The following is a 57,671-nucleotide window of genomic DNA, read 5'->3' as shown; positions in this document are numbered from 1 at the left end:
GCTTTCATACTGGGCCACCAAAAACAGATAGGCAAATACCAGTGCCGCCAGATAAATAAACACTACCTGCCCGCCGGTTTGCTGCTCCTGCCATGACATCCCACTCCAGCTATAGCTGTAACCTTGCGGTAAATTCTGCGCCAATAGCGTCTCCATCGCCGCCATGGCCTGACCAGAACTGGCCCCATCAGCGGCAGAGCCACTAATGGCAACGGAAGGGAACTGATTGAAATTACTGATAAAGGGAGCGCCAACCGACGGCGTTAATGTGACAAGGTTCGCCAAGCTGACCAATGCTCCATTATCGCTACGTACATTCAGACTATTTATCTGCGCAGTGCGTTGACGGAAGTCCATATCATTCTGCAATTGCACCCGGAACATACGGTTATTCAAGGTGAAATCACCGGCATTCATCCCGCCGAGTGAAGTTTGCAAGGTCTGGAAAATACGACTGACCGGCACCTGTAACAAGGCGGCGCGATCCCGGTCAATACTCAGATTAACTTCAGGTACTGAGGCACTGAAAGTGGTAAATACCCGGCTGAGTTTAGGGTCCTGATTAGCGGCAAAAATAATCCCCTGACTGACCTGCGCCAATTCCTGCGGTGATTGCCCCAACAGGGCCTGAATGCGCAAATCAAAACCGGAAGCACTCCCCAAACCAGCAATCGCCGGTGGGTTGACCGCCATAATCATCGCCGAGGGAATAGTCGCCAAATTGGCTTGGATGCTGGCCAGCACCCGATCAATATGAGGGCGCTGTCCCCAAGGTTTGAGCATCACAATGGCAAAACCGGCATTGGGTGAGTTATTGCCACTGAGCAAACTGAAGCCAGTGATTTTTATCACGTCCTCAACGGCATCATTGGCCGTCACCTGTTGGTACATCTGGTCCATAACTGTCTGAGTACGATTCAGAGAAGCGCCATCCGGCAGTTGTAAACTGACAAAGAAATAACCCTGATCTTCCTCTGGCAAAAATGAGGTCGGCAGGCGGGTATAACCCCACCAGGTTGCCAGCCCCACCAGCAATAGCGCCGCAATGCTAAACACCGCGCGGCTGCTAATCCGGCTGGTTAATCCGACATATCCATCACGCGCGCGGTCTAAACCACGGTTGATACCACCAAATACACCGCTATTGGATAAAGTGCGCCGTTTAAGCAACACCGCACACAGCGCCGGACTCAGGGTCAGCGCATTGATACTGGATAAAATGACCGCCGCCGACAGTGTGACGGCAAATTGCCGATACAGCTCGCCCACAATGCCCGGCAAAATGGCGATCGGCACAAATACCGCCATCAACACCAATGTAGTGGCAATAATAGGCCCGGCAATCTGGCTCATCGCCTGCTTGGTGGCTTGTGCGGGTGTTAGGTCTGGATCATTCGACAATAGTCGCTCAACGTTTTCCACCACCACAATGGCATCGTCCACCACGATCGTCAGTGCGAGAATAATGGCGAACAAACTGAGGGTATTGGCTGAGTAACCAAAGACATACAGCACGGCAAAGGTACCAAGCAGCGACACCGGGATGGTAAGCGCGACAATAAAAGTCGCCCGCATACTTTGTAAAAACAGATAGACCACTGCCAACACCACAATCAGGGTCAATGTCAGGGAGATGGCGATTTCATGCAGTGTCGCGGTCACCGGCAAAGTGGAATCGTAGTTTATCTCATAAGCCAGATCCGGTGGGAAAGAGGCCGACAACCGGGCCATTTCATCGCGAACCCCATTCGCCACATTTAAAGCATTGGCACCGGGTACCGGATAAACCACTAAAAATGCAGATTCAGTCTGGTTTTGTGCCGCACTAACCTGATAGTTCTGCGCCCCTAGCGCCACGCGGGCAACATCACCCAGCCGAATCATCCCGCCCTGTGGATTGCTGCGGATAATGACATTGGCGAATTGCTGCGGGTCGGTCAGCCGCCCCTGCCCACTGATCGTCAGGGTTTGTTGTTGCTCGACAGTCGATGGCGATGAACCAATCTGCCCGGCAGCGGCTTGCACGTTCTGCTGCTGTAATGCAGTGACAATGTCTTGCACGCTGACATTCAGTGACTCCATACGTTGTGGATTCAGCCACACCCGCATACTGTAATCGCGCGCACCAAAGACCTGCACATCACCAACACCATTGATACGCGCAATAGCATCACGCAGCTGAATGCTGGTGTAATTACTGACAAACAGCGCATCATGGGTCTGCTTCGGTGAAAAGACACTCACCCCTAGCAATAAGTTAGACGCCCGTTTACGTACTGAAATACCATTCTCATTCACTTCAGCGGGCAGTTGAGCACTCACCTGAGAAATACGGTTCTGCACCTCAACGGCGGCCATATCTGGATCTGTGCCGCTGGCAAAAGTAATACTCAGCTGGTAGCTGCCGTTATTGCCACTGGTGGACTCCATATACAGCATATTACTGACGCCATTCACCTGTGCCTCTAGCGGTGATGCGATGGCTTGCGCCACATCACGGGCACTGGCACCGGGATAAACCGCACTGACCGAGACCACTGGCGGCGTGATATCAGGATATTGCTCCACAGGAATAACATGCAATGACACCCAGCCAACGATGGTGATCACCAGCGCAATGACAATGGCAAACTTGGGACGACGGATAAAGAAATGCAGCATCTGGCCTTCCCCTTAGTTCGCAGTCAGCGGTGTAGCAACACTGGCGCTGACCGTCATTCCGGGCCGGACATGTTGCAGCCCCGACACAATGACGCGCTCACCGACCTTCAGCCCATCCTTCACTTCATATTGTTGTTCAAATTGCTCGCCCAGTGTCACCGGCCGCACTTCAACCTGATCCTTATCTGTCACCACCAGCACAAAATGGCCCTGCTTATTCTGCTGTAACGCCGCGATAGGGATGGCGGTCACCGCTTTGGCAGTTTCTGCCGCCAGCGATACATTGACCACCCCACCGGGTAATAATAGATGCCGTGGATTAGCAAAGCGGGTGCGAATAGTCACGGTACCGGTCTGTTTATCGATTTGATTATCAACAGATTCAAAAACGCCGCTTTCCGGATATTGCTTACCATTCGCCAGTTGAATGCGTGGCGTGAAATGTCCAAATGGCGATGCATTGCCCTCTGCGGTAGCCGAATTGGTTGCTGATGAACCTGCCGTTGGTGAACCCGTCGCCGACAACTGATAGGTGGCCGTAATGTAATCACGCTCATTAACTGCAATTGCCACGCGGATCGGATCAAGCTGCACAATACTGACCAGTGTGCCACTGGCGGGATTAATCAGACTGCCAACATTAAAGCGACTGTGACCAATTTGTCCGGTTATCGGCGCGGTGATGCGGGTGAAACTAAGTTGCAGTTGCTGAATTTGCAGGTTTGCTTGTGCCTGAGCCACCGCCGCCCGGCTAATATCCCGCTGCGCCTGCGCTTCATCGACTTCCGCCTGGCTTACCGAGCGGTTATTGCCCAAGCGCTGTAAGCGGGTAAGCGTCACCTGAGCATGATTGGCACTGGCGGTTGCACTGTCTAATTGTGCCTGCGCCTGAGTCACTGACGCCTGATGTAACGCGGGGTCAATTTCATACAGCAATTCCCCCTGCGTAACCATTTGTCCTTCGGTAAACAATCTGGCGGCAATAAATCCTTCTGTTCGGGTGGTGACATCCACCGCCTGAATAGCTTCTACCCGCCCGAGATATTGCAACGCGCTATCCGGTGTCGCGGAGGTCACTACCGCAACCGTCACCGCCGGCAGTGGAGTGGCTGCCATCGCTGTACCCACGCCCAATAGCAGGACAATGGCGTATGCGGTCAGAGAATATAGCCGAGTACTTAGGATTCGCGCCGCATTAAGGGTCATCGGGTTGCGAACCAATTTCAGTGTAGACATGGTCATTTGTTCCTTACTCTCGGCGGGGTCATGAGTCTGGGTAGGACGTTAATAAAGCTTAGCGGGATTAGTCATATTTTGGTGTCACTTTAACGTCTTGCGACAAAAATTCCTATTACAGTCTAATGTCAGTACGCTAAGTTTATTTAAAAAGAGATGCGCGGAAAGTCACGAGAAGAATTTCAACTGGCTTTATTAAAAAATCGCATGATGATTAACTTCAGAATGTGACGAAATGGCATATAAATGGATAATTAGACGTTAGGTGACTATCCGAGCATAAGGGCGATATAGAGTGAAAACAAATATGCTGGAGGCGATGAGAATTTTTGTTCAAGTAGCTGAGCAGGAAAGTTTCTCCCGAGCGGCTGATATCCTTCAGTTGCACCGCCCCGCCGTCAGTAAAACCATGCAACAACTTGAAAGAGAAGTGGGCGTCAAACTGCTGCATCGAACCACCCGAAAAGTGAGTATGACGGCTGAGGGTGAAGAGTTTTACCAGCGTTGTATTCGCCTTATTAACGATTTTAGTGACACGATGGCAGCGTTTTCCCCGACGTTACCACCACGCGGTCGTCTTCGGCTTGATATGCCCATTACCCTTGCCACAGCAATCATTATTCCTGCATTGCCTGATTTTAAGGATAAATATCCTGATATAGAAATAGTGCTGCGCTCCTCAGATCGCAGAGTCGATCTAATTGCTGAAGGTGTCGATTGTGTGGTCCGACTTGGGGAACTTAATGATTCAAGTTTTATTGGTCGTCGAGTCGGAGAAGCCAAAATGGTTACCTGCGCCTCTCCTGAATATCTAAGAAAATATGGTACACCGCTGACACTTGATGACCTGGCAAACCATAAAGCGGTTAATTTTTTTAGCAATACCAGCCAAGAAGTCATGGACTGGAAGTTCCTAAATAAAGAAGAGGTGGTTACACGGCGGATAAAAAGCAGCATCCTCGTTGATAATTCTGAAGCATTTATCTCCTGCGGATTAGCTGGAATTGGCATTCTACAAGGCCTGAGAGTTTCGCTTGATCCCTATATCCAGGCCGGAAAACTGGTGGAAATTTTTCCTCATATACCTTCAGTAGCCAAACCAATTTCTGTTCTCTATCCAGACCGGCGTTATTTATCACCTAAAGTTAGAGCATTTGTTGACTGGGTCAGTGAATTGTTTTCCATACCACCAAAGCGCTAAATGATTATGATTAATTCAGTAATAGTGAGTTAATTTTTTACCTATTTTTCACCTGTCTGATTAAAGCTAAATTAATCCAATAGATATTCACATTAACCCGTGTTGAATTCGGCGCTGCATAGCGCAATTTAATCAGATTAAGGAGAGACAAGTCATGGCAAAAGTTGTTCGCTTTTATGAAACCGGAGGCCCGGAAGTTCTAAAATTAGAAGATATTGAGGTTGCCGCCCCCTCAGCAGGAGAGGTGCAGATCCGTCTACAGGCCATCGGTCTTAACCGCGCTGAAGTTATGTATCGTTCCGGTCAGTACGTTATTGACCCTCAGTATCCTGCAATATTGGGGTATGAAGGCGCAGGTATTATCGAGGCAATTGGCCCAGATGTAACTGATTTTGCACCAGGTGACGTCGTCAGCATCATTCCTTCGTTCATGTTCAGTGAATATGGCATGTACGGTGAATTGGTAAACGCCCCGATTCATGCGGTAGTCAAGCATCCGACTAACCTCAGTTTTGCAGAAGCCGCAGCAAGTTGGATGATGTTTGTTACGGCTTTCGGTGCGCTGGTTGAGTTCGGTAAGCTTAAGGCCGGCGAAACTATCCTGATCGGGGCCGCATCCAGTAGTGTCGGTTTGGCTGCTATTCAGATTGCGAATATGCTGGAGGCAATCCCCGTAGCCCTGACTCGCACCAGTGAGAAGCGAGATATGTTGTTGAAAGCCGGAGCCGCTCACGTTATTGCGACACAAGAAGATAATTTAATTGAATCCGTGAACAACATCACTAATGGTAAGGGGGCACGTATTGTCTTCGACCCTGTTGGCGGGCCAGAAGTCAGCAGAATGATGAAAGCCATGTCGGCGCAAGGTATTTTCTTCCAGTATGGTGCGCTAGACCCCCGCGACATCACGGTTTCAGTTATGGATATTCTGGGAAAACACCTCACATTGCGCGGATACGAGCTGTTTGAAATCACTACGGTTCCTGACAGGATGGCGCGGGCCAAAAAATTTGTTTCTGATGGGCTTTCTTGCGGACAGTTGAAACCGGTGATTGACCGAATATTCAAACTGGAAGATATCGCTGAAGCTCACCGATATATGGAAGCCAACGGACAAGTTGGGAAAATAGTGGTAACCCTATAGCGATTTCTGCGATGCAGGATATTAACCACTAAGTTAATTTTTTTCTTAACTCAGATTTAACAGCCATAAAAAATTCATATTAAACATAAACCTACGCTTCTGTCGTGGGTTTATGTTTCATTAAATCCCAAATTTTAAATATTAAATTATTCTGAGCTAAAATTATAATTTGACGGAGTTATGTTAGTTTAGATTGCCTCAGAGTCTTTACTTCCTGCTGATTAAACAGGTTTTTCTCTAATACTTAGTATCAGCCCGAACTTTGTAAGTGCTAAGGGAATTCACTATGACAAACTCCACCCCGCAAGAATCACGGGCAAGAGGAGAAAATGTTTTCTTTGCGAAACAAACTTTACAGGCTATGGCTCTGCTCGTTGGGGCAACTATCATTATTGCGGCGGTAGGCATTATCTACATTGCCTCACAATTAAATGAACAGGCGATATCTCAAAGCCGCTTTTTGGTTAATAAAGCGTGGGAGATGCGCCAAAATGAGATCAAAGCCAGAATAAAAGATAATGCTTTTTGGGGCGATGCCTATGAACATCTGCATGTAAAAGTAGACCCTGAATGGGCCTTTATCAGCCAGAATTTGGGGCCATCACTTTATAATGATTTTAATTATGAAGGCGTATTCGTCATTGATGGTCAGGAAAAGACGCGTTATTCCGTTATTGATGGGAAACTGGCAAATACGACGTTACCAGATTGGCTCAATGAGAATATTACACCGCTTATTGATACTGCCCGCGAGCGAGCCGCAACAGAGTATATTGCGACGGAAACCATCGACGTTGCGGGTCAGCCCGTAATCATTGCGGCAGCAGCATTGACCCCAGGTAATGACCCACGAGTTAAACCAGTGCCAGGTGCCCCCTCTGTTCTGGTGTTCGTCAATGTCCTCACACCGGCCGAGCTGGATGCCTTGGGCGAAGATTTCGGCATTCATCAATTACGTACTCCTCGTGACAAAAAAGATATCTCCTCCAGCCCTTCGGTGGCGTTAGTTTCCAGTGACAACAGTGACCTGACTTTGCACTGGAACCAGAGCATGCCGGGGGGGCAGCTACTCAATATATTGCTCCCATTACTGGCGCTGGTTGCTCTTATTCTTGGATTAAGTGGCTGGTTGGTACTGCGGCGAGCCATGTCAGAGGCACAAGTTGCCGATGAAAACAAAGCCGCTTTAATTGCCAGCGAAGAGCGTTTTCGTCATGTTGCAGAGGCCGCAACTGATTGGCTATGGGAAACCGATGCTGATTTACGTATTACCTATCTGTCACAGCGATTTTTAACTATTACCGGGCTAAGTATGGAGCACTGGTTAGGCCGCAATCTTGATTCACTGCTAAATTGCGACATTATTCCGCTGCGCTCTTGGCTGCAACACACCCATCTGACTGAATCTCGTAATGAACTGCAATGCACGTATTTCTCGGCCAAGGGCGATAAACGTATTTGCCGGATTTATGCCAAACCTATTATCAAAGATGCCAAGACTATAGGTTTTCGCGGCACCGCTTCAGATATCACCCGAGAGATAGAAGCGCAGGAACGTATTCAGCACCTTTCTCTGCATGATGTGCTAACCGGTTTACCCAACCGTCTGCGAATGAAAGAGTTTCTGGAAAATAAACTGCGAAACTTGGCTGCCGCGCCACACCCACTGGTGATCCTCAATGTCGATTTGGATAAATTCAAGCCAGTCAATGATACCTATGGTCACGTTACCGGTGATCTGGTGCTGCATCAGGTATCTGAGCGCCTAAGAAGCTGTTTGCGCGATCAAGATCTGGTCGCCCGTCAGGGGGGCGATGAGTTCATTCTGATTATTACCGGCCTGGCATCAATCAAAGAAATTGAGCAGCTCTGCGCCCGTGTTATCGCCCGTATCGAAAGCCCTTATGTCATCAATGGCCAAGATATTTATATCGGTGCCAGCATCGGCATTGCTTTGGCACCACAGGATTCAATGCATGCCGAGGAGTTGTTGCGGTTTGCCGATATTGCCATGTACGAAGCTAAAAATAGCGGCCGTAACCGGTGGAGTTTCTACTCCAGTGAAATGAATGAGCGCCTGATGCAACGCAGCGAACTGGAGCGGTTTTTACGTCAGGCGGTTAAACACAATGAGTTCAGCCTTTATTATCAACCGCGCTATCGTATTGAAGGGACACAGCTCACCGGGGCGGAAGCTTTAGTGCGCTGGAATCATCCGGTGCTAGGGCTATTAATGCCGGATCAGTTTATTGCTCTGGCAGAAGAAACCGGGCTTATCACCTCCATCAGCGATTGGACCATGTTACAGGCCTGCCAAGATGCCTCCACCTGGCCTCCATCGTTGATTGTTTCCGTCAATATTTCGGCCATTGAATTCAGAAACCAGCGTCTGATCGAGCGAGTGCGGCAAGTTCTGTTATTGACGGGGCTGCCTAGCCACCGGCTGGAGCTAGAGATAACCGAGCGAATAATGATTGAAGATGCTGATGGGGCATTTAAAACTATGATGGCGTTGAAAGCCCTCGGTGTGCGCTTATCGATGGATGACTTTGGTACCGGATATTCATCACTTAATTATTTGCGCCGTTTCCCATTTGATGGTCTGAAAATTGATAAGAGTTTTACGGATGAACTGGCGGAATCCCATGAGGGTCAGTCAATCGTTGAAGGCATCATTAACCTCGGCCATGCCCTGTCGATGACCGTGACCGCCGAAGGGGTAGAAACCGCCGAGCAGCTTGAGCATCTGCAAGCCCTAATGTGTGATGAAGTACAGGGTTATTTATTAGGCAAGCCAATGAAATTAAATGATTTATCGGTTCTTATTCGCAGTGCGTATTACGACTAGATAAGTAGCAAGAAATACCGCCGAGCCTCTGGGTTAATGCTATTCAGAGACTCGGCAGTATGGGGATTTTTATAGGATTAGTTAGCTTTTTTGTTTGAAATTAACAATGTCATAGACCAATCCATCCACAGTACTCTTCACGTCATCCGCCGTAATTGGCGTATTACTGTTACTGACATCTTTACCGTAAGCTTTACGTACCACCACGATCACCGGTTTACCGGTATTAGAGTCAATAACCTGCACTTCCATATAAAGCGCAGTATGTTGGGTGCGATTACCCGTGGCTGCCATAGTACCGGCGATCACTGCGGCAATAGGTACCACTTCATATACCTGCATATCTTTTGTTTCAGCAGAAACCGCCGTAATTGCCGCGCGGACAATTAATGTATTAGGTAGTTTTGGTGAATTGACTAATGGTAATTGACGGCTAAAAGCTTCTTTAAGTCTTTTATTTGCGTAGGCCAAAACTTGATCTAATGTTTGCTGACTCACTCGTTGAGTTGGTGTCGAACGCGGGTAATAAACCAACGGTGTATAATAAACGCCAGTATAGTTGGCAACATTAAAACCAGGTGCAATCCAGCGCAGTATTTTTTGACCACTCGCGGATTCTGTTTCTTGTAATTTGGTGTAGTCACCCAGAAAACCAGAGTATTGCGCGCTGGTTGTGACCTTTGAGGCGCATCCTGCCACTAATATCCCGACGGCAATTAGCGCCGCTATTTTATAACTTTTCAGAAGGAGCATTGTATTTTCCTATGTGTTTATTAGGGACCTAAAAAACAGGAATGCAGAAAAGACCGGGAAGACCAAAGAATGTGAGTACTCACCATTTAAATTCTAAACCATGGCGAATTATTTGCTGAATATAATTTAAGCCTCCGTAGAGGCTATTAATTAGATTTAATTTGAGAGTGAAATCTTGGTGGAAAGCTAATTAAATCAGGGCAAAACTAAACACCAATAGTTTTCAATTGATAAAGACCATCAAGAAAAGCCGGAATAAAACTTCCCGGCCCGGTAACTTGCTGAGAGACCACACCACCAACCTGCGACATAATTCGGCACGCTGTCGCAACATGATGCAAGCGATCGCCTTCAAGTGCACAGAACGCCGCCACCACTGCAGACAACGCACAGCCGGTGCCAACTACCCGCGTCATCAGCAGATCACCGCCGGGCACGGCGAAATCACGCTGCCCATCAGTGATGTAATCCACCTCACCGGTCACCGCGACCACCGTCTTAACCTGCTGTGCTAACTGGCGAGCGGCAGGCAATGCAGCCAATGAAGTATCAACGCTATCAACTCCTCGCCCCATGGTTGCCATGCCGCTCAACGCCATAATCTCCGAGGCATTGCCCCGTATAGCCGCCGGTTTGAGTGTCAATAAGTGGTGGGCAAATTCGGTGCGATACGCCAACCCACCGACAGCAACAGGGTCCAGTACCCACGGAGTGGCTGTTTGGTTGGCCGCAGCAATTGCCGCCAACATGGCTTCTGCTCGTGTTCGATGCAAGGTGCCAATATTGATCAACAAGCCATTGGCCATGGCGCTGAATTGCGCCGCCTCTTTAGGCTCTACCACCATCGCCGGAAAAGCCCCCAGTGCCAGTAATACATTGGCGGTGAAGGACTGCACAACCTCATTGGTTAAACAGTGAACCAGCGGCGGTGTGGCATGAAATTGCTGCAAACAGGCCGCTGCCAATGTATCAGGGAATAAATCCGGTGTAATAGAAGGGTCAGAATGAATGGTGTGCACGGTGCCTCCCACCAGTGAACAGAAAGGATATTGCCATCAACCTTATGTCATCGCCCGGGCAGCCGCAATCAGTGCCTGTCCTAGCGCCAGACCACCATCACCCGCCGGAAGGCGCTGTGGCATCAATAGCTGAAAGTCATGCAGTTGCTCGCATAATAGCTCGCGCAGCAGTCGGTTATGCAACACGCCCCCGGAAAAGGCAATGGTATCAATGCCAAAGTCGTGTGCCGCTTGACGGGCTAAGGTGGCAAAGCCCTGCGCCAGCGCGAAGTGGAAAGCATAAGCCCGCTCTGCCGGTGTCGCATCGTAAGCCAACCATTGCTGCCAAAACGTGGCTAAATCCAGCTGATTACCGCGCAGCGGTAGTGTGACGGGGGGAACCGTTCTGGCACTCTGCCATGCCAGCGCTTCCAACTGACAAGCGGCCTCCCCCTCCCAACTGATGGTGTGCGGCACAATATTGAGTGCTGCCGCCACCGCATCAAATAATCGCCCCGTCGATGAAGCCAGTGGCGCATTGATGCCACGCGCAATGGCGCGCGCGAGGATCTCGCCCTGTGGCTGTGGAATGGCAGCAGCTTCAGGTAAGTTTTGCCCTAGTGGAACAAAGCGCTGTAACTGTGCCAACAAGTTGCGCCATGGCTGACGAGAAGCTAAATCCCCGCCGGGCAGAGCCACGGCTGGCAAGCCACCGATATGTTCACAACTCACATAATCTACACGTAAACATTCGCCCCCCCACAACTGGCCCTCTGCACCATATCCCAGCCCATCCAGCGCCAGACCAATTACTGCTCCGCCCTCACGCGGCCAGCCATGTTCTGCCAGACAAGCCGCCAGATGTGCGTGATGATGCAGCACCTCCACGCAAGGAATATTCTGTTGTGCGGCCCAATCTTTACCAAACTGATGGCTGACATACCCGGGATGGGCATCCACCACTACCGACTGTGGGGTGAAATGATAAATATTGCAAAATAGCGCGAGTAACTGCTGCTGTTGCTGCGCAATATCGCTATCAGCCAGATCCCCCAAGTGCTGGCTCAACACCGCATTGCTATCGCGCAACAGACAAAAGGTATTTTTCATGTCTGCCCCCAGCGCCAGAATTGCCGGTTGCTGGCTAAACCCCGGAGGCAGTTCGAAAGCATCGGGCACATAACCTCTGGCGCGGCGCAGCATTTCAGCACCATTGCCAGTGAAGCGCACCAGCGAATCATCAGCTCGCTGCACAATAGCCCTATCGTGCAACAGCCAATAGTCGACTATATCAGTTAGCGCACTCAGGGCTTGCTCATTACTGAGTGCCGGAGGTTTGCCACTGCCATTGCCGGAGGTCATCACCAGTGGGCGCGCAACTTGTTGCAGTAACAAATGTTGTAGCGGATTGGCGGGCAACATCACGCCGATTTCCGGTAACTTTGGTGCAATCGCGCCACTGAGTGGGCTGTTCGGTTGTTTAGCGACTAAAACGATGGGAGCCGCCGAGCTGCGTAATAATCGGAGCAAAGCTTCATTATCGGTGTCCTGCACACAGGTTTTTAACCAACTGGCATCCGGCAACATGACGGCCAGCGGCTTGGAGGGCCGGTGTTTACGTGCACGTAAACGGGCCACTGCGCTACCGTTGGTGGCATCGACCGCCAAATGAAAGCCGCCCACACCTTTGACAGCAACAATCTCGCCGGCCAATAGCGCCGAGGCCGCCTGCTGCACGGCAGTAAAGCCCTGAGCCAAGGTCTGACCGTTCACATCACTCAGCCATAATTGCGGGCCACAATCCGCGCAGGCATTGGGTTGAGCATGAAAACGGCGGTCTGCCGGATGGTCATATTCGGCCTGACAGGCCGCACACAGCGGGAACTTGCCCATCGAGGTATAGGGCCGGTCATAGGGCATGCGGTGGATAATGGTAAAACGCGGGCCGCAATGGGTGCAGTTGATAAAAGGATAACGATAGCGGCGATTGGCGGGGTCATTCATTTCGTGCAGGCAAGCATTGCAGGTTGCAGCATCGGGCACGATTTGGGTGTCCATCTGCCCGGCCCCACTATGATGAATAACAAAATCCAGCGGCGGTTGTGCCCAGTGATAGGGTGCGCTGACGATGCTATCAATCTGTGCCAGCGGCGGGCAATCCAGCGGCAATGCCTGTAAAAAATCCACCACTGCTGGCGATTGCCACAGATGAATGGTCACTCCCGCGCTGTCGTTACTGACATCGCCACACAGGCCAAAACGATGGGCAAGTTGCCAGATATAGGGACGAAAACCAACCCCTTGCACCTTACCTTTTACCCGCAGGCGAAGACCATTTTTATCCACAATGAACTCCTGACCTCACCCAATTCCTGGCCACACTCATCGCCAATCCCCAAGGACGCGGAGGAGGATTAACAGATTCGTGGTAACGGCTCATCAAGAGGTAAATCCAAGCGGCGCGAAACACCAAATGCGCCACATAAACGCACTTGCTTGCTCTCGGTAACATGCCCAATAACTGCGGCGTCCTGGCCTAATGGATGGCGATGCAACTCGGCCAAAACCGCCTGTTGGGCCTCGGGGGAGACCACCAGCACTAACTTACCTTCGTTAGCAAAATTGAGCGCATCCAATCCCAGCAATTCGCAAATCCCGCGCACTGCCGGTTTCAGCGGTAAATCAGTTTCGTTGATTTCCATACCACAACCACTGGCGGCGGCAAATTCATGCAAGATAGCGGTCACTCCGCCCCGTGTGGCATCGCGTAGCGCTCGCACCCCGGCAATGTGGCGCAGTGGGGCAATCAGGGGTGCCAACAGCGCACAATCACTGATTAGTTCAGCTTCCAGACCCAAACCTTCGCGCAGATTCAGAATGGTCGCGCCATGATCACCCAAAGTGCCACTGACAATGATCCGATCACCCGCACGGATCATCGCCGTTCCCCACTGGATATCTGCCGGGATCACACCAATACCGGTGGTATTAATAAAGATCTTATCCGCCGCTCCACGCTGCACCACTTTAGTATCGCCAGTGACTATCTGCATACCCGCCTGCTGCGCGGTAGCGGCCATTGACTGCACAATCCGTTCAAGTGAGGCAATCGGCAGACCTTCTTCCAGAATAAAACCACACGAAAGATAGCGCGGTATCGCCCCACTGACCGCCACATCATTGGCGGTACCGCACACCGCCAATTTGCCAATATCACCGCCGGGGAAAAAAATAGGATCGATGACATAGCTGTCCGTTGATACTGCCAGCCGATCACCGAGCGCAGTAAGATCCGCCAGCGCAATACGCGCCTGATCCTCCCGCTCATTCAGCGCGGGGTTAGAAAATGCCGCCAAAAACAGTGACTCAATCAAGCTTTGCATGGCCCGCCCACCACTGCCGTGGGCTAGGGTGATCTCGTGGTTATTCATTCATTATTGCCTGATTTATTTATATTGGTAGTAAGCGGAGCAAGCTCCCTCAGAGGAAACCATCAGCGCCCCAAATGCATTATCTGGCGTGCACTCGCCACCGAACAACGGGCATTGGTTCGGCTTACAGCGCCCAGTCAGCACATCGCCACAGCGGGATCGCGGGTCATCCGCCACTTTCTGCTGCTGTGGTTTGAAACGCAGTTCGGCATCAAAAGCCTGATACGCCGGGCTAAGTTGCACACCAGAATCGGCGATTTCGCCCAACCCACGCCACTCGCTGCTAGCTTTAACGATAAACACGTCATCCAGTGCTTGCTGTGCCAATAGGTTGCCGCTGTCCGGCACGATGCGCCGGTACTGGTTTTCCACGGCACAGCGCCCACTGACCATCTGCTCCAGTAGCATCACCAACCCTTGTAAAATATCCAGCGGCTCAAAGCCGGTGACCACCAGCGGTTTATTGAATTGATCGCAGATAAAGTGGTATGGCGTGGTGCCGATCACCATGCTGACATGGCCTGGAGCCAGAAAGCCGTCGATCCGCACATCGGGCTGCTGTAGCAGACTGCGCAACGTAGGAATAATGGTGATGTGCTGGCAGAACAGAGTGAAATTGGTCAGCCCAAGCCGCTTGGCTTGTTGTAGCGTTAAGGCACTGGCCGGCATGGTCGTTTCAAAGCCCAAGCCGAAAAATACCACCTCGCGGGAAGGGTTATTCTGTGCCAGCGTCAGGGCATCCAGTGGTGAGTAAACCACGCGAATATCCGCGCCGCGCCGCTTGGCATCCAGCATCGAACCATTACGGCCAGGCACTCGCATGGCGTCGCCATAAGTGCAGAAAATCACCTCTGGGTGAGCGGCAATCTCCAAACAACTGTCGATACGCCCCATCGGCAGAACACAGACCGGGCAGCCTGGCCCATGAACAAACTCCAGCCCATCTGGGAGCAGTTGATCAAGACCAAATTTAAAGATCGCATGAGTATGACCGCCGCACACCTCCATGATCTGCAACGGCAAGCGCTGTTGATCCGGGATCTGCGGCAGTAAGTTTTCGATACGGCTCAACAACGCCGTCACTAATGCCGGATCTCGAAACTCATCAACGTAGCGCATCGCTGGCCCCACTTACGACATCATCCAGATCTAGCCCAACAGCTTGCATATGCGCTAACGCCGCCAGTGTTTGCTGAGCTTCTTCTTCATCAAGCAGACTCATGGCAAACCCAACATGCACCAAAACCCATTGGCCCAACAAGTCCGCCGGACTTTCATCGCACACTAGCGCAATATTGATTTCGCGTTTCACGCCGTTCACTTCCACCCATGCCAATTGGTGGATATCTTCACCTACCGCCACAATCTTGCCGGGTACGCCTAAGCACATCGCTGCGCCTCCAGCCATTCCAGCCACAAGTCCATGCCCTCGCCGCTACTGGCTGACAGAGCAATAACCTGAATATCGGGGTTCACCTGACGGGCATAGGCGATGCACTGCTCAATATCAAAATCCAGATACGGCAACAGATCGATTTTATTGATAATCATCAGGGTGGATGCAGCAAACATATGAGGATATTTCAACGGTTTATCTTCACCCTCAGTAACCGAGAGCACCGCCACTTTGTGGCGTTCGCCCAGATCAAAGCTGGCCGGGCAGACCAAGTTGCCGACGTTTTCGATAAACAGCAGGCTATCATTGGCAAGCCCCAATCGGTGCGCGGCATCGTGCACCATCTGCGCATCCAGATGACAGCCTTTGCCGGTATTAACCTGAATCGCTGGCACGCCGGTAGCGCGAATGCGCTCGGCATCATGGGTAGTTTGCTGATCACCTTCAATCACTGCGCAAGGCACTCGCCCGGCCAGCAACTGTAAAGTCGTGGTCAACAAAGTGGTTTTGCCGGAACCGGGACTGGAAACCAAATTCAGCGCCAAAATATGTTGTTCGACAAAATGCTCACGGTTATGGCTGGCTAACTGATTATTTTTGCTCAGTACATCTTGCTCAATTTGCAGTAAGCGGCGCTGTCCCATGCCCGGCGCGTGGCTACCGGCCTCACCCTGACCATAATGCAGCCCAAGTTTATCGGCATGAACTTGTGGGGCAAAAGGCTCTGCTGCCGGAGCGTCGGTATCCTCAGGTTCGTTACCCGCCATCGGTTCCGGCGCTTTGCCATGATAATGATGATGAACATCACCTTGATGGTAATAATAGTGGTGGTGAACAATGACCGGCTGCGTGCCTTTAGCGACATATTTATTTTTATGTTTATGCTGAATTTTTTGCGGCTGGGCAGCGCTTTCATGATGATCATGGTGATGATGATCGTGGTGGCCGTCATCATGATGATGATGGTGGTCGTGATGATCGTCGTGGTGGTGATCATCATCATGATGATTGTCGTCGCCCTCGATCTTTCTCTCGCCGCTGGCGCAACCACAAGTCGTACACATAGGAATTCACTCCTTCAGGATTATTCCACTTCTATCTGTTTTACCTGCAAATTGCTGCCACTCTCCACTTGCAGAGCATGGCTGCCGCAATGCGGGCACCCGGCATCATGCCGTTCAATAGCAACACTGGTGCTGCACTCCCAGCACCAGGCTTTGGCTGGCTGATAGCTAAGGTGCAATTGGCACCCCGCAGCCAGTGTCTGGCGGCTGGCGCTATCAAAACTAAAACGCAAAGCGCTCTCTTCAATACAAGATAGCGCACCAATCTCCAGCCATACCGCTGTTATCCGTTTGGCACCGTGCAATTGTGCCTGTTTCTCAATCAGCTCCAATGTGCTGAGGCATAAACTGATTTCATGCATGCGGATTCGTCATTTGAGTGACCTTACTAAACAAGGCGCGCCGCCGTGGATTGGCAGGAGCATCTGCATCCACCACCGGCAGTGACAGCGCCATGCGCGCACTCTGTTCTGCCAGTTGCACCGCCTGTTCTGCACCAAGCGCAGTGTCCAGCGGCGACATCAACGAGCGGCTCAAATACTGGCCGCAACCGGCAATCTCGCTAACGGTAAAACCGATGGTGCCGCAAGGTAGCGCCAGCATCAGGCGCTCTCCCACAATACGGCGTTGCCAGCTTTGCTGTGGCCCTGGCAATACCACCAGACTCAGCATCCATGGAGTCAATAACGCGCCAATCCATTGCTGCTCAAATAACTGAAATCCACAGGCGCGCAGGGGAATATGGTCGCGGTAAAATGGCAATTTGCACATTTCATCGGCCGCTATCTGGCTAAACACCTGTTCCAGCAATTCCGTCGGATTTTGTGCATGGCCGGCAATGACATCAGACATGGCTTTCTTCCCGTGCTTTGAGCGTGATTCCGCTGACCTGTAGTGCCGCGATAATCTGTTCCAGCGCCGGTTCGATGGCCTGCGTGACCGTCGGCGTCAGGCCAATCTTCGGTGCCAGCGATTCGGGCACTACCCCCACTAACGTAAGCTGGCGCGGGAACTCGTCGGTCAGTTGCAGCGCCATCAGCACATCGCAGAGCCCCAACTGATGCGGTGACACTTTGCGACTGAACATCGCCGGAATTTCTTTATCCCGCAGCACCACCACGCTACCCGGTGACTGCCCGGTCAATACCGCATCAGCGACAATCAGATGTTCGCGATTTGCCATCGCTTCCATCAACTCCAAACCGGCAGTGCCACCATCCAGCACCTCCACTCCCGCTGGGATGTGAAAGCGCTGTTCCAGCGCCTCGACAATCCGCACCCCGACAGCTTCATCACTGAGTAATAAGTTACCTATACCTAATACCAAAATCCCCATCACAGCACCTTGACTTTGGTCACTTCGTTGCCCGTTGTGTCGACAATATGTACAGCACAGGACATGCACGGGTCGAATGAGTGAATGGTCCGCACCACCTCCAGTGGTTTGGCAGGATCGGCCACCGGCGTCCCGACTAGCGCTTGCTCGTAAGGACCCGGTTCATCGTTATAGTTTCGCGGCCCAGCATTCCAGGTTGATGGCACCACCGCCTGATAATTGGCGATTTTGCCATCTTTGATAACCACCCAGTGCGACAGCATGCCGCGCGGGGCTTCTTCAAAGCCCACGCCACGGATTTCACCTGTCAGGGGAATGTCAGGTTTGATAAAGGTTTCGACATCACCGGTGCCAATATTAGTCACCAGTGCCGTCCATTGCTGGGCCAACGTCTCATGCAGCACACAGCAATGCACCGCACGACCAATAATGCGGCCCAATGTTGATGGCAGTTGTTCAGCGCTAATACTCTGCCCACTTAAGGTGTGGTAAGCCGCACCAATATCACTAAAGTGCTGTTTGGTTGGCCCATGATCTGCCGCTATCCCACACATCAACCAAGCCAGCGGCCCAACTTCCACAGTTTTGCCATAGAATGTCGGCGCTTTTACCCAAGAGTATTTGCCATCTTCCTGCCAGCCAGTGTAGTTCGGGTTAGTTTTCCCTTCCCAAGGGGCCAGCGGTTCATCGTCCTTGTACCAGGCATGCTTACCACTCTCGGCAATCCCTTTGATCAAGTAAGGATCGTTGTGATTAACAATCGGGCGGAAGGTGCCATTTTCCAGATAACCGCCTGGCAGCAGGAAGGTTTCTCCTTTGCGATCGATGGGCAGCTCCGGCACGCTGAGGTAATAATCAGCCCCTTTGCCCAGATTGAGCCAGCCCGGATAATGGGCAGCGATCACCGCGGTATCCACTTTGTAGACTTGCTCGATAAAGCTCCCCAAGCGGTCGATAAAGGACTTCACCAGCATCAGGCGTTCCAGATTCAGCACACTCGGCATATCCAGATTAATCGGGTTGGCAACCCCGCCTACCGCCAGGTTTTGAATATGCGGCGTTTTGCCGCCCAGTACCGCCACAATGCGGTTGGCATCGCGCTGGCACTCAAGCGCTTGCAGGTAATGTGCCACGGCAATCAGATTCACTTCCGGCGGCAATGCCATTGCTGGATGGCCCCAATAACCGTTGGCAAAAATACCTAACTGGCCGCTGGCGACTAAATCCTTGATTTTCTGCTGTACGCGGGCAAACTCCTGCTCACTATTAAGCGGCCAGCTTGACAGCCCTCTTAGCATCTCTGCCGCTTTGCGTGGCGAAGCTTGCAGTGCCGAGGTGACATCCACCCAGTCCAATGCCGATAGCTGATAGAAGTGGACGATATGGTCATGAATACTGTGCGCAGCCAGAATCAGGTTGCGGATATGCTGCGCATTGACTGGCACTTCCATTCCTAATGCATTCTCGACTGCACGCACCGAGGCAATGGCGTGGATGGTGGTGCAGACGCCACAAATGCGCTGCACAATCATCCAAGCATCGCGCGGATCATTACCTTGCAGAATTTCTTCCATGCCACGCCACATGGTGCCGGAGGACCAAGCCTTAATGACTTTGCCGTCCTCAATTTCGCAGTCGATCCGCAGGTGTCCCTCAATTCGGGTGACGGGATCAATGGTGATGCGTTGGCTCATGCTTTACCTCTGTCTGATTATTCTTATGTAACTGCCCGTGAGCAGGAAGCACCGGCAACAGTCGAATCAATAAAATGTAGGCGCAGACCTCAATGGCGACGAAGCCGATGGAGATCAGGATTTCACTGGTGGTTGGGAAATAGTTGTAGCCGCCGCCGGGGCTGAAGGCCAATAGCGAGTAATTCAGCCGCCATAAGGCTCCGCCACCAATCATGCAGAGCGCACCGATAAACAGTAGGCGGCTGTCTTGTCTGGCTTTCGGAATGCGGAAAATCAGCAACGGCAACGCCATCAGGATAATTTCAGCCCAGAAAGCAATGGAATAGCGGTCAAACAGCCACAGATAATCGGTTTTATGGCGCACGATCACCTCACCAAGACGCAGCACAATAAACAGCAGCAGGAATACGTCGATGATGGTGGTCAACCGCGCGAATAGCGGAGCTTCGTTTGCCCCTCGCCCACGCAATCCGGCCTGAACCAATGAGCCTTCAAAGATGACAATAGAGAAGCCAAGAATAGCAGCCGTCAGCAGGGAGAACAGCGGCAACATTTCATAGCTTTGCCATAGCGGGTGAATCTTGGCACCGGCGGCAATCATCAACGATCCCATTGAGGATTGGTGCATGGTGGGTAGCAGCGCACCCAATGCGATGACAAAAAACATCACTTTATTGAGGCGCTTAAGCGACACTTTCCAACCGAGGCGTTCAAATAACGCCGGAGCAAACTCCACCGCCATGACGCCAATATAGATCGTCATACAGACCGCGGTTTCGAACAGCACCGAGTTAACGTTGAAATGCCCGGGGATAAAGAAGTAAGGCAGGTTCCAGTAGCGGCCCACGTCGATGGTTATCGATAAGCCACCCAGTGCATAACCAAACAAACTGGCGAGCAGTGCCGGGCGTACCAGTGGGTGATATTCCCCGCGGTTAAACACATAAACCGCCCAAGCCAATGCCCAGCCACCGCAAGCCAAACCGGTGCCAACCAGCAAGTCGAAGGCAATCCAGATGCCCCACGGGAAGCCGCCATTTAAGTCACTGACCGACCCCAGCCCTAGCACCAAACGTTTGACAATCAATAGCGCACATAACACCACAAAAGGCGCTAACAGCATGACCGGCCAACTGACCAGCCGCCCACCCAGTGGGCTGGATTTATGCATCGTCATCTGGACCTTCCTTTTTATCCGGCGTGCCCGACTCGCCATGATGCTTTTTATCTTCATCATGTTCAGAGTCTTTGCGCTCATCACGCGTATTTCTGTGCACCAATGCCGTCACCCCGGCCAGTACCGCCAGCGGTAGGATCATGCCTTTGTACAACGTGTGCTGGACATGCTCAGAGCGAGCGCCCGTCGCCAGTTCGGCCAATGGTGGTAAATCGAGTTTCTCGGCCGGAATGCCCGCCAGCACCAAAACCTGGGTGCCACCGCCCTCTTTCTCACCATAAACGTGCTTATCATAGTGAGGGACCGGATGCTCATAGGTGTCATTGGCACTGAGAGTCTGACGTGGGAAACGGTAGTTTTCACCCGGCGTTAGCGTCAGCCGCCGTTGAGCTTCTGACAGCAGTTCCTCGCGAGTACCGAATATCACCGCCCCGGTCGGACAGACTTCAACACAGCCGGGTAAACCGCCTTTATCCAAACGCTCAACCCCTTTCTGGTTGCACAATTCACATTTATGAATCTTGCCAAAGGGGTTGTCGTAATCATATTTCGGCACATTGAACGGGCAACCGACCATGCAATAACGGCAACCGGTACAAACATCGGGGTCGTAGTGAACAATGCCGGTTTTGGCATCTTTGCGCAGGGCACTTACCGGGCAGACGGAGACACAATTGGGATCAACGCAATGCATGCACTGCTTTTTGATATAGGCATAGCCATCTTCTAATTGATCTTTATTAACCCCCGCGCCGCTGGTCCATACCTGAATAATATTGTTGGTGAAGGGGCTGAGTTTGTCATTCTCGGACCAAACAGCCTCGCCGCGGGCGTATATCTCGCTATGATTGACCTGCTGGCATTTGCTCACGCAGGCCTGACAACCGACACATAATGTGGAGTCATATAACATCCCCAGCGCACCGGGAATCGGTGGCCGGTTTTGTACCTCAGCTTTGGTGCTGGGCGACAGCCCCGCCAACAGCACACCACCAGAGGCTAATTTGAAAAAGTGACGTCGGTTCACGGCTACTCCTCCCGCGATGAGTGATCGTCATCTTTGCGGCGCTGTTTCTGTTGCCGCCCCAGTTCACGCACCGTCATCAAGCTGACACCGGCGACCAATCCCACGACCCCACCCAGTAACGCCGTGGCGGTGGTCGAGATCTTGCCGCCTTCGGCGTTATGGATCAGCGGTAGCTCGCCACGCGGTGTCGGATGTTCAACACTGGACAATTGCGCGATACCTTTGGTGAAACCGATGCCTTCTTCATTACAACCGTAGCAAGGATGCCCTATCCCGACCGGCCAGATACCCCCGCCGACATCACAGAACTCCAGTGTCGGGCAGTTGCCATAGGTCTCCGGCCCCTTACAGCCTAAATGATAAAGACACCAACCTTGTCGATGGCCTTCATCACCAAACTGACGGGCAAAACGGCCAGCATCAAAGTGTGGACGCCGTTCGCAGTTTTCGTGGATCAGGCGGCCATAAGCAAAGGTTGGGCGGTTTTTGGCATCCAATGCGGGTGGCCGCTGGAAGGTAATGATATGGGCCACTGTCGCCAGAAAGTTATGCGGATTAGGTGGGCAGCCGGGGATATTAATGACGGTTTTGCCCGGCAGCACCTCTTGCAAGCTAACCGCGCCGGTTGGGTTGCCGCCAGTGGCAGGTACGCCGCCCCAGGCAGAACAGGAGCCAATAGCAATAATAGCCGCTGCATGCTCTGCGGCTTCACGAATATGCTCGACAATAGGTTTACCGGCAACCATGCAGTAAATCCCACCGTCTTTCAGTGGGATAGAACCATCCACCACCAGTACATATTTCCCTTTGTACTTTTCAATTGCGTGGTGCTTGTTCTCTTCCGCCTGATCACCAAAGGCGGCAGAGAGAACTTCGTGATACTCCATTGAGATAACACTCAGCAGCAGGTTCTCAATGGTCGGGTGAGTTGAACGTAACAGTGACTCGGTACAACCGGTACACTCCTGCGCACCAATCCAGATGACTGGCGGACGTTGGGGTGAACTCACTGTACTAGCGATTTCAGCGGCAGCCTTGCTGCTGAGACCCATGGTGGCAGCTAATGCTGCACAAAGTTTCATAAAATCACGACGGTTAACGCCATGCTGGGAAAGCATGTTTTTTCCCCTATTTTTTATTATTCTACTTATACCCACTAAATTTCAAGATTCAGGAAAACAGCAAGCGCACCTGCGACGTGAAAGATGATGAGCATACCCTTAGATAAAACATGGTTTTGTGTTAATATTTTGTAACCTCCGAAATTTAATTAAGTTGATCTTTATCAATGGATAATTGATTGAGTTAATGCGAGGAAAATATCTGTGAACTAAAACCGTTTCAGCAAAATATTTCATTTGCCAGAAGTTAGAAAATCTGTCAAGTAGTAATGTGGGGGATACAGATGGAATTGAATATCATTAACCGAGCATGGCTAATTAACGATATGACTTTAATTACATATTACTTACTTTAGTTATTTAACCGGAAATGAAAGTTCTATCTGACTTAAAGATGAAATGAGCCTCTTAGCCCAATTAAGCAAACCTAATTGATAAAAAAAGCCTAATTTGGCATTGAAAACACTGAAGTATTGCCATTTAAAAACTCACCAAACCCGCGCCCCCCTTGCTGAAACGGGTTCTTTTTGCTCTTCTCAAAGTTCGATAAAAATCAGTGCAAAAAACCAGCATAAATTTTTTCCAATTACGTCAATTATTTACCAAAACTGATTATTTTAACATTTGGCTTAAGCTCCACTGATGCCAAAACGGGTTAACAATTCAATCTGCCATTATCATTTTATAAAAAATAAAACCAGAGCCACTTGAAAAGGCAAATCACATGGCATGATTAATTATTAATTTTGTCTGCGAGCCAAATATGAATTTTCAACTATCAGATTTTAAGTAATTTTATTAGCTATTGGATATTTCAACGTACAATTTTGCTATTTTTAATAGTGAATATTATTGTTACAAAATGGATCTGCTCGGGATAATAAAAGATAATATTGAGCATCGGCATCATTCACCAACAGTGTATTTGGTTAATATTTGAGCTTTTAACAGCATAATGCCCGTGTTAACTTGGCGATGTGCTGCCAACCAATGCCCCTTGTCAGGTGCAAACTGCGCCGCTAGAGCGTAGTTAATTGCATATTTTATATATGAATCAATTTACTGGTAAATGAGCCGTGCTATGATGAATTTACCGGTCAATATTCAACCGGTTATGCGCTAAAAGGGGTTCCTTTATGATCAAGCCATTCATTGTTGTTGCTATCGCCGTTGCCACACTCAGTGGCTGCGCCAATAATAATACCCTTTCGGGCGATACATTCAGCAGCTCTCAAGCGGGTGTTACCCAAACGGTAACTTACGGTACTCTGGTTTCTGTACGCCCAGTCACTATTCAGGGCGGTGATGGAAATAACATTGCCGGTGCAGTTGGCGGTGCGGTGGTAGGTGGCTTCTTGGGTAATACCATCGGTGGCGGTACAGGCCGTCGTCTTGGCACTGCCGCAGGGGCGGTTGCTGGCGGTGTTGTTGGCCAACAAGTTCAAAGTATGCTGAACCGCAGTAGCGGTGTTGAATTAGAAGTTCGTCGAGATAACGGCACCACATTCCTGGTTGTTCAAGCCCAAGGAGTGACACAATTCCATGCTGGTCAACGAGTTACCATTGCAACCCATGGCAATACTGTCACTATCACTCCACGCTAATTTCATCAGCCACCTATTCGTGATGCGGGTATGTGGCTGTTCCCAATAAAAAGCACCGCCCAGCCCGGGGGTATTCGAGGGTTGGCTGGACAGTGAAAATAGCAATGTAACTACTCGGCTTTATTCATTGCCGATTTCACTACATTCTCTCCGTGATTGCCAAAGAACTGATAGAGGGTGTCAGAGGCGGTTTTAGTTAACACCATGATCTCAATGCGGCGGTTTTTAGCGGCTAAAGGTTCGGTGGTGTTCAGCAACATCTGATCGGCCATCGCATTGATTTGCAATACTCGACCTTCGTCCAATCCACCATTTACCAGCGCTTTATGCGCCATCAATGCCCTTTCCCCCGACAGATTCCAATTGTTGTACCGCACTTGGTCGCGATAACGGGACGCATCGGTATGCCCGGTAATAATGATTTTATTGTCCATCTCATTAAAGGCCGGTGCCAGCTCACCCAGTAAACGGCTGAAAAACGGGGTCAGTACTGCGCTACTGCGTTGGAACATATCTCGCTGTTTATCATCCTGAATCAGAATACGCAGCCCTTGGGGAACCACTTCCATATGCAGATTGGATTGTGCGTCATAAGCAGACGTAATCTGCATAATAATGCGCGATAACTCTTCCATCTCCTGACGGGATTTATCCACCACCTCTTCCAATGACTGCTCCGGCTCTGGTGCCTCTACCGCGAGGTTACTTTTGGTCTCTTTGGCCTGTTCTTGACCATCGATACTGTCAGAGAACTTGCCGCCGCCACTTCTGCTTTTAGACGGAATCGAAATAAAGGATTGCTGGGCAAAAATAGTCTGGCCATTCAGTTGCGCGACAATCTCTTGTCGCTCCTCTTCCGAGACCACTCCGACAATCCACAGCACCATAAACAGCGCCATCATGGCGAGAGTAAAGTCGGCAAAAGCCACTTTCCATGCACCAGAATGCCCGCTTTCATATTTCTTTCTGGCAGAACGTTTGATTATGGTGGTTTGCCCACCCATGGCATGACTTCTCATTACGCGCCTGCCATCATCAGCTTGTTAATCCACGAATCCAGAGTGGCAAAGGTCGGTTTGCTGTCCAGCGGTAACATTTTACGCCCCGCGTCGACGGCCAGCAGTGAAGGTTTACCGGCCACATGATTGACCAACACCATCCGCACACATTCAAAGAACGCCAGTTTCTTTTTCATCGCCTGTTCCATGGCATTAGCCAGTGGGTCCATCAAGCAGTAGCAGATGAATACCCCTAGGAAAGTGCCGATCAAGGCGGCTGCCACTTTAATGCCGATCATTGCAATCGAGCCGTCAATGGATTGCATGGTGATGATAATGCCCAATACGGCGGCACAGATACCAAACCCAGGCATCGCTTCAGCGGTGCGATGAAAGGAGCGCGAGGGAACCAAAAGTTCCTCTTCTACCGCCGATAATTCCTGTTCGAGTATACCTTCCAGCTCATGTTGATTGATTTTGCCCATCGCCATTAGGCGGAAATTATCAGAGATAAAAGTCACCAGATGCTGGTCTTGTAAAATAAGAGGGTAGCGCTGGAATAGCGGGCTATTAGCCGGGGTTTCAATATGCTCATCCAAGCGTTTTAATCCGCCTTCATCCACCATTTCGAGTAATTCATATAAGAGCATCAGTAATTGCTGCTGAAATTCGGCGGTATATTCACTCTTGCGGGTGATGGCAAGAATCTGGTGCCACATTTCTTTTAATACATAACCGGGGTTTGCCAATATCATGGCTCCCACCCCTGATCCGAGGATAATAATTATCTCCCCGGGTTGCCAGAAGGAAGATAACATTCCGCCTGACATCATATAGCCACCAATCACACATACCATAATGACCAGCAGCCCAAATAATTTCTGCATAATACCCTCGACATTTTAAAAAAATGATTTAATTTTCTGTACTAACTTTTTATTAAGCTGACAAATTCGTGCTTCAGTGAGATCTAAAACTTCAGCAATCTCTTTCATACTCATTTCTTTTTGATAATAAAGATGCAAAATCATCTGCTCTCGCTCCTCTAATGAAGCGATAGCTTGATTAAGATTATCTTCAATAATAATACCCTCTTCCAACTGCCTGCTTTGTAAAGCATCAGTGGGCGTTTCCAGTGAAAGAATATCGTCCAGGCTTTCCATTGCACTGGCGCTCTCCAATAATAAATACTCTTGATATTCCTCTGCCGTCAGTTGCAGTTCGGCATTAATTTCCTCAAAGCTGGGTTCATGGCCCAATTGCCGTGCTACTTTACGAATAGCTTCATTGGTTTTATGCGTTTTCTGCCTTAGCCTACGTGGTCGCCAGTCATGTTCGCGCAGTTGATCCAGCACCGCACCCCGAATTCGATGAACAGCATAGGCAGCAAATTGCCCGTCAGGATGCCCATAGCGGCGTAGTGCCTCTAATAGCCCCATCAATGCAACTTGCTGCATATCCTCTCTGCCGATAACACTATCCGCCTGAAATGAAAGTTGTCTGACAACACGTTTTACCAAAGGTAAATACGCAGCCAGATATTGGCTTTCTTCCGCAGGCGTTAGCGCCAAATTATCATTAATGTCCATTATCGCCATATTGATTACTGGAACACCATACGGCTAATCACCACATCATCAAATGGCATTGGGACATTTAAACTTTCAAAATCCTTTTTATATTCACTCATCAGTTGGCGACGCAAATCGATAATAGATGTATTACGTACAGCTTGATAATCCATGTTAGAGAGTAAATTAACAGTGGCCGATTGAATAACCGGCACCATAGCAATCACTTTTTTAACATCATTATTATCACCGGTGGCAATACCCAGCTCGAGTTGTAGATAACGCTCGGATTTATTATCTTTCAGCGTAATAATCATGTTCTTTATTTCAACAAACTGAACAGCCTTATTTCCACGAATAAAAGATTTACTGATGGTCACTGGCTTACTCTTAAACTTAGCCAAAATATCCTTATGATAATTTACCGCTGCGGCGGTCAGGATAATTAACAATAGAAGTCCCCACACTTTCATTGAAAGTGTTTTTTTATTGCTGTTCATTTGTCGTCCCTTATACAGTAATTAAGAGTGTACCGTCGTCGATGCCCATATCCACTTGAGTCTCAATATGACGTGCGGCCAAAATATCGTCATGTGGTTTTTGATGCTGCTGTTGGCGCTGTTGTTGCTGGCTATTCGCCGATATTTGCACCTCAACAGCAGCACTATTTTGCCCGGTTAATGCCTGTCGTAACTCGGCACTACTCTGTTGTAATGCCCGATAAACATCCCCCTGACTCGCATTGATATGAACTTGTAGTTTTCCTCCTTCCATATGTACTGAAATATCAATTTTGCCCATATCCGGGGGATCAAGCCGAATAGTGGCATGCTGCACTTTGTTTTCGACCTGTAATTGCAGGCGCTCGCCTAGCACGGTTCGTAATTGCTGCGACCACTCTGGCTGGCTTTTCGCCAGAGTTAATTGGCTTTCCATGCGTGGCGCGGTCGCCTCATGAGGATGATTAGCACCATTTCCATTGGCGGGAGCTTGTGCCGCTGACTGTATTACCGGGCTTAATCCCTCCGGTACCATCCGGCCAGATAATGCATTTTCACCCACGCTGGCCGCTGGCGATGTGATATCCAGCCTTGGCCCAGTTGATTTCAGCAAACTCACTAATGCTGACGACTTCTTCTGCGGCCCCGGCGGCATCAGTTCTGTCGTCGAGTTGCCTGTATCCTGCGGCAGACTGCGTGGTAAAGCCGTCATAGACAGTAAACTTGGCGCTGGCGCATTCTGTGCATGACTATGTAGTAACACATTCAGCAACTGCTGGTTCTGTTCATCCATTGCTGGCGTTGTCGCGCTATTCTTCCCGGCATCATCAACTTGTGCCATCAAGTCCATCACCACCGAGGGCCTTAGTGAGATAGGCTGATGTGGCTCTCTCGCCTGCAAAAGAGCTGCATCGAAAGCCGCCAGATTATTGATTCCCGCATCCTCTGCATTACCCGTGACCGGGGGATTTTCTAACCCCGACTCAGATGCCAGTTGGCTGGTCGCCTGAGCAAAGCCTGTTAATGTAATCACCGCTGCTCCTCTTCCGTGGCCATATTTTGGTAGGCTGTGATGGCCATCTCCGCGTAGGCGGTAATCCCGGGTTGAGCTTGCCGTAATTGTGCCATGCTGCTGTTTAAATGTGCCTGATACAATAAAGACTGCTGATAAGCCCATTGATAGTGAGTTTTTAATTGCTGCATGGCCTGCTCAATCGCTTGCGGCACCGAATGTTGTTGCTGCAAAAAAGTCACCAGTTGATCAATACGTTGATTTATCAGTGGCATAGCATCCCAGTGATTCTGCTGTGCTACATCAAGCAACTCGCACTGCAACTGCTCAATTAATGCTAAACCATTCATTCAGTATCCTTTATTGCTTCCCAGCCACTGCGCAGTGTGGCCAGGATTTGTTCTACTTCAGCCACAAAATCAACTGATAACTGATTGCTGGCATCGTAGAGCCGGTAAACGCAGAAGTCATAAATCTTGCCAAGATTGACGACCAGTTCACCACCACGCTCAAAGTCCAGTGAACTGGTCAGTGCATTCAGAATATCAATGCATTTATTGATGCTTTGCGCCTTATGCTCATAGCGTTTCGCCACAATATGACTTTTGGCCCGCACCAACTCATCCTGTAGACCATCAAACAGCATCAACACTAATTGATGTGGTGTTGCCGCTGCCGCCTGCATGGCAATATCAGCCCCTTGATAAGAACCAGGTTCCTGATTGGTATACATAATCTATTCCTGCCCGATCATCAGTTAAAACCCCAGGCTCGCATGTTTAATGCCATTTGCGCCGAAGCCTCTTTTATCTTGCTAAACTGCAACAGATAGCGCTCAAATGTTTGGCTATGTTGCTCTTTCAACATATCAAGCTGCTTATGGATACTGGCTGTTTTACGCTCAAGCGACTCATTACGCCCTTTCAGTAATCCGGTGTTTTTATTGATATAAGGTTCGAGGCTAGTATCCAGTTTTTTCAATAATCCACTGTCACCGTTTAGCAAAGCCACTAATGCTTTAGGATCGTCTTTTATTGCCTGCTCAAATTTTTTGCTGTCGATTTCTAACCCACCATCACGGTTGGTTTTAATGCCGAAATCAAGAATGCTTTTGCCATCGATAGGCTGGCGAACCAAGCTATTAAGGATGCTATTTAACGCACTAATACCATGGTTTGAATTGCTGCTATAGCGGGTGGTGGCATCCTTATCTTTGCTGTCGTCGACCTTATCTCGGGTAGGCATCACCAGCTTTTTAATGCGATTAAATGCATCAACAAACTTCTTAACTTGTTCTTTGGTGGCAGAACTATCCATCTCAACGTCGATATGCAGCGGCGCATCGCCAGTTTTTTGCACTTTCGTCAGATTGATGGTGACCCCGTCAATCACTGAGTCCAACGTATTGCTCGAGTGCAGAATCTGAATCCCGCTATTCTCATTCCCCAGCCAAACCTCAGCATCGGCCGCAGCTGATAACTCTTTTTTACTTACCCCAGCAAAAGCAGTAGGCAATGAGCCAGGTAGCGTAATTTTGTTATCCTTGCCGCTGTTGCTGCTGGTTAATGTCAGCACCACTTTGCCGCCACTACGGATCAGCGCAGCCGTGAGCAATTCTTTTTTGTCACTGTCCTGATTATCTTTGTGCTTATTAATCGCCTCAGCCAGATCGGCAACCGTGTTCAAAGAGCCAGTTTCAATGCTGATGGTTTTGCCACCGATCTCCAGCTCAAAAGGGCCAGTGGCATTAGCCACAGTGCTATCGTCAAGATCTTGCAGTGCTAATTGATGAGTACTCGCCAACTGTTTAACAAACAGGTTATAGCTGCCTTTCGCCGCTTTATGGTTAGCGGTAACCGTAGCAATCTCTTCATCACTGGAGGTGGTTTTCAGCTTTAGCACCCCCTCATCTCTTTTATTGATGCCATTCAGCGCGGTACGAAAATCATTTAAGCCACTTTGTATTTTGCTTAATGCATCTTGTTCTTTCTTAAATTGAGCCTGCTGGCCTTTTAATCGATTAACCCGTACCTCGAACAGACTATTGGCTGCACCTTGCGCCATTTGGCTGGGATCAAAATCAAGCATGCTATTACTCCCGGTATGATTTGCGTTATTCAGCATCGTTTATTGTTAGCAATCCTCGTGCCAACTTTAATTCATTGATATTTAATGAGTTAAATTTCACAGAGGAAATGATTTTTCCATTCAGCGGAAGAGCGCAGCAAACTACAGAGGAAAAAATACCGCCCGAAAGCGGTATCGTGTTTTAAGCCGCAGCCCTTTTTGCCAAGATGGAGCTTAGCCCAGCAGGTTGCCAATCATGTTCACCATGCCGTTAGACTGTTTCAGCATCATTGAGCTGGTCTGCATCAGCATTTGGTTACGCGAAGAGTTGGTCATTTCCACCGCAAAATCAGTGTCCATGATGCTGCTCATCGCCAGTTCGGTGTTGTCTTTCATGTTTGACAGGTTAGCGGCGCTGGAATCCAGACGGTTGATATTGGCACCCAGTGTGGAGCGCATTTCACCGTAGGTGGCCACGGCTTTTTCCAGCTCGGTTACCGCTTTCATTGCTTTTTTAGCATCGCCAATCGTTAGGGTGGCCACACCAGCATCATAATCATCGCGGACAAATAACTCGTCCAGATTGTCAGTGGCTGTTTTCGTATCGACAATTGCGGCGTCCCATTTTGTTTTAGCTGAATCAACATCCGTTGGTGAGCCCGTACCACCGTTGAGTTTTACCACCTCATCGTCATATTTCTGCTTTGCGGCATCTTCATCAGTGGTTTTAGCGTCTAAAGCTTTTTGTGCAACATCCAAATCCTTTTCAATAGTGCCAACTGTAGCAGTATCATCGGCCTTCACTTCTTTGGTCACGCCCTTAATCAAACCGTCAATTTGCGTCGCTACATCCAGCTCCAGACCTTCACCTTTCTGCGCGCCAGTCTGGAAGTTCAGCTTGCCAGTCAATTTACCGCCGGTGGCAAACAGTTTTTCACCGCTGTAGCTGGTGTTATCCAGAATGCTTTTCAGCTCCTGACCCAACTGAGTGAACTCTTTCTGCAAGGCAGCACGGTCGCCTTTAGCATTGGTGTCATTAGCTGACTGGGTCGCCAAATCTTTCATACGGTTCAGGATATTATCTGACTCAACAAAGGCCCCTTCCGCCGTTTTCAGCATCGATTTAGTGTCTGAAATATTGCGCATCGCCACATTCATGCCGCGCACCTGGCTGTTCAGGCGGGAAGCAATCTGCATACCGGCTGCATCATCAGAGGCCGAGTTAATACGTTTGCCGCTGGTCATACGCATTGCAGAAACGCTTTGCAATGCATTAGCGCGGTTCAGTGAGTTGATGGCTGACATGCTGGCTGGATTAGTAAAAATGGACATTGCCATGGGATAATTCTCCTCAGTTCGGGGCTAACCATTAGCGCCCGTGGTACTAAGTTAAAGCGGCACAATAACGGCAAAAATTAAGTTAATGTCAAAAATAGACGGGCTAAAAAAAGTTAAAAAAATACCGCCCCGAAGAGCGGTATCTTGAATAATAACCGGCGCTAAACTTAGCCCAGCAGGTTACCAATCATGTTGACCATGCCGTTAGACTGCTTCAGCATCATGGAGCTGGTCTGCATCAGCATTTGATTACGCGAAGAGTTAGTCATTTCCACTGCAAAATCAGTGTCCATGATGCTGCTCATCGCCAGTTCGGTGTTGTCTTTCATGTTCGACAGGTTAGCGGCGCTGGAATCCAGACGGTTAATGTTGGCACCCAGTGTGGAGCGCATTTCACCGTAGGTTCCCACCGCTTTTTCCAGTTCCTGCACCGCACGCATGGCAGATTGAGCACCAACCACTTTCAGGTTAATCACCCCTGATTTAAAGGTCGAGACATCCGCATAAAGAGTATCTAACTCATCAGCAGCAGCTTTATTGGCAGTCAGCGCTGCTTCCCAGTCGGTTTTTGCGCTTGCAACAGCTGGAGCCTTATCATAGGCCGCTTTCTTGGCAAGCACATCTTTCTCAGCGTTTTCAACTTTAGTGATTGCGTTCTTTTCGGCAGCAGCATGAGTCGCATCAGTATCTTGAGCGACTTCTTTCACCAGGTCACCAATTTGCTGCGCCACATCCAGTTCCAGACCTTCACCTTTCTGTGCGCCAGTCTGGAAGTTCAGCTTGCCGGTCAACTTACCGCCGGTGGCAAACAGTTTTTCGCCGCTGTAGCTGGTGTTGTCCAGAATGCTTTTCAGCTCCTGACCCAACTGAGTGAACTCTTTCTGCAAAGCAGCACGGTCGCCTTTAGCATTGGTGTCATTGGCAGCCTGGGTCGCCAAATCTTTCATACGGTTCAGGATATTATCTGACTCAACAAATGCCCCTTCCGCCGTTTTCAGCATCGATTTAGTATCTGAAATGTTGCGCATCGCCACATTCATACCACGTACCTGGCTGTTCAGGCGGGAAGCAATCTGCATACCGGCTGCGTCATCAGAAGCCGAGTTAATACGTTTGCCGCTGGTCATACGCATTGCAGAAACGCTTTGCAATGCATTAGCGCGGTTCAGTGAGTTGATGGCTGACATGCTGGCTGGATTAGTAAAAATGGACATTGCCATGAGATAATTCTCCTCAGTTCGGGGCTAACCATTAGCTCCCGTGGTACTGAGTTAAGGCGACCCATAAAGAGATAAAATTAAATAGACGATCAAAATTATTAACCAGCCAGTTTTACCGGATATAGCAGTGTATTTATTTAAAGCGGCATAAATACCCATACTCTATGAGTAAAATTAATATTCTATTTTTTTGATTAACTATTCGTTTTAAAAAAAACAGTAACACACACCCTCTGTTTCTTGCTATGAGAGCAATAAGATAATTGCCATCTCAACTGTAATTAAAAGTTCATATAAATCATAACAGTAAAAATACCTCAATGAATGAGTTGATTGTTTTATGTTGTTTGAATAATAATGTTGATGATGTAAAGGTTTAGCTAAAAAACAATTTATTACAGGGAAATGAATAATTTATCCTGTTCGGCAATGGACTAACCTGAAAACTTTTACATCTGGCATTAATTCTTAGTTTCTTTTTACCGTTTAAAGCAACATGGTGGCATCGTATATTTTCTTGGATATTCGCCAGCTTAACGCCTGGATAGCAATGGTGCTATCGTAACTTACCGCTACCTGTACATGAAGATGATAAGAAAAACATATGTCGTTAACGACTACACAATCGACCTGATTTCTGGATTTATTACCCACAGAAAGACAGGTGAAACTAAGCGCCTTGGTGAGTATCAATTAAAATTGATCACCGTGTTGCTGGAACATGCCGGTGAAATATTATCCCGTGATGAGATAACGAATTTAGTTTGGCACCGCCGTGTTATTGGCAATAACAGTTTACCGAATGCTATCCATACTCTGCGTGTCGCTCTGGGTGACGAGAATAAACAGCAGCGCATTATCCAAACTATTCCTAAATTGGGTTATTTATTAGACCCGGAATTTTGCGAGATTATTGAGGAAGACAGTGAGGAACAAGCAGAAGAACAAAATATTTCGCCTCAGGAAGAGCCCCCGGCTAACAACCTAAATGCTCCCCTGCTTGATGAGAGTCAACATCTGCATTCGCTATCTCTTGCAGATGAGCCACTAGCCACAGAAACCACTGAAGCTGTTGCACAACATATTAATCATAATGAAGAAGAACAGCCGCCCTCCAGTTCAGTGTTAGAGCCGCCAGCAACTCAAATAACTGCGCCGCCAAAGCGCCACAGTTTCAATTATTGGGTCATTCTTTTGCTGGTATTATTGGTTATCGTAATAGGTGCCGCGGGTAGCTATATCCTCCATCAGAGGTCAGGTTCCAGCCACTATCAAGCGGTTGAACAAGACTTGGGGATGTACAGCAACATCCGCATATTCCAGTTAGTTGATTCGCAGTTATCGCTACAGGATAAAGAAAAACTGAACCAGCGTTTAAAAGACACTTTCTACATGATAAATAAACAAATTAAGTTAAAAAACACACATATTACTGTTTATTACTTTGTGTCATTAAGGCGACTGGATTTTAATTTTTCGGTAGAGAGTCAATGTGAAAATAAACAACTTGGCATGACAATTTACCATTGGCGTCAAAGTGAACAATTACTCAATAATTTGATTTATCGAGAGATGGAGAGAAAAGTTAATGAAATGGCTCAATGTTAAAAGCGGAATAATGCTGGTAGTGCTGGCGCTATTTCTTTCATTAGCGGCAGCCAAAGTCTCTTCTGAAACTAGTGCACAGCAACCCTTTCAAGCCCAATTACAGATGGGTTTCTATGATTTGTTGTCGCAACAAAAAGAGATTTATGATGCCCGTATTACGACAACCCAAGGCGGAGTCATCAGTACAATTACTAATCCTAATGATAATCGCTTTATTTTTAAGGGAAAATTTACCGTACAGAATGCCGCCAATGGTCAATTAAGCTTTAATTACAGTCCAATATTTTTTAATAACCCAACCTCCGGTCGCATGATTGATGGTTTTTTAGATTATTTAGTCCATAACACTGTGTATATGACACCAATGGTCATTGATGGGCAGCCATTATTATTTGGCCAAAGCGGTATCGTGTTGGGAGAGAGAACCAAGGGGAAATAATGATTCCCCCTCGGTTTCAGACGATGATCACGCAAGGTGCGTGATAGCAAGTTAGTTTCCCAGCAAGTTTCTTACTGTCAAACTGTGTATATTTCCCTGTCCATTCAATGCCTGCAATAACAGGTTATAATGCTCTTTTCCTTGGGCCAACTTACTGGCGAGTGATTCAGCCATTAACTGCACTGTATTTGATGACGATAAACTGCACATACTTTCAATGCTGCTACGTACCTTTTGCTTATGCTCATTAAGTTCCCGCATTTGTCCGGTTATCTGCGTTAATGCCTGTTGCATATTACCCAGGTACTTTTTAGCCTCTATGGGCTGCTCAATAATATGGCGAACATCATCAACCAGCGCGGCTTCCGCCGTCAGCACTAAAGGTTGACTATTCTCGGAACCGAAACGATAGCCCTCACCCCGAACATGGAGTTGATTAATTTCCTGCCAGTGTTGCTCATCAATACTGAATCGAACCTGCCCATGCTGAGTCAGCTCGCCATGAATACCTAAACGCCCTAACCCTTTATTCAGTACCAATAGATTCTGACGGATATTTCCCTCCGCCGGAAATCTGAGAGCAACTATTTTAGTTTCAGCACCTTGTGAAGAAAAAAGTAGCGTTTCCTCTTGGGAGGATTGCAATACACGATTGGCATCCTGCCAACTGAAATTAACTTTTGCAGCTTGCTCCAGTGCAATATTTAATTGCCGGTCAACCGTATTGGCTGAAACTGATGCACGACATTGTAGCCAGTTGACGGTTTTTTCTGCCAATTGCTGCACTTCAGTGCTGACTTTCCCTTGCTGTACTACATTGTGTAATTGAGCAATTTGCCGTTCAGCTTCATGCAAATACCGACCTGCTTGCTGTAAGGAGGTCAGTTGTTGATTAAGCTGCACGTTATAACGTAATGGCTGGCTAGATATAAATGGCGAATCTGGAAAATTCGATATTACTTTATTCTGCTTATGACCATTAACAGGCTGGTGCTGATGAACGGCCAGCGGATGACTGGATGTTTTGTTCCCGCGAAGCCCGTGAGTGGTGTTAAGTCCTACCTGCATGACATTTATTCAGCTTATAGTAAGTTAAAAAGGGAAAGATTATTGACCTGATTGTACATTTTGAATGTACTGATCAAGGCATTTTGGTGAGCCTGCATTTCCAGAATCATAGCCTGGGTTTGAATTTCATCTAATCCCACCAGATTGCGTGCAATATCGTTATTGGCCTCTTCATTTCTTTCATGTGTATCTGACAGTAAGTTAATCCGATTTTGGCGGCTACCCAGCTCTGTTTCTGTAGCGGCCATGTAGTTGGTCGCATCATCAATTAACTCGAGCATATCCTGTAGCTCGCTGATATAACTGGCCTTATCCGGATTGGTCTTCATTTCATTACATAATTCTTTTAGCTTACTTAGCGTACCCATATTGCCCGACGATTGCAGACCAAAAGCTTCCTGTAGGTGCGTGTTTTCACGTACATTTATACCATTAGCGGTGATCGTCTCACGGTAGTCGCTATTGCCATCGTAGTGATACTCTTTGTTGCTGGCATCATAGCGAATGGGCAATGTACCTGTTGCCGTACCCGAAAATATATAACGCCCCTCGCCACTTTTAGTATTTAAGAATGTCACGATAGATTCCAAGCGCGCTTCTATCGAATTACCATAGCTGGCCATATCTAAACTACCGCGGCTATCATTCACTGCTGCCAGTAATTCATCTTTAATATCACCCAGTTCATTTTTGAGTGCGGTAACATTCTTTTCTTGCTTGGTTAAACTATTATTCAGCCGTGAGATATTTTGCTTATATTGGTTAATTGCTGATTGTTCTTGCTCTAATTGCCCCATCCAAGTACTGGCAATAGGATCATCAGACGGTACAATAACCCGAAGTTGGCTACTAATCTGTTTCATTAGCTTCTCTCTTTCTGAGTTACTATTACTTACCGACTGATGCATGGTTGCCGTCATCATTGAAGTACTGATTCTCATGGCTATGTCCTTATTCTTTAGTTAGTGTCAAAACAGCGCTAATAAATCACGGAATAATTGGTCGCCAGTGGAAACCACTTTAATATTTGATTGATAAGCACGCTGATACTCCATTAAATTCATGGCCTCCTCGTCTTTCTCAACGCCGCTGACACTTTCTCTCTCACGGGTTGCTTGAATTAATACATCGCTTGCCGCTTTTAGCTCAGTTTTGTTTCGACCACTTTCCACGCCAATATCACTGAATAACCCAACACAAGCATCACTCAGGCTAGAGAGATGACCACCACTAAAGGTAATCTGTTTATCTTTGATCGCGATAAGTGTATGTAAATTGGCATTATCACCTGGCCCTTTACCCTTTGCAGCCAGTGCTAATTGTTTCAAACTAATAGGATTCACTGTCAGCATGCTGCTGGGATTAGTAGCGTCAAATGTAAACAGCGCAGCTCCGGCATTACCGTCTAAATCCGAACCCTTGGCTAATTGGTCGTTAAATTCTTTTGCCAGTTGCTCCGCAATATTACTGATAGTGTCCTGAACACTGCTCAATATACCGGTTTCATAATCATATAAGGCCCCTAGCTGACCCCCACAGGACATTTCCATAGGTGATTGACTCCCTGAGAAGGTCAAATTAAGCGCCGGCCCACCAACGTTAGGATTAGTTGCAATTGATGCAGCAGTAAAGCCATTGACTAACGGCTGACCGTTTTTCAAAGAAATATTAAAACTTCCGTCCTTCTCTTGCGTTGAGCGAATCTCTACCAACGCACTCAATTCTTTTATCTGCTGATCACGGCTATCTAATAGTGCATTGGTATTTACACCACTGGCATTTAACTGCACTATTTTCTGGTTATAATCGGCAATCGAACGAGTCAGTATATTGATTTGATCTACACAGGCCATCCGTTGATTGGCAATAGCTTGTTTCTGATCGGCAATAATACTGTTGGTATTATTAATACGTAATGCGAGAGCATCCGCTGTATTAATAATATTTTGTCGCTGCGGCAGTGAGTCAGGGATCAATGTTGCACCATTCAAAGCAGCATAGAATTCATTTAATCCTTTAGATAGGCTGGTACTTTCTGTCGATACCGCTGACTCCAGCTTATCCAAATAACGCTGCTTACCATTGAAATAGGCATCCTGGCTATTAGCCCGCCACTCTTGTTTCACTAGATAATGATCTGACAGGCGCTTAATACCATCAACATGAACGCCATTACCTGCACTTGGCCCGACACCATGAGCACCTAGCGCACTTTGTTCCGCTCGTTGACGTGAATAACCTGGGGTCTTCATATTAGCTACATTCATTGCTGTAGCACCAAGATGGGCCTGCGCAGCTTGTGCACCGCTAAACGCGGTTTTAATAAAATCCATGGTATTCCCTGTGGTAAGTTTTTTCAGTTATGACTGACTTGGTGGTTAAAAACGGCTATTTATCCTTTGTCCTTAAATAGCCGACACGGGGAATTCTATTTATTGCCCAGTTGCTGAATCAGTAAATGCGCAATACCACTGCTACGCTGCGAAGCCAGAGTCGAGGCCAGTTTGTCGTCGTAAAAATCACGCATCATACGTTGTTGCTTGCTATTAAAAGGGTCGTCATCAGCAGCTAATGCTTCAGCTGCCTTACGCATTTGGGCCAGTAACGTGCGCATAAACAGCGCCTCAAATTGCACCGCGGCTTGTTCCAGATTCTCTGGCCGTAAATCACCAGCAAAGCTCCCCGGCATAACCGGGGCTGATGTGCCAATTGCTTCAATCATTTCTATTCCTTAGATCACAACCAGTTCAGCATCCAATGCCCCAGCTTCATGCAAAGCTTGCAGTATCGCCATAATGTCATCGGGAGAAGCGCCTAAACTATTGATGGTATTTACGATACTGCGTAATTGCGTCCCACTGGGCACCAGCACCATTTGATTACGGCCTTTCGTCACTTCAATATCACTGTCGGGCGTAGTGACGGTTTTTCCTGAACTTAATGCATTGGGCTGGCTGACATTTTTCTTCTCACGAATACTGACCGTCAGATTGCCGTGAGAAACCGCCGCCGAGTGCACCATGACACCTTCACCAATCACCACCGTGCCAGTGCGCGCATTGAATACCACCCGAGGCGGCTGCTTACCCGCATTGATTTGTACATCTTCCAGCAGTGACATAAAAGACACGCGCGCGCCGGGATCTTGCGGGGCATTGACCATCACATTAGTGGCACTTTGCGCCACCGCAGTATTGGCACCAAACGCACGGTTCAGTGCTAAGGCCACATTGTTGGCCGATTTAAAGCTAGGCCGTTTCAGATTCAGCACCACCTGACTGTTGCTTTGAAAGTCGCTCGGTATCTCGCGCTCAATGCTGCCACCATTAGGGATGCGCCCAACTGTGGGGGTATTAATCGTGACGCTGGAGCCACTGTCCCCCTCGGCTTTAATGCCGCCAACAATCACATTGCCTTGCGCCAAGGCATATACCTCACCATCGGCACCACGCAGTTGGGTCAATAACAGCGTGCCGCCACGCAAGCTTTTCGCATCACCAATAGAAGAAACCGTAATATCAATGGACTGCCCACGGGCATAACCCGGTGGCAGAGTGGCGCTGATGGCGACCGCCGCGACATTCTTCACTTTAGGATCGATTTTCTCCGGTAACTGCACACCAAACTGGCGCAACATATTCGCCATGGATTGACCGGTAAATTTGACCTGATTCTTATCGCCGGAACCATCAAGGCCCACCACCAGGCTGTAACCCACCAGTTGGTTGCCTCGTACCCCCTGAATATCCACTAGGGAACCCAAGGGTTGAGCCAGCGCGGCCGGTAGAGCAAACCACAACCCCACCAGCACAAAATAACGTCGTAACATGTCGGCTCCTGCCTAGATAGGGAACAGTGGGTGGTTAAAGAAGCGCGTCAACCAACCGGCTGAGTTGGCATCACTAAGTGCCCCACGGCCTGCATAGGAAATACGTGCATTGGCAATACGTTGAGAGGAAACCGAGTTATCCCGCTCAACATCATCAGCCCGAACTAAGCCGGTAACCCGCATATATTCATCCCCTTGATTGAGGGTCAGCCACTTCTCGCCACGGATAACCAATACGCCATTGGGGAGCACCTGATGCACCGCGACGGTAATTGAGCCCCGCAGCATGTTTTGCTGTGCCGAGGTGGCACTGCCGTCGAAGTCCCGCTTACCCGAGATTGAACCGCCGAACTTTTTCAGCTTTCTCCCCAACACTTCAGGGATGCCCAGACTCATGTCGTTCTTTTTGCCAAAGTTAGTTTTAGCCTGCTTGCTCGACTGAGTGGATTCGTCCAATTTGACGGTCAGAATGTCACCAATCCGATAAGCGCGCCGGTCCTGCAACAATGACCAGTTATAGGCCGGCTGAAACAACCCGCCCCCTTCCTTGGTCGTGGCCGCTTGCACCAGATTAGCCGGAGGGGCAAATGCGGCATCATCTTTATGCACCAGCAGCGCCGGGGTTTCACAACCACTCAGCGACAGCACAATGCCTGTTAATATTAAAAACCTTTTCATTCATCATTCACTTTTCAACAGATGGGCTGCCAGGCCCTAAGTCATTGAGGTTGCAGATAGGCAGCCAGCGATTGAGTTCGCTTAACTCCCCCTCTGCAACGTCAAGTTCTAAAAGGGATTACAGCTTCTGAGTCACAAACTTCAGCATGTCATCGGCAGCAGAAACCATTTTGGCATTCATCTCATAAGCCCGCTGCACCGTAATCATGTCGACCATTTCTTCCACCACCTGCACATTGGAACCTTCCAGTGAACCATGCTCCAACTGGCCAAATGCCTCTTCACCAGGCACCCCTTCCACTGCGGTGCCACTGGCGATAGTTTCTTTGTACATGTTGCCGCCCACTGCCTCTAAACCGGCGGGATTAACAAAGTTAACCAGGGTTATTTGCCCTAATTCTGCGGGTTCGGCATCGTCACCAACCCGAGCGGTAACCGTGCCGTCTTTGCCTATCGCCAAGTCCTGAGCACCCGGTGGCAGCTCAATTTGTGGAATAATGGCCATGCCCTGCGCATTGGTCAGCACCCCATCAGCATTGATCGATAAATTGCCCGCGCGGGTATAAGCCAAGCCGCCATCTGTCGTTTCAATTTGGAAGAAACCTTGGCCGGTAATGGCGACATCAAATTCACCTTTAGTGACCTTAATATTGCCGACGGTAAATTGTTTTTGTGTCCCGACGACTTTGACGCCGCTACCAAACTGAATACCATTTGGCGTGGTATTGTTTTGATCCAGTGGCGTGCCGGGAGCGCGTTGGTTTTGATAGAACAGATCTTCAAATACCACCCGATCACGTTTAAAGCCGTCGGTATTGACGTTAGCCAGATTGTTCGAAATGGCATTCATCTTGGCATCTTGTGCCGCCAAACCGGTTTTACTGACCCATAAGGCTGGATTCATACGTACTGCTCCCTAATGTTGATATCCATTAAATAAAAATGTATTAAGGCGGCGATTAGCTGCCACGAATCATCCGGTTACCCGTTTGCGCCAGATCTTCAGCCACTTTCATCATTTTGATTTGTGCTTCAAATTGGCGGCTGAGGGAGATACTGGCGGTCATTTCATTGATAGCGGAAATATTGCTACTTTCCAGATGCTTACTGACTAGCTGGATATTGTCATCGCGCGGGGCTGCGCCACGGCGGCTCACCAATAAACCACGGTTATTTTTGCTCAGTTGATTGGTTGGAATATCCACCAGTTTGATGCGATCAATGTCCGTGGGCGTTTTGATGCCGCCCTCTTGTGGAATAATGGTAATAGTGCCGTCATCAGCAACCGAGATCGTGGAATAAGGCGGCAACATAATTGGCCCGCCTTCCCCTAATACCGCTAACCCATTGATAGTTAAATCACCGTCTGGGCCGACGCTCATTTGTCCATTGCGGGTATAAGTCTCACGGCCGCCACTGAGCACGGCAATCAGCCCACGGTCTTTCAGCGCAATATCCAGATCCCGGCCTGTTTCCTGCAAATGACCGGCGGTCATATCAACCCCAGCACTCTGGCTGAGTACCGCCACGCGGCTGCTGTAGCCGCCGCCAGGAACCTGAGTTGCCGTGGCGCGCTCCAAATCAGCCCGAAATCCCTGTGTGTTGACGTTAGCCAGATTGTTGGCATGAATCTTTTGTTGCGTCAGGCTGCGGTTAGCCCCGCTGACGGCGGTATAGAGAAGCTTATCCATTACAACACCTGGAACAGCGCATTCATCATGCTGTCATTGGTGCTGATGATTTTGGTATTTGCCTGATAATTACGTTGCGCCGTCATCAGGTTAACTAACTCGGCGGTTAAGTCGACGTTAGAAGATTCCAGTGCGCCAACTTCAATATCACCTAACAAACCAGAACCGGGAGCCCCCATTAATGCCGCCCCCGACTTGTTGGTTGCCGTCCAGGTGGTACCATTTTGGGCGGCTAAACCATTAGGATTGGCAAAGTTGGCTAATACAAACTTGCCCTGCAGCATCCGCTCGCCATTGCTAAAGGTGGCATAGACCGAACCATCATTTTCAATGCGCTCACCGTTTTTAGTGCCAGAGGTGTAGCCATCACCTTTATTGGTGGTAGGAAGAAACTCAGATTGGAATTGTGTCGTACCGCTGTAATCGATATTAATATTGAAACCTGCAGCACCGGCTGGGGTGTAGGAGCCAGTAATGGCTTTGGTGCTTGCACTCGTCATCACGCCTGAGGTATCAAACTTAAGTTGATGTGTACCTGTCTGCACGGCACCGTCAACAGCATAATGCACATCCCACTCACCAGGATTGTTAGTCTTAACAAAATATTGTGTCAGCATATGCTGACGGCCCAATGAGTCATAAGCCGTCGATGTGGACATATGGTTATAAGAGGTTTTATCAGTAGGACTGAAGGTGGAATTGGTCGGACGAGCATCACCAGCAGGTAAGTTGGTCATAAAGTCCAGTTTGCTGGTGGCTTTTGCCGGTATACCGGTCGTACTTATCTTCAAATCAGTGATGATGTTAGTCTGCAAATTACCGGCAGCATCAACACCATAACCTTGTAATTTCATGCCACTAGCATTGACTAAGAAACCATTTTTATCACTGCTGAACATACCCGCGCGGGTATAAGCCTCATCACCGCTGCTGTTTTTCACCACAAAAAAACCGCTGCCGGAAATAGCCAAATCCATTGCATTGCCGGTTTTCTCGATAGAGCCATCTTTACTGATATTTTGTGACGTGCCGCTAACACCCACGCCCAGTGGTTGCGATTGAGCATACATAGAGGAGAATTCAGTCCGGCTAGACTTAAAACCCTTGGTTCCCGAGTTAGCAATATTGTTACTGACAGAACTCAACTGCTCATTCACTGCACTCAGGCCGGTATTGGCAATGCTAAAACTCATAAAATATTTCTCTTATAAAGTAATGGGTTATTTTTAGGATTTATCGGTATGGCGCTAAAAACCAAACTGTTTGATTTTGCTGTAAGAAACATCACCAAGACCGGTAATATTCAATTGCGCAGCACCGCCCTGTGGCGGGATACGTACCGAGTTAACAGTCCCCGAGAGTTCCAGCGGAATGAATTCTTCCCCACTGCTGCTCACCACGCTGAGCTGGTATTTACCCGGTTTAAGATGGTGCTTCGCGGGATCGATAGTGAAATCCACATTGCCAGCGGATTGTTCGCCCAAATCGATTCGGTGCTCCTGCCCTGACTCATCAGTTAAATAAATCGCTACCGATGATGCTGCATGCTGTAAGGTCAGACGCCCACTTTGGTTCTGTTTATCCAACTCAACAGTGTTGCTCTCGACCATGACTTTCTGCCCAACCAGATTGGCTGTAGCCATGGCTTGCATCTTTTCCATCTGTACCGTGCTGCGATTGAGCATCTTGGCCATGTTCTCGGTAGATTGAACCTGCGAGAGCTGGGCCATCTGGCTGACAAATTCAGTGCCATCAGTCGGATTCAGTGGATCTTGATTCTGAATCTGCGCCACCAATAACGTCATAAACTGGTTATTAAGCTGATCGCCAGTGGCCAACTCCCCTCCCGCAGGGGAAAGCGCGTTATTCGTCTTCGTTGATAAATTTCTAGTTTCATTAATATTCATGATTAGCGCTCTCCAAGCCTTAACACGCTCTGCTGCATGCTTTTCACACTGTTAAGGACTTCAACATTGGTCTCGAAACTGCGTGAAGCCGACATCATGTCTGCCATCTCCGAGACCACATTCACCGCGGGATAAAACACATAGCCCTGCGGGTTAGCCAGCGGGTGATTGGGTTCATAACGCTGCACCGCACCGCCGGTTTCCACCACATCCCGCACCTGTACCTGCGCCCCGCTGAGGCCCCTAGGATTAGCGGCATTGCGTGGGGGATACACGGCTGAAAATATGGGGCTACGCGCCTTGTAAACATCGGCCGCAGAAGCAGCGGGTGACTCAGCATTAGCCAAATTACTGGCGATGGTGTTGAGCCTGATGGTTTGGGCTGTCATCGCAGAGCCTGATACCCGATAAATATTGTTAAACGACATCTTTATTTCCCTTCAATCGCTTGCTTCAAACCCGTTAGTTTCATATTGAGAAATGACAGACTGGTTTGATAATCGAGGGCATTTTTTGAAAACTCTGCCTGCTCGACATTCAATGCCACGGTATTGCCATCTTGTGAGGGTTGATAAGGCAACCGGTATTTCATTTGAGGTAATGTCATTTGAGCGGATGTCATTCCAACCCCACCTCGTTTTGCCCGTTGCATTTCAGCGCCGAAATCAATATCTTTAGCCTGGAAATTTGGCGTATTCACATTCGCCAGGTTGGCTGATAGCAGTTCTGCTCTGGTAAGTCGAAGCTGCATCGCCATCGGGTGAACCCCGAGTGCTTTCTGAAAATCAATACCCACAAAATACGTCCTGATTTGATGTTTAAACGCTGTTATTGCACGAATTCACATCCAATAATGCAAACAACGTGCCAGGTTTATAACATCATGAATATCAATACTTTTTATCTATTAGAACCTCGTAATGGGAAGCTATTTTTCCCCTTGGTTATGACTTTTTTTATCCGTCGTCGCTATCGGCTGCTCTCCCTCTTTATTTGCCTTATCTCACTGTCGATGAGCACCGCCCACAGCACTGAAACTCACGCCCGAAAACAGGTTTATGCGCGGGCATTGCAAGCCGCCAGCGCGGATATCGGCCAAACTGCCAAAAATAAAAACTGGCAAGGCTATACCGCTAAAATGAATATTTTTGTTCCCGCCGAAGTCAGCCGCTATAAAGCCTGCAAAAGTGAAATTCGCGTGGCCTCGCCGCAAAATGGGCATCATGATTTATCGCGTTTGCGCTATGACATCAGTTGTAGTGATGGACAAGGTTGGGAAGTGGCAGTGACGGTAAAACCAGATATTTATCTGCCCGTTTGGGTAGCAAAAAACACCCTTGAGCGCGGTAAGGTGGTAACCCCTGACGATATTGAATTGAAGAAGAAAAATATTGCGACCACCCAGGGCGGCTACCTAACTAACCCGGATGAAATAGTCGGATTCACCGTTAAGCGGCGTATTCGTGGCCTACAAACGGTAACGGCGACACAGTTAGAACAACCGGTTTTAGTCACCCGTGGTCAGCATGTATTGATGATTGCGCAGCAGGACGGCATTGAAGCCCGCATGTTAGGTGAAGCCCTAAAGAATGGCCGTAAAGGTGAGCTTATCAAAGTGAAAAACCTCAGCAGCAAACGCACTATCAGTGCCATTGTCGATGATATTGGCAAAGTGAGAATGCTGGGCATTACGACCAGTTAAGTTTTGACCATTCTGTGACGCTATATCTCAGTAGCATCGATATTTATTAGGTTGTGGGTATATGCCCACAACGAAAACAACGGCGACTCTGCGTACCGTTTGCTAACTGACTAAAAGGTGATTTGATATGGAAATTAATGCAAATCGGCAACAAATGATGGTAGCGAAACCCATCGCAAAAAATGAAAATGCCCCGAAAGTTCAAGCAATAGCCCCGATTAATGCTATTGCTGACACCGTGCAGCACTCAGCCTCTACCGCTGAATTGCACCAGCAATTAGGGGCAATGCCAGAGATAGACAAACTGAGTGTTGCGGCGGTTAAAGCTGACATTCAAGCCGGTAAAATCACGCTTAATAGCGCTGATATTGCTAAAGCGATGATCAATTTCCACAGGAGCTGACCCGGCAATGGAAACTACACTGGCAATAAAACAGCAAAGAATGCAGCAGTTGTTGGTGTCTATTCAGGAAGATCGTAAACGTTATATTGCCTTGGAAAAATTGCTGGTAAAACAGCGAGAATTCATGATTACTCATGACACCGAAGCACTGAAAATCCTTAATACGAAGCTAACTGAACTATATGATATTATTGATAAAACAGCCAATGAACGCCAATTATTGATGCAGGAATTACAGCTACCTGCCCATAAAGAAGGTATGCACATGCTAATATCCAACTTACCGTTGCATTACCGTGAGCATTCTTATGCATTATGGGCAGATTTACGCTTACGTGCCGATGCTTGTCGCCAGCAAAATCACCATAACGGTCTGTTGCTAACCATGCAGATGGAAATCCTATCTTCATTGACAGCAACCCAATCTGATTTTCTATATGCCGGCTGATTGCCGAATATAGGCTCTACCAATCAACTTTTATCGCAGTGATATTATGGGATATTCCCCACCAATAACCCCATCGCCATAGTCTAATCCACACTATGGCGATGGGGTTATCAGTATAATCTTCATCATAATATACATAAAAAAAGCACCCAAATTGAGTGCTTAGCCTGCCAGTGAACCTTGCTGTAAAGCGCGTCGCTGCCAACATTGTGCCGCCTGAGCATCAGTAGTTTTCTGTTCACCCCGCGATAATTCCAATTTATGCAGTTCTTGTTGTTGCTCTAGCACCACTGCCACCGTTTTTTCCCGACACGCCTGCTGCTGTAACTGAAGCTGCAACTTACTGGCTTCAATATTTGCCAGCACCTGCTCCTGCTTTTGCCAATCAATAACCCGCTGAATATGGCGCTTATAATGAGCATTATTTACCATTTGTAAGGCCGCCACTTTAGGTGCCAGTACTGGCGTGGCTGTTAATGATAAATCAGCTAATGAAATCAATGCATTGATATTGCTCTGATAACGCTGACACAACTGCTTCTGTTGTGCCAATTGACTACTTGCCTGATTCAATGCTTGTTGACGCAACTGCTGCAATTGTCGCAGCGTGTTGATGGTATCCATTCTGCATACCTGTTAATTAGTTATGAGGGTATAACGCCTTTAAATGTGTAAGGGTGGCGGCAAGTGACGCTAGTTGAGTCACTTCCTGGCGCAGGAAATCGATAATCGCCGGGTATGTCTGCACTGCCAAATCCACCGCAGGATCGGCTCCCGGCACATATCCCCCTAACGGGATCAAGGGCTTGATCGCCATATAATCGGCATAGCATTGCTTTAATGATCGCGCTGAGAGGATCTGATCGTGCGAGGTTATTTGATTCATACAACGACTGATTGATTGGCCGATATCAATGGCGGGATAGTGCCCGGCCTCCGCCAGCTTTCGCGTCAAGACAATGTGACCATCCAATACCGCTCTGGCACAGTCAACTATCGGATCCTGTTGATCGTCACCTTCCGCTAATACTGTATAAATGGCGGTCATGGTGCCACTGCCGTGGCTGTTACCGGCACTTTCGGCCAGACGGGGAATGATACTAAAAGCGGATGGCGGGTAGCCTTTGGTGGCTGGCGGCTCGCCCAATGAGAGCGCTATTTCCCGTTGCGCCATGGCATAGCGGGTCAATGAATCCACCAACAGCAGCACATCCAAGCCTTTATCACGATAATAAGTGGCGATGGAATGACACAGCTCTGTGGCCTTGATGCGCATGAGTGGAGATTCATCTGCCGGTGCGGCAATGACCACTGACTTTGCCATGCCACTGGCCTGCAATGAATGCTCGATAAATTCTTTCACTTCGCGGCCACGTTCGCCAATTAAACCCACCACCACCACATCGGCTTGGGTATAGCGCGTCATCATACCTAGCAGCATGCTTTTACCCACGCCACTGCCCGCCATCAAGCCAACTCGCTGCCCTTTGCCGATGGTGAGTAGGCCATTGATGGCCTTGACGCCCACATCCAATGGCGCACTGACTGGCTGGCGTTGCAAAGGGTGAATTTGCGGTAACTGCGAGGGCAATGGTGTATCGCCACTCAGCACTCCCTTGCCATCAATGGGCTCGCCCAAACCATTCACAACACGCCCAAGCCAACTGTCGCCAATCATTAATTCGTCACCCAGATCAGCAGGAAAAACCCGTGCGCCGCCCATCAGACCATCGGGATGTTTAAAGGGCATCAGGTAAGTGACCTCCCTATCAAAGCCGACAACTTGTGCATCAATAAAAGTTTCTTGCGTGCTTTCAATACGACAGCGCTGACCGATAGCCAAACGACAGCCGACACTCTCCAGTAGGATGCCGTTAACGCGCACTAAGCGGCCAGCCACTCTGGCCAGATTAATGTTATCGATAGATTTCAGTGCGTTATCAAGTGCCGCTAACTCACCCATGGTCTTGATCCGACAGTAAGCTACTTTTTAAAGCATCAATACATTGATCCAGACGATGCTGACAGCCCACATCAATTTCAGTGGTATCGGTCACCACTCGGCACTCGCCACTGGCCATCTCTGCATCCGCCACCAAACCCCATTGTTGAACTTTTTCTGGCGCAACATCATTAATACGGCCCAGTTCGATAGGGTTGAGATACACTTTCAGCTGTGTCGGTACCGCAGGCTGAGCCGCCAGTGCTTCGTCCACTAATGCCAGCAATTGTGCCGGTTGCAGCGCCAGTTCGCAGCGGATAACCTGACGAGTGACTTTCTCCACTAATTGCAGTAATTCATCACGGCGACGATTTTCGTAACTGTGCAAATAGTCGTGCATTTTGGCGACATAGCCAGTGAAAGGCGCGATAGCCTCATTAAAGCGGCTACTTTCCAAGTGCCGCCCTTCAGTTTTCCCTTTTTGCACCCCATCTTCATGGCCCAAGCGAATACCTTCCTGATATCCCTCTTCTTTGCCATCAGACAGGCCCTTACTGAACCCTTGGTTAACTCCTTCCTGAAAGCCGTCCATTAGCTGTTTTTGGTATTCCGCCGGATCCATTATAAGTCCATCAGCAGAAGGGAGCGGCTGACGATGTTGACGTAAAGGTGGGAACTGATGGACCCGTACCTTGCGGTCACCGGAGCGCGAACTATTTTTGGTCAACATTGCCCTACTCCATGGTCTGTTCAGCAAATAATTGCACTTGGATTTCACCGGCTTCAGCCAGTAAACGCACCTGCGCCATAATCTCTTTACGCACATGCTCTACCCGACTAACCGGTACCGCCCCCATACGATTTGTCGCATTTTGCAGTTGCTGTATCTGGCGTTTTGGCAGCACGTCATAGATGGCCTGACGCAGTACCGGCTCGGTGCCTTTTAGGGCAATTGCCCAGTCACTCATCGGGATGTCATCCATCAGCCGCTGTAAAGTCACCTCACTCTGACGACTAAGAATAAAGAACTCATACATTTCATCCTTGAGATCATTCAAGACATCTTCATCACGCTCTCCCAACTGTTCCAGCAGTTGCTGCTGGTTGCCGGGAATGCGGTTGACGATATTCGCGGCTTGCTTAATTCCCACCACTTTCGAGCCATGCTCTGACAGCACCGCGACCCCGCGCTCAATCAAGCGATCCAACTCATCAACCACATCGCGGTTAACATCGTCGAGCTTGGCAATACGGTACAGCACATCATCCTGACGTCCCTTTTCCAGATAGGCCAAGACTTCGGCGGCGACATCTGGCGGTAGAAAGGCTAAAAATACCGCCTGCAACTGTAGATGCTCCTGCTCAATCAGCGCAGCCAATTGCGGTGTTCCCACCCATTGCAATCGGGTCATGCGATGACGAATCTCATCACCATAAATGCCATTAATCACACTTTTGGAGATATCACTGCCCAAGGCTTTATTCAAAATCCCCTGGAGATAGCTGCGTGATGCGCCATTAATCCCACTTTGTTCGCGATAATCGACGAAGAAATCATCCAGAGCCTGTCGCGCATGGTTCAGCTTAACCCCATGCAGGCGAGACATCATCTGGCTGATGCACATCACCTCTTCACGACTCAGTTTTTGCATCACCATGGCCGCGGCTTCTTCACCAATACTCAGTAATAAAATGCCAGCCTGCTCCAACCGGCTACGTATTGGTGCTACCGCTTGAGGACTATCATTGACGATCGCGTCATCACTCTGATTGGGGTTTAATTCGTTCATTATTATTAATCCATTGTTTGATGACTTCGGCGACGCGTTCAGTTTCTGACTGGGCCAGTTGTTGTAAGTGACTAATTTTGGTTTCCAAACCAGAGCCTTGCGGCGGCAAATTGTCATCTTCCTGGAATGAAGAAGTTGATAATGCCCGCTCTAATATTGTGGTGTTTTCCGTTGTGCTGGTGATAGCCGTCTGACTCTCATTATTTTCTGTGCTGGCGACACCAATACCTTGCACATCTCGACGTGCCAGCCGCTTCATCAATGGACGAATACCCAATAACAAGAACAGCAGAGACAACAGACCAATGCCGATGATTTCAGCCCAACGGAGAGTCGTTGGATCTTGCCACCACAGGATTACAGGCTCTTCAATCAGGCCCGGCGCAGTAAATGCCAGCATGTTCAGAGTTAAAGAATCGCCACGTTTCACATCAATACCGGCAGCATCTTCAATTAAACGTTTTAATTCATTCAGTTGCTCCGGTGCCCATGCCTCCAGCGCTGGGGCTGCTTTATTGAGAATAACGGCCACCGTCATCTTCTCCAGCTTAAAACCTGGGTAGCGAACATGGCGGATATCACGGTCATAAGTGTATTTACGTTGCGCCTGGCTGCGGCTGACGATTGAAGGCGGAGCCGTATTGCCCATTTGAGCGGCAGGTTGATTGCTTAAGGAACCAGGGATCCCCATCGCCATGTCATCGTTGCCATTTTCCTGCTGAATATTTTCATCGCTAATATGTGGCTCTGGGCCAAAACGCTCGAGTGTTTCTTCAACATGGCTCAAGTCCAGTTGTGTTGCCACGCTAATACGATAGTTATTCGCGCCGACGACCGAGCTCAACAGATTGGCAATACTTTTCTCTGTGGAACTCTGTAAATAATGGGCCAACTCAGCGCCGCTTTTCACACTCGGCATGCCATTACTGCCAGCCTGATAAGCTTGCGACAGCAACTCGCCGTGCTGGTCAACGACCCGAACATTGGCGGCTTTCATGCCGGGAATACTGCCGGCTACCAACTGGACTATGGCACCCACTTGCTCTGTTTTCAGAGTCTGGCCATACTTCAGCCGCAGCACCACAGAAGCACTGCTTTCTGATCGGTTGCTGATAGCAAAGGAGCTGGCTTCACTCATTCCTAAGTGAACTCGGGCATAATCCACCACGCTCAATGCCATAATGCTTTGCGCTAATTCGCCTTCCAGACTGCGTTTGTAACGAACATTTTGGATAAACTGGCTACTACCCAGCATGGTTTCTTTATCCATCAGTTCATAACCCAGCGGCAATGTCGCAGCAATCCCTTTGGACGCCAATAAAATACGGGCTTTACCTAACTGATTCTCAGCCACCAATACTTGGCCATTATCTGGATTAATACGATAGGCAATGGCCTCTTGGTCTAATACTTCGACCATTTGGGCAATCGGAATATTCTCCTGTGAGCCAAACAAGGCGGTATATCCCTGCGAGCTACGCCACAGGCTGAAAATAATCGCGCCAGTGACCAGAATTGCCGCCAAACCCACGAGAATGCTTTTTTGATTATTACCCAAATTGACAGAGGATAATTTTTGCTTAATTTTCTCTAACACCGATTTACCCTACAGCGCAATATTCATGACTTCATCCAGTGCAGTGGTAAGCTTATTACGCACCTGCACCATCGCGGAGAAAGCCACACTGGCTTTCTGACTTGCTAGCATTGTGCCGGTTAAATCATCACTAATGCCCATATCCATGGCGGTCTGCTGATTGCTGGCCACATGTTGTAAATTATCCACGCTGTTAATCGCGTGATTGAATACCTGAGAAAAAGAAGAATTGGTCTCTCTTCCCTGAACAAATAAGTGGCTCCCAGCGCGTTCTGGTGACTCTGCGCTGAACTCAATATGACTACCGGCCATAGCCGCCATATTCTGCATTTCCAACATCACCGGTAATTGCAGACGCGGCATATTGATTGCTCCGACTTTATCCATCTCTTTTCCTTTTATGAGTAACATTCAATGTCGATACCATCTTCACGCATATTGGCCAGTCGATATCGCAAAGCGCGGGGGGTAATACCTAAAAATGCGGCTGTCTTGGATTTATTTCCCTGATGTCGTTGCAGTAAATCTACGATGTATTGATACTGAGCCAGCCGCCCACGTAACTTAATATTGCTGTTATTATTGGTAGGTTCAAAATCGGTAGCAGAAAGTATTACTTTATTTCCTACCGATTCATTTCCTGTCGAAATTGAGTCATTTATTGCAGTCAAACCCAAATTTTGAATATCTATCAGTCCGTTATTACTCATGATAATCCCGCGCTGAATAACATTTTCCAGCTCACGCACATTACCCGGCCAAGGGTATGTCTGTAACTCACTTATTGCCTGAGGGGTAATGTTTATCTTTACATCCAAGAAGCTTTTATATTTATTAAAAAATGCCATAACCAACGGCATAATATCTTCTGGCCGTTCCCGCAAAGGGGAAATATGAATAGGGACGACAGACAAACGATAATAGAGATCCTGACGAAAACGCCCTTCAGCGATCTCAACACTCAAATCTTTATTGGTTGAAGCAATTATTCTGATATCGAGAGGGATACGTTTATGGCTTCCAAGACGTTCAACTTCTTGCTCTTGCAATACTCGCAACAATTTCACTTGCAGAGCTAAAGGCATATCACCGATCTCATCCAGTAATAATGTCCCGCCATTAGCTTGTTCAAATTTACCGGCAACACTCGCAACGGCCCCGGTAAAAGCCCCCTTCTCATAACCGAACAATATCGCTTCTAGCATGCTTTCAGGAATCGCTGCACAGTTTACGGCGATATAGGGCGAATTATTACCCATAGCTTTCTGATGGATATATTTTGCCACACACTCTTTACCCGTCCCCGTCTCACCAGTAATTAATACTGGGACATTAAATTCAGCGACCCGACGAGCAAGAGAAAATACACTCACACTGGAGGGCGCATTAGCAACAAAACCATGTTCGCTCTTAGATAACATATCCATAGTCATATTCATCATAATGTGTTTACTCCCCAGTGAAGCCAATGGAATTCTTTCAAGAACTAATAATACGACATGAAAAAAGCCACTCTTAAATGTTTAACAACAAAAAAAATAACGACCACTAAAAAGCATTAATAACGGTTCATTAAGTAGTGACGGAAATCATTGAGGCGAGACTATAGACACCCTTTTGTAAATAAAGTAATTAAATAAAAATTAAAAACATTAATAGAATAAAAACAACAAGTTATGTGAAATTATATTAATTTTTAGATAAAAAACAAATAAATTAATAAAGTAATTCCTATTGTACTGAATTGTAATGCCTGATTTAATTATCGCCTTGTTAAATTCAGTGGAAAGTTAATAAAGCAGGATATGACGACATATTATCACTCTCTATAATAACAAATGTTAACGAGTGTATGGTTTGCTTTCTGCGCAAGATAAAAATCACTAGCATCGATAAGTCTCACTCGTTACATGCAGCCGTTGGCAGTAATGATAAAAATTAGCCTGACTATTATTCTGGATAAACCATGCAGAAAAACAAAGCTAAAGTAAGGGTTCATAAAAATGACTCCATACTGAAAACAATGACACTCGACATTAATAAATTAGGGCGTCCTTATCATAAGATACCTAAGATAGTGGGTGATTACTTTTCTGTTATTGAAAATAACATCAGCCTATATTTCTTAAAAAAATATCGCATAAATATCACCTTAATAGATATTAAATTCGAAACAGACTGTAGCTATAAAAATGCGACGACACTCAGTAGCCAAATGGGTGATGTCGCATTTGATATTGACCGGACACTGCTGCTTAACATTCTTAATGACTATTATGGTTTAACCAAAGAAAAAAACACTATTTCTAACATAGATAACTCGCCAATAACGCAAACAGAGGAAAGGTTAAAAAACAAACTCAGTCTTGAGATAGCCGAGCTTATTCTTAACCAGCCGGTTTTCGGTGAACCACTAATAATAAAAAATAATAATGTCGCCCCTATCACTCATTGGTCATATCGTATGGACTTTTGGTTAAAGGGCTATGAGACATGTGGTTTCACATTACTTATTGACCTGCCCCATGTAGAACGATTCCTCAATACACTGAATCGTGAATCTCATGGGGAAAAGAAAAAAGCACAAACGTTATCAGTAGCACAATTTGATCAGCTAGTCAGAAAACTACCTATACGCCTCACCAGCCAATTATGTCTCAGTGAACTGACATTTTCTGAACTAATGGCATTACAAGAAGGGGATATTATCTCCGCCACTCTGCCAGAAAGTTTTCCGGTATTTATTGGTAAAGAACCTCTATTTAGCGCCGTGGTGACTGAAAGTCGCGGCAAGCTATTTTTATCTGAATTTAATGACAAAACTAATGAGATAAACCATGACTGACCAATCACTTGAACTCAATAATGACCTGGACTTTAATTTCTCAATGGAAGAAAGCGCAGCCAATATTCCCCCGACTGCCGAAGCCGTTGAGGTGACCACAATGGATGAGCACCTGCATGAACAGCAACGTAAAATATCACTGTTCAGCCGCATCCCTGTCACTTTAACGCTGGAAGTTGCCTCAGTAGATATCCCACTGTCAGAGTTGATGACCGTGAATAACGATTCAGTCATTGAGTTGGATAAATTGGCTGGCGAACCACTGGATATTAAAGTCAATGGCATCATGTTTGGGCAGGCAGAAGTGGTTGTGGTCAATGAAAAATATGGTCTGCGTATTGTCAGTTTCAACAATCAGGGCTTGGGTGAACTCGCGTTATGATATTAAGCCGCCTACGGGTTATGACGGCCATCCTAATGAGTGGTGGCATATTTATCAGTGGATTACTGTATTCCCCCCTTCTTCTGGCACAAGAGGGCGGAATTACCCTGTTCAGCACTGTTCCCACGGCTGCGGGCCAAGATTATAACGTCAAAATTGAAATTCTGATCTTGATGACGTTGCTGGGTTTGCTGCCAATCATGATGTTAATGATGACCTGCTTCACCCGCTTTATTATCGTCTTGGCAATATTACGCCAAGCTTTGGGATTACAACAAAGCCCACCCAATAAAGTGCTGACAGGAATTGCTCTCGCCCTAACCTTATTAGTGATGCGCCCGGTATGGACCAAAATTCATCAGGACGCCGTGATCCCTTTCCAAAATGACGAAATCACCTTACCGCAAGCCATTAGTCGAGCTGAAGCTCCACTCAAAAACTATATGCTCGCGCAAACCAGTACTAAATCGCTGGAACAGATGATGGATATCGCTCAGGTCACCGGCGAGCCTCAGCAGCAAGATCTTACCGTGGTGACTCCGGCCTATATTCTTAGCGAGCTAAAAACCGCCTTCCAGATTGGCTTTATGATTTATATCCCTTTTTTGGTTATCGACCTGATTGTCGCCAGTATTCTGATGGCAATGGGCATGATGATGTTGTCACCGTTAATTGTCTCCTTGCCATTTAAATTGATGCTGTTTGTCTTATGCGATGGCTGGACATTAATTGTTGGCACGCTGACTGCCAGCGTGCAGGGGCTGTAGCATGATGACCACTGATATTGCTGGGGATATTATTGCGGCGGGGTTACATCTGGTGTTGATCATTTCCGTGGTTGCCATTATCCCCAGCCTATTAACTGGGTTGCTGGTCAGCATCTTTCAGGCCACCACGCAGATTAATGAGCAAACTCTCAGCTTCCTGCCGCGGTTGGTAATGACCATGTTGGTGTTGATTTTTGCTGGCAAATGGATGCTGACCAAGCTGAGTGACTTCACCATCAATATTTTCCATCAAGCCGCGCAGTTGGTGGGATAAACAGTGATGGGAATTGATATTCAATCGCTAACAACGCCGCTATTTGCACTCTGGTTACCTTTTGTGCGGATTTTATCGTTTTTGCACTTTTGCCCAGTGATTCAACATCATGCCTTTACCCGCAAAGCAAAAATTGGCACCGCCTTACTGCTCGCTGTACTGATCACCCCGATGCTTAATCAGCCGGTGATTATCAGAGAATTATTATCCATGAATTCACTTTTGCTGGCGGGTGAGCAAATTTTGTGGGGCTGGTTATTTGGCTCAATGTTGCAATTGGTTTTTGCCGCATTACAGGCCGCAGGGCAGATTTTATCTATGAATATGGGCTTAGGTATGGCGGTGATGAATGACCCCACTAGCGGTGCCTCTACGACAGTGATTTCACAGATTATTTTTGTCTTTAGTACCCTCATTTTTTTTACGTTGGATGGGCATTTACTGTTTGTCACCATCCTGTACAAAAGTTTCGTCAGTTGGCCGATAGGTGAGGCTATCAATGACTTTTCGCTGCGTTCTCTGGCGCTAAGCCTCGGTTGGATCATGTCATCCGCTACTCTGCTGGCGCTACCAACAACCTTTATCATGCTGATTGTTCAGGGATCTTTTGGCTTACTGAATCGTATATCACCGACGCTAAACCTATTCTCACTAGGGTTTCCAATCGGCATGTTATTCGGCCTGCTTTGTCTGCTGTTACTGGCAATAAATGTACCGGATCACTATCTCAATTTAACCAACGAGATCCTGACCCAACTTGAACGAATGAAGGTGCGCTGATGTCGACCTCTAGCGGAGAGAAAAGCGAAAAACCCACCACGGGAAAACTGACGAAAGCCAGAAAGAAGGGGGATATTCCGCGCTCAAAAGATGTGACCATGGCGGCAGGATTAGTCGCATCGCT

At 48.2% G+C, this 57,671-nt stretch carries 59 protein-coding genes and 2 pseudogenes (2 of these 61 cut by a window edge); 15 read left to right on the top strand and 46 right to left on the bottom strand.

Translation table 11 applies throughout. The features are described from left to right. Positions 1-2,661: the 5' portion of an efflux RND transporter permease subunit gene (locus tag FTA96_RS17935; RefSeq protein ID WP_050145353.1), read on the bottom strand. 465 nt of this gene lie to the left of the window's left edge; the window shows 2,661 of its 3,126 coding nt (coding positions 1-2,661); its start codon is at positions 2,659-2,661; the stop codon falls past the left edge of the window. Between the two features lie 12 nt (positions 2,662-2,673). Then, positions 2,674-3,897 carry an efflux RND transporter periplasmic adaptor subunit gene (locus FTA96_RS17930; protein ID WP_072077438.1) on the bottom strand — a complete coding sequence of 408 codons (1,224 nt, stop codon included), beginning with the start codon at positions 3,895-3,897 and terminating at the stop codon, positions 2,674-2,676. Positions 3,898-4,192: 295 nt separating this feature from the next. Here FTA96_RS17930 and FTA96_RS17925 point away from each other — a divergent pair, with 295 nt between their 5' ends. From FTA96_RS17925 to FTA96_RS17915, 3 genes are all read left to right on the top strand, one after another. Further along, positions 4,193-5,098 carry a LysR family transcriptional regulator gene (locus tag FTA96_RS17925; RefSeq protein ID WP_216594547.1) on the top strand — a complete coding sequence of 302 codons (906 nt, stop codon included), beginning with the start codon at positions 4,193-4,195 and terminating at the stop codon, positions 5,096-5,098. Between the two features lie 154 nt (positions 5,099-5,252). Then, positions 5,253-6,242, top strand: coding sequence for a zinc-dependent alcohol dehydrogenase family protein (locus tag FTA96_RS17920; protein WP_050150843.1), 990 nt, complete (start codon positions 5,253-5,255; stop codon positions 6,240-6,242). Between the two features lie 286 nt (positions 6,243-6,528). Beyond that, positions 6,529-9,090, top strand: coding sequence for a bifunctional diguanylate cyclase/phosphodiesterase (locus FTA96_RS17915; protein ID WP_050108484.1), 2,562 nt, complete (start codon positions 6,529-6,531; stop codon positions 9,088-9,090). A gap of 81 nt (positions 9,091-9,171) precedes the next feature. Here the strand turns inward: FTA96_RS17915 and FTA96_RS17910 are convergent, their stop codons facing one another. The 14 genes from FTA96_RS17910 to hybO all read right to left on the bottom strand — a co-directional run bounded on the left by FTA96_RS17910 (position 9,172) and on the right by hybO (position 23,084). Beyond that, on the bottom strand, positions 9,172-9,843 hold the full coding sequence (locus FTA96_RS17910) for a DUF3313 domain-containing protein (protein ID WP_050150841.1): 672 nt from the start codon (positions 9,841-9,843) through the stop codon (positions 9,172-9,174). 206 nt (positions 9,844-10,049) lie between these two features. Next, a complete protein-coding gene (thiM, locus tag FTA96_RS17905) occupies positions 10,050-10,862 on the bottom strand; it encodes a hydroxyethylthiazole kinase (RefSeq protein ID WP_186371237.1) in 813 nt (270 codons plus the stop codon). 42 nt (positions 10,863-10,904) lie between these two features. Beyond that, a complete protein-coding gene (gene hypF, locus FTA96_RS17900; protein ID WP_145574470.1) occupies positions 10,905-13,187 on the bottom strand; it encodes a carbamoyltransferase HypF in 2,283 nt (760 codons plus the stop codon). Between the two features lie 68 nt (positions 13,188-13,255). Next, complete coding sequence (gene hypE / locus FTA96_RS17895) at positions 13,256-14,272, bottom strand: hydrogenase expression/formation protein HypE (RefSeq protein ID WP_050108490.1); 1,017 nt, start codon at positions 14,270-14,272, stop codon at positions 13,256-13,258. Positions 14,273-14,287: 15 nt separating this feature from the next. After that, complete coding sequence (gene hypD, locus FTA96_RS17890; RefSeq protein WP_050108493.1) at positions 14,288-15,391, bottom strand: hydrogenase formation protein HypD; 1,104 nt, start codon at positions 15,389-15,391, stop codon at positions 14,288-14,290. After that, positions 15,378-15,662 (bottom strand): hydrogenase maturation factor HybG, encoded by a 285-nt coding sequence (gene hybG / locus FTA96_RS17885; RefSeq protein ID WP_050108495.1) that lies wholly within the window; start codon positions 15,660-15,662, stop codon positions 15,378-15,380. Before hybG ends, hypD begins: the two co-directional genes overlap by 14 nt. Further along, on the bottom strand, positions 15,653-16,732 hold the full coding sequence (gene hypB / locus FTA96_RS17880; RefSeq protein ID WP_145574468.1) for a hydrogenase nickel incorporation protein HypB: 1,080 nt from the start codon (positions 16,730-16,732) through the stop codon (positions 15,653-15,655). The genes hybG and hypB overlap by 10 nt, the downstream gene beginning before the upstream one ends. Before the next feature lie 20 nt (positions 16,733-16,752). After that, positions 16,753-17,094 carry a hydrogenase maturation nickel metallochaperone HypA gene (hypA, locus tag FTA96_RS17875; protein ID WP_050123545.1) on the bottom strand — a complete coding sequence of 114 codons (342 nt, stop codon included), beginning with the start codon at positions 17,092-17,094 and terminating at the stop codon, positions 16,753-16,755. Then, positions 17,087-17,584, bottom strand: a complete 498-nt coding sequence (hybE, locus tag FTA96_RS17870) for a hydrogenase-2 assembly chaperone (protein ID WP_050108499.1) — start codon at positions 17,582-17,584, stop codon at positions 17,087-17,089. Before hybE ends, hypA begins: the two co-directional genes overlap by 8 nt. Then, positions 17,577-18,068, bottom strand: coding sequence for a HyaD/HybD family hydrogenase maturation endopeptidase (locus tag FTA96_RS17865; protein ID WP_050108501.1), 492 nt, complete (start codon positions 18,066-18,068; stop codon positions 17,577-17,579). Before FTA96_RS17865 ends, hybE begins: the two co-directional genes overlap by 8 nt. Continuing rightward, positions 18,068-19,762 carry a hydrogenase 2 large subunit gene (hybC, locus tag FTA96_RS17860; protein ID WP_050123542.1) on the bottom strand — a complete coding sequence of 565 codons (1,695 nt, stop codon included), beginning with the start codon at positions 19,760-19,762 and terminating at the stop codon, positions 18,068-18,070. The genes FTA96_RS17865 and hybC overlap by 1 nt, the downstream gene beginning before the upstream one ends. Continuing rightward, on the bottom strand, positions 19,740-20,939 hold the full coding sequence (hybB, locus tag FTA96_RS17855) for a Ni/Fe-hydrogenase cytochrome b subunit (protein ID WP_186372893.1): 1,200 nt from the start codon (positions 20,937-20,939) through the stop codon (positions 19,740-19,742). The genes hybC and hybB overlap by 23 nt, the downstream gene beginning before the upstream one ends. Beyond that, on the bottom strand, positions 20,926-21,966 hold the full coding sequence (gene hybA / locus FTA96_RS17850; RefSeq protein ID WP_050318079.1) for a hydrogenase 2 operon protein HybA: 1,041 nt from the start codon (positions 21,964-21,966) through the stop codon (positions 20,926-20,928). Before hybA ends, hybB begins: the two co-directional genes overlap by 14 nt. Before the next feature lie 2 nt (positions 21,967-21,968). Further along, complete coding sequence (gene hybO / locus FTA96_RS17845; RefSeq protein ID WP_050123536.1) at positions 21,969-23,084, bottom strand: hydrogenase 2 small subunit; 1,116 nt, start codon at positions 23,082-23,084, stop codon at positions 21,969-21,971. Positions 23,085-24,223: 1,139 nt separating this feature from the next. Between hybO and FTA96_RS17840 the strand changes: the two genes are divergently transcribed. Continuing rightward, entirely contained in the window at positions 24,224-24,691 is a 468-nt protein-coding gene (locus FTA96_RS17840; RefSeq protein ID WP_050108509.1) for an outer membrane lipoprotein, read from the top strand. A 110-nt stretch (positions 24,692-24,801) separates the two neighbouring features. On the opposite strand, the gene lafU is transcribed toward FTA96_RS17840, so the two are convergent. The 10 genes from lafU to FTA96_RS17790 form a co-directional block, all read right to left on the bottom strand. Beyond that, positions 24,802-25,710: a putative lateral flagellar export/assembly protein LafU gene (lafU, locus tag FTA96_RS17835; RefSeq protein ID WP_050145358.1), complete on the bottom strand. Its 909-nt coding sequence runs from the start codon at positions 25,708-25,710 to the stop codon at positions 24,802-24,804. Then, a complete protein-coding gene (motA, locus tag FTA96_RS17830) occupies positions 25,710-26,576 on the bottom strand; it encodes a flagellar motor stator protein MotA (RefSeq protein ID WP_050123533.1) in 867 nt (288 codons plus the stop codon). Before motA ends, lafU begins: the two co-directional genes overlap by 1 nt. A gap of 15 nt (positions 26,577-26,591) precedes the next feature. Then, positions 26,592-27,278, bottom strand: coding sequence for a FliA/WhiG family RNA polymerase sigma factor (locus tag FTA96_RS17825; RefSeq protein ID WP_080990537.1), 687 nt, complete (start codon positions 27,276-27,278; stop codon positions 26,592-26,594). A 14-nt stretch (positions 27,279-27,292) separates the two neighbouring features. Further along, entirely contained in the window at positions 27,293-27,760 is a 468-nt protein-coding gene (locus FTA96_RS17820; RefSeq protein ID WP_050123529.1) for a flagellar basal body-associated FliL family protein, read from the bottom strand. A gap of 10 nt (positions 27,761-27,770) precedes the next feature. Continuing rightward, the gene (locus FTA96_RS17815) at positions 27,771-28,793 is read right to left on the bottom strand and encodes a flagellar hook-length control protein FliK (RefSeq protein ID WP_050145361.1); all 1,023 of its coding nucleotides are present in this window, start codon (positions 28,791-28,793) and stop codon (positions 27,771-27,773) included. Further along, the gene (locus FTA96_RS23570) at positions 28,790-29,122 is read right to left on the bottom strand and encodes a hypothetical protein (RefSeq protein ID WP_145574466.1); all 333 of its coding nucleotides are present in this window, start codon (positions 29,120-29,122) and stop codon (positions 28,790-28,792) included. The genes FTA96_RS17815 and FTA96_RS23570 overlap by 4 nt, the downstream gene beginning before the upstream one ends. Continuing rightward, positions 29,119-29,505 carry a flagellar export chaperone FliS gene (gene fliS / locus FTA96_RS17805; RefSeq protein WP_050123522.1) on the bottom strand — a complete coding sequence of 129 codons (387 nt, stop codon included), beginning with the start codon at positions 29,503-29,505 and terminating at the stop codon, positions 29,119-29,121. Before fliS ends, FTA96_RS23570 begins: the two co-directional genes overlap by 4 nt. Positions 29,506-29,525: 20 nt before the next feature. Beyond that, complete coding sequence (gene fliD, locus FTA96_RS17800; RefSeq protein ID WP_186372892.1) at positions 29,526-30,860, bottom strand: flagellar filament capping protein FliD; 1,335 nt, start codon at positions 30,858-30,860, stop codon at positions 29,526-29,528. A gap of 213 nt (positions 30,861-31,073) precedes the next feature. Next, positions 31,074-32,177, bottom strand: coding sequence for a flagellin N-terminal helical domain-containing protein (locus FTA96_RS17795; RefSeq protein WP_145574462.1), 1,104 nt, complete (start codon positions 32,175-32,177; stop codon positions 31,074-31,076). A 167-nt stretch (positions 32,178-32,344) separates the two neighbouring features. Beyond that, positions 32,345-33,397 carry a flagellin N-terminal helical domain-containing protein gene (locus tag FTA96_RS17790; RefSeq protein ID WP_145574460.1) on the bottom strand — a complete coding sequence of 351 codons (1,053 nt, stop codon included), beginning with the start codon at positions 33,395-33,397 and terminating at the stop codon, positions 32,345-32,347. A 588-nt stretch (positions 33,398-33,985) separates the two neighbouring features. On the opposite strand from FTA96_RS17790, the gene FTA96_RS17785 reads away from it, so the two are divergent. Together FTA96_RS17785 and FTA96_RS23320 are read left to right on the top strand one after the other, a co-directional pair. Continuing rightward, positions 33,986-35,005, top strand: a complete 1,020-nt coding sequence (locus tag FTA96_RS17785; protein WP_186372891.1) for a winged helix-turn-helix domain-containing protein — start codon at positions 33,986-33,988, stop codon at positions 35,003-35,005. After that, positions 34,986-35,444 (top strand): hypothetical protein, encoded by a 459-nt coding sequence (locus FTA96_RS23320; RefSeq protein WP_050145366.1) that lies wholly within the window; start codon positions 34,986-34,988, stop codon positions 35,442-35,444. Before FTA96_RS17785 ends, FTA96_RS23320 begins: the two co-directional genes overlap by 20 nt. A 51-nt stretch (positions 35,445-35,495) precedes the next feature. On the opposite strand, the gene FTA96_RS17780 is transcribed toward FTA96_RS23320, so the two are convergent. From FTA96_RS17780 to flgB, 12 genes are all read right to left on the bottom strand, one after another. Beyond that, entirely contained in the window at positions 35,496-36,512 is a 1,017-nt protein-coding gene (locus FTA96_RS17780) for a hypothetical protein (RefSeq protein ID WP_050150822.1), read from the bottom strand. Positions 36,513-36,526: 14 nt separating this feature from the next. Further along, entirely contained in the window at positions 36,527-37,453 is a 927-nt protein-coding gene (locus tag FTA96_RS17775) for a flagellin N-terminal helical domain-containing protein (RefSeq protein WP_072077437.1), read from the bottom strand. 27 nt (positions 37,454-37,480) lie between these two features. Beyond that, on the bottom strand, positions 37,481-38,845 hold the full coding sequence (flgK, locus tag FTA96_RS17770; RefSeq protein ID WP_050123500.1) for a flagellar hook-associated protein FlgK: 1,365 nt from the start codon (positions 38,843-38,845) through the stop codon (positions 37,481-37,483). Positions 38,846-38,940: 95 nt separating this feature from the next. Further along, positions 38,941-39,234: a rod-binding protein gene (locus tag FTA96_RS17765; protein ID WP_050123497.1), complete on the bottom strand. Its 294-nt coding sequence runs from the start codon at positions 39,232-39,234 to the stop codon at positions 38,941-38,943. Positions 39,235-39,243: 9 nt separating this feature from the next. After that, entirely contained in the window at positions 39,244-40,341 is a 1,098-nt protein-coding gene (locus FTA96_RS17760) for a flagellar basal body P-ring protein FlgI (protein WP_050123494.1), read from the bottom strand. A 12-nt stretch (positions 40,342-40,353) separates the two neighbouring features. Continuing rightward, positions 40,354-41,019, bottom strand: a complete 666-nt coding sequence (gene flgH / locus FTA96_RS17755; protein WP_145538241.1) for a flagellar basal body L-ring protein FlgH — start codon at positions 41,017-41,019, stop codon at positions 40,354-40,356. A gap of 118 nt (positions 41,020-41,137) precedes the next feature. Then, positions 41,138-41,923, bottom strand: a complete 786-nt coding sequence (gene flgG / locus FTA96_RS17750; protein WP_050123491.1) for a flagellar basal-body rod protein FlgG — start codon at positions 41,921-41,923, stop codon at positions 41,138-41,140. A gap of 55 nt (positions 41,924-41,978) precedes the next feature. Then, positions 41,979-42,710 carry a flagellar basal-body rod protein FlgF gene (gene flgF, locus FTA96_RS17745; protein WP_145507114.1) on the bottom strand — a complete coding sequence of 244 codons (732 nt, stop codon included), beginning with the start codon at positions 42,708-42,710 and terminating at the stop codon, positions 41,979-41,981. Further along, positions 42,710-43,903 (bottom strand): flagellar hook protein FlgE, encoded by a 1,194-nt coding sequence (gene flgE / locus FTA96_RS17740; protein WP_050150813.1) that lies wholly within the window; start codon positions 43,901-43,903, stop codon positions 42,710-42,712. Before flgE ends, flgF begins: the two co-directional genes overlap by 1 nt. 54 nt (positions 43,904-43,957) lie before the next feature. Next, entirely contained in the window at positions 43,958-44,617 is a 660-nt protein-coding gene (gene flgD, locus FTA96_RS17735) for a flagellar hook assembly protein FlgD (RefSeq protein ID WP_145574458.1), read from the bottom strand. 2 nt (positions 44,618-44,619) lie between these two features. Beyond that, positions 44,620-45,045, bottom strand: coding sequence for a flagellar basal body rod protein FlgC (flgC, locus tag FTA96_RS17730; RefSeq protein ID WP_050318066.1), 426 nt, complete (start codon positions 45,043-45,045; stop codon positions 44,620-44,622). Positions 45,046-45,047: 2 nt separating this feature from the next. Further along, positions 45,048-45,413, bottom strand: a complete 366-nt coding sequence (flgB, locus tag FTA96_RS17725) for a flagellar basal body rod protein FlgB (protein WP_050123479.1) — start codon at positions 45,411-45,413, stop codon at positions 45,048-45,050. A 57-nt stretch (positions 45,414-45,470) separates the two neighbouring features. Here flgB and flgA point away from each other — a divergent pair, with 57 nt between their 5' ends. The 3 genes from flgA (at position 45,471) to flgN (ending at position 47,170) form a co-directional block, all read left to right on the top strand. Next, entirely contained in the window at positions 45,471-46,319 is an 849-nt protein-coding gene (flgA, locus tag FTA96_RS17720; protein ID WP_145574456.1) for a flagellar basal body P-ring formation chaperone FlgA, read from the top strand. Between the two features lie 127 nt (positions 46,320-46,446). After that, a complete protein-coding gene (flgM, locus tag FTA96_RS17715) occupies positions 46,447-46,722 on the top strand; it encodes a flagellar biosynthesis anti-sigma factor FlgM (RefSeq protein WP_050123475.1) in 276 nt (91 codons plus the stop codon). 7 nt (positions 46,723-46,729) lie between these two features. Beyond that, positions 46,730-47,170 carry a flagellar export chaperone FlgN gene (flgN, locus tag FTA96_RS17710; RefSeq protein ID WP_145574453.1) on the top strand — a complete coding sequence of 147 codons (441 nt, stop codon included), beginning with the start codon at positions 46,730-46,732 and terminating at the stop codon, positions 47,168-47,170. A gap of 162 nt (positions 47,171-47,332) precedes the next feature. On the opposite strand, the gene fliJ is transcribed toward flgN, so the two are convergent. The 8 genes and pseudogenes from fliJ to FTA96_RS17675 form a co-directional block, all read right to left on the bottom strand. Then, entirely contained in the window at positions 47,333-47,794 is a 462-nt protein-coding gene (gene fliJ / locus FTA96_RS17705; protein WP_145574451.1) for a flagellar export protein FliJ, read from the bottom strand. Positions 47,795-47,810: 16 nt separating this feature from the next. Then, positions 47,811-49,133 carry a flagellar protein export ATPase FliI gene (gene fliI / locus FTA96_RS17700; RefSeq protein WP_145574449.1) on the bottom strand — a complete coding sequence of 441 codons (1,323 nt, stop codon included), beginning with the start codon at positions 49,131-49,133 and terminating at the stop codon, positions 47,811-47,813. Continuing rightward, positions 49,126-49,842 (bottom strand): flagellar assembly protein FliH, encoded by a 717-nt coding sequence (gene fliH, locus FTA96_RS17695; protein WP_050145376.1) that lies wholly within the window; start codon positions 49,840-49,842, stop codon positions 49,126-49,128. Before fliH ends, fliI begins: the two co-directional genes overlap by 8 nt. Before the next feature lie 4 nt (positions 49,843-49,846). Further along, a complete protein-coding gene (locus FTA96_RS17690) occupies positions 49,847-50,902 on the bottom strand; it encodes a flagellar motor switch protein FliG (RefSeq protein WP_050145377.1) in 1,056 nt (351 codons plus the stop codon). Further along, on the bottom strand, positions 50,874-52,499 hold the full coding sequence (fliF, locus tag FTA96_RS17685; protein ID WP_145574446.1) for a flagellar basal-body MS-ring/collar protein FliF: 1,626 nt from the start codon (positions 52,497-52,499) through the stop codon (positions 50,874-50,876). Before fliF ends, FTA96_RS17690 begins: the two co-directional genes overlap by 29 nt. Positions 52,500-52,508: 9 nt before the next feature. Beyond that, on the bottom strand, positions 52,509-52,886 hold the full coding sequence (gene fliE / locus FTA96_RS17680) for a flagellar hook-basal body complex protein FliE (RefSeq protein ID WP_145574444.1): 378 nt from the start codon (positions 52,884-52,886) through the stop codon (positions 52,509-52,511). An 11-nt stretch (positions 52,887-52,897) separates the two neighbouring features. Beyond that, a pseudogene (locus tag FTA96_RS23800) lies at positions 52,898-53,074 on the bottom strand (helix-turn-helix domain-containing protein); the annotation flags it as partial. A 113-nt stretch (positions 53,075-53,187) separates the two neighbouring features. Further along, positions 53,188-53,941 (bottom strand): annotated as a pseudogene (locus tag FTA96_RS17675) (sigma-54 interaction domain-containing protein); the annotation flags it as partial. A gap of 524 nt (positions 53,942-54,465) precedes the next feature. Here FTA96_RS17675 and FTA96_RS17670 point away from each other — a divergent pair. The 6 genes in view from FTA96_RS17670 to flhB are tightly spaced (at most 6 nt apart) and all read left to right on the top strand, a layout consistent with a single transcriptional unit that may run on beyond the window. Continuing rightward, on the top strand, positions 54,466-55,344 hold the full coding sequence (locus FTA96_RS17670; protein ID WP_145538231.1) for a FliM/FliN family flagellar motor switch protein: 879 nt from the start codon (positions 54,466-54,468) through the stop codon (positions 55,342-55,344). Then, positions 55,337-55,726, top strand: a complete 390-nt coding sequence (fliN, locus tag FTA96_RS17665) for a flagellar motor switch protein FliN (RefSeq protein WP_050134270.1) — start codon at positions 55,337-55,339, stop codon at positions 55,724-55,726. The genes FTA96_RS17670 and fliN overlap by 8 nt, the downstream gene beginning before the upstream one ends. Further along, on the top strand, positions 55,723-56,493 hold the full coding sequence (gene fliP / locus FTA96_RS17660) for a flagellar type III secretion system pore protein FliP (protein ID WP_144417157.1): 771 nt from the start codon (positions 55,723-55,725) through the stop codon (positions 56,491-56,493). Before fliN ends, fliP begins: the two co-directional genes overlap by 4 nt. A 1-nt stretch (position 56,494) precedes the next feature. Then, positions 56,495-56,767, top strand: coding sequence for a flagellar biosynthesis protein FliQ (gene fliQ / locus FTA96_RS17655; protein ID WP_050123454.1), 273 nt, complete (start codon positions 56,495-56,497; stop codon positions 56,765-56,767). Positions 56,768-56,773: 6 nt separating this feature from the next. After that, complete coding sequence (gene fliR, locus FTA96_RS17650; protein ID WP_145574443.1) at positions 56,774-57,547, top strand: flagellar biosynthetic protein FliR; 774 nt, start codon at positions 56,774-56,776, stop codon at positions 57,545-57,547. Continuing rightward, positions 57,547-57,671: the 5' portion of a flagellar biosynthesis protein FlhB gene (flhB, locus tag FTA96_RS17645; protein ID WP_145574441.1), read on the top strand. It continues 1,009 nt past the right edge of the window; only the first 125 of its 1,134 coding nucleotides appear in the window; its start codon is at positions 57,547-57,549; the stop codon falls past the right edge of the window. The genes fliR and flhB overlap by 1 nt, the downstream gene beginning before the upstream one ends.

It is taken from the genome of Yersinia alsatica, assembly GCF_902170305.1.
Lineage (GTDB): Bacteria > Pseudomonadota > Gammaproteobacteria > Enterobacterales > Enterobacteriaceae > Yersinia > Yersinia alsatica.
The sequence above is the reverse complement of the archived record's forward strand: the minus strand, read 5'-3'. Positions and strand labels throughout refer to the sequence as shown.

Excerpts from the sequence above, each read along its gene's own strand:
- FTA96_RS17915 (WP_050108484.1), top strand. The coding sequence starts at position 6,529 with ATGACAAACTCCACCCCGCAAGAATCACGGGCAAGAGGAGAAAATGTT.
- hypD (WP_050108493.1), bottom strand. The coding sequence starts at position 15,391 with ATGCGCTACGTTGATGAGTTTCGAGATCCGGCATTAGTGACGGCGTTG.
- FTA96_RS17760 (WP_050123494.1), bottom strand. The coding sequence starts at position 40,341 with ATGTTACGACGTTATTTTGTGCTGGTGGGGTTGTGGTTTGCTCTACCG.
- FTA96_RS17840 (WP_050108509.1), top strand. The coding sequence starts at position 24,224 with ATGATCAAGCCATTCATTGTTGTTGCTATCGCCGTTGCCACACTCAGT.
- fliH (WP_050145376.1), bottom strand. The coding sequence starts at position 49,842 with ATGTTGACCAAAAATAGTTCGCGCTCCGGTGACCGCAAGGTACGGGTC.
- FTA96_RS17790 (WP_145574460.1), bottom strand. The coding sequence starts at position 33,397 with ATGGCAATGTCCATTTTTACTAATCCAGCCAGCATGTCAGCCATCAAC.
- hybC (WP_050123542.1), bottom strand. The coding sequence starts at position 19,762 with ATGAGCCAACGCATCACCATTGATCCCGTCACCCGAATTGAGGGACAC.
- flgM (WP_050123475.1), top strand. The coding sequence starts at position 46,447 with ATGGAAATTAATGCAAATCGGCAACAAATGATGGTAGCGAAACCCATC.
- flgF (WP_145507114.1), bottom strand. The coding sequence starts at position 42,710 with ATGGATAAGCTTCTCTATACCGCCGTCAGCGGGGCTAACCGCAGCCTG.
- flgG (WP_050123491.1), bottom strand. The coding sequence starts at position 41,923 with ATGAATCCAGCCTTATGGGTCAGTAAAACCGGTTTGGCGGCACAAGAT.
- hybE (WP_050108499.1), bottom strand. The coding sequence starts at position 17,584 with ATGTCTGATGTCATTGCCGGCCATGCACAAAATCCGACGGAATTGCTG.
- motA (WP_050123533.1), bottom strand. The coding sequence starts at position 26,576 with ATGCAGAAATTATTTGGGCTGCTGGTCATTATGGTATGTGTGATTGGT.
- fliD (WP_186372892.1), bottom strand. The coding sequence starts at position 30,860 with ATGCTTGATTTTGATCCCAGCCAAATGGCGCAAGGTGCAGCCAATAGT.
- FTA96_RS17780 (WP_050150822.1), bottom strand. The coding sequence starts at position 36,512 with ATGCAGGTAGGACTTAACACCACTCACGGGCTTCGCGGGAACAAAACA.
- flgC (WP_050318066.1), bottom strand. The coding sequence starts at position 45,045 with ATGTCGTTTAACAATATTTATCGGGTATCAGGCTCTGCGATGACAGCC.
- fliN (WP_050134270.1), top strand. The coding sequence starts at position 55,337 with ATGACTGACCAATCACTTGAACTCAATAATGACCTGGACTTTAATTTC.
- FTA96_RS23570 (WP_145574466.1), bottom strand. The coding sequence starts at position 29,122 with ATGAATGGTTTAGCATTAATTGAGCAGTTGCAGTGCGAGTTGCTTGAT.
- FTA96_RS17690 (WP_050145377.1), bottom strand. The coding sequence starts at position 50,902 with ATGAACGAATTAAACCCCAATCAGAGTGATGACGCGATCGTCAATGAT.
- FTA96_RS17820 (WP_050123529.1), bottom strand. The coding sequence starts at position 27,760 with ATGAACAGCAATAAAAAAACACTTTCAATGAAAGTGTGGGGACTTCTA.
- FTA96_RS17910 (WP_050150841.1), bottom strand. The coding sequence starts at position 9,843 with ATGCTCCTTCTGAAAAGTTATAAAATAGCGGCGCTAATTGCCGTCGGG.
- fliJ (WP_145574451.1), bottom strand. The coding sequence starts at position 47,794 with ATGGATACCATCAACACGCTGCGACAATTGCAGCAGTTGCGTCAACAA.
- hypA (WP_050123545.1), bottom strand. The coding sequence starts at position 17,094 with ATGCATGAAATCAGTTTATGCCTCAGCACATTGGAGCTGATTGAGAAA.
- fliS (WP_050123522.1), bottom strand. The coding sequence starts at position 29,505 with ATGTATACCAATCAGGAACCTGGTTCTTATCAAGGGGCTGATATTGCC.
- hypB (WP_145574468.1), bottom strand. The coding sequence starts at position 16,732 with ATGTGTACGACTTGTGGTTGCGCCAGCGGCGAGAGAAAGATCGAGGGC.
- fliR (WP_145574443.1), top strand. The coding sequence starts at position 56,774 with ATGGGAATTGATATTCAATCGCTAACAACGCCGCTATTTGCACTCTGG.
- flgH (WP_145538241.1), bottom strand. The coding sequence starts at position 41,019 with ATGAAAAGGTTTTTAATATTAACAGGCATTGTGCTGTCGCTGAGTGGT.
- hybO (WP_050123536.1), bottom strand. The coding sequence starts at position 23,084 with ATGCTTTCCCAGCATGGCGTTAACCGTCGTGATTTTATGAAACTTTGT.
- hypE (WP_050108490.1), bottom strand. The coding sequence starts at position 14,272 with ATGAATAACCACGAGATCACCCTAGCCCACGGCAGTGGTGGGCGGGCC.
- hybG (WP_050108495.1), bottom strand. The coding sequence starts at position 15,662 with ATGTGCTTAGGCGTACCCGGCAAGATTGTGGCGGTAGGTGAAGATATC.
- FTA96_RS17795 (WP_145574462.1), bottom strand. The coding sequence starts at position 32,177 with ATGGCAATGTCCATTTTTACTAATCCAGCCAGCATGTCAGCCATCAAC.
- flgD (WP_145574458.1), bottom strand. The coding sequence starts at position 44,617 with ATGAATATTAATGAAACTAGAAATTTATCAACGAAGACGAATAACGCG.
- fliQ (WP_050123454.1), top strand. The coding sequence starts at position 56,495 with ATGATGACCACTGATATTGCTGGGGATATTATTGCGGCGGGGTTACAT.
- FTA96_RS17785 (WP_186372891.1), top strand. The coding sequence starts at position 33,986 with ATGATAAGAAAAACATATGTCGTTAACGACTACACAATCGACCTGATT.
- FTA96_RS23320 (WP_050145366.1), top strand. The coding sequence starts at position 34,986 with ATGAAATGGCTCAATGTTAAAAGCGGAATAATGCTGGTAGTGCTGGCG.
- FTA96_RS17865 (WP_050108501.1), bottom strand. The coding sequence starts at position 18,068 with ATGGGGATTTTGGTATTAGGTATAGGTAACTTATTACTCAGTGATGAA.
- FTA96_RS17775 (WP_072077437.1), bottom strand. The coding sequence starts at position 37,453 with ATGAGAATCAGTACTTCAATGATGACGGCAACCATGCATCAGTCGGTA.
- FTA96_RS17920 (WP_050150843.1), top strand. The coding sequence starts at position 5,253 with ATGGCAAAAGTTGTTCGCTTTTATGAAACCGGAGGCCCGGAAGTTCTA.
- flgE (WP_050150813.1), bottom strand. The coding sequence starts at position 43,903 with ATGAGTTTTAGCATTGCCAATACCGGCCTGAGTGCAGTGAATGAGCAG.
- fliI (WP_145574449.1), bottom strand. The coding sequence starts at position 49,133 with ATGGGTGAGTTAGCGGCACTTGATAACGCACTGAAATCTATCGATAAC.
- FTA96_RS17825 (WP_080990537.1), bottom strand. The coding sequence starts at position 27,278 with ATGGACATTAATGATAATTTGGCGCTAACGCCTGCGGAAGAAAGCCAA.
- FTA96_RS17670 (WP_145538231.1), top strand. The coding sequence starts at position 54,466 with ATGCAGAAAAACAAAGCTAAAGTAAGGGTTCATAAAAATGACTCCATA.
- FTA96_RS17765 (WP_050123497.1), bottom strand. The coding sequence starts at position 39,234 with ATGATTGAAGCAATTGGCACATCAGCCCCGGTTATGCCGGGGAGCTTT.
- FTA96_RS17930 (WP_072077438.1), bottom strand. The coding sequence starts at position 3,897 with ATGTCTACACTGAAATTGGTTCGCAACCCGATGACCCTTAATGCGGCG.
- fliE (WP_145574444.1), bottom strand. The coding sequence starts at position 52,886 with ATGGATAAAGTCGGAGCAATCAATATGCCGCGTCTGCAATTACCGGTG.
- fliP (WP_144417157.1), top strand. The coding sequence starts at position 55,723 with ATGATATTAAGCCGCCTACGGGTTATGACGGCCATCCTAATGAGTGGT.
- flgA (WP_145574456.1), top strand. The coding sequence starts at position 45,471 with ATGCAAACAACGTGCCAGGTTTATAACATCATGAATATCAATACTTTT.
- flgN (WP_145574453.1), top strand. The coding sequence starts at position 46,730 with ATGGAAACTACACTGGCAATAAAACAGCAAAGAATGCAGCAGTTGTTG.
- hybB (WP_186372893.1), bottom strand. The coding sequence starts at position 20,939 with ATGACGATGCATAAATCCAGCCCACTGGGTGGGCGGCTGGTCAGTTGG.
- flgK (WP_050123500.1), bottom strand. The coding sequence starts at position 38,845 with ATGGATTTTATTAAAACCGCGTTTAGCGGTGCACAAGCTGCGCAGGCC.
- lafU (WP_050145358.1), bottom strand. The coding sequence starts at position 25,710 with ATGAGAAGTCATGCCATGGGTGGGCAAACCACCATAATCAAACGTTCT.